This is a genomic window from Neptunomonas concharum, assembly GCF_008630635.1.
In the GTDB taxonomy this organism is placed as follows: Bacteria; Pseudomonadota; Gammaproteobacteria; order Pseudomonadales; family Balneatricaceae; genus Neptunomonas; species Neptunomonas concharum.
The window spans coordinates 2,075,159-2,131,507 of record NZ_CP043869.1 but is presented as its reverse complement, the minus strand read 5'-3'; the positions used below and the strand labels follow the sequence as shown (position 1 = coordinate 2,131,507).

At 45.8% G+C, this 56,349-nt stretch carries 55 protein-coding genes and 8 tRNA genes (2 of these 63 only partly in view); 44 read left to right on the top strand and 19 right to left on the bottom strand.

The genetic code is table 11. The features are described 5' to 3' along the window. Together F0U83_RS10000 and F0U83_RS09995 are read left to right on the top strand one after the other, a co-directional pair. Positions 1 to 1,843: the 3' portion of an acyltransferase family protein gene (locus F0U83_RS10000; RefSeq protein ID WP_138987669.1), read on the top strand. 41 nt of this gene lie to the left of the window's left edge; only the last 1,843 of its 1,884 coding nucleotides appear in the window; the start codon falls outside the window, past its left edge; its stop codon occupies positions 1,841 to 1,843. Between the two features lie 81 nt (positions 1,844 to 1,924). Beyond that, the gene (locus tag F0U83_RS09995; RefSeq protein ID WP_138987670.1) at positions 1,925 to 2,245 is read left to right on the top strand and encodes a hypothetical protein; all 321 of its coding nucleotides are present in this window, start codon (positions 1,925 to 1,927) and stop codon (positions 2,243 to 2,245) included. Positions 2,246 to 2,333: 88 nt separating this feature from the next. On the opposite strand, the gene htpX is transcribed toward F0U83_RS09995, so the two are convergent. Beyond that, positions 2,334 to 3,215 (bottom strand): protease HtpX, encoded by an 882-nt coding sequence (htpX, locus tag F0U83_RS09990; protein ID WP_138987671.1) that lies wholly within the window; start codon positions 3,213 to 3,215, stop codon positions 2,334 to 2,336. Positions 3,216 to 3,350: 135 nt separating this feature from the next. On the opposite strand from htpX, the gene F0U83_RS09985 reads away from it, so the two are divergent. Both F0U83_RS09985 and F0U83_RS09980 read left to right on the top strand, forming a co-directional pair. Further along, positions 3,351 to 4,256 (top strand): class I SAM-dependent methyltransferase, encoded by a 906-nt coding sequence (locus tag F0U83_RS09985; RefSeq protein ID WP_138987672.1) that lies wholly within the window; start codon positions 3,351 to 3,353, stop codon positions 4,254 to 4,256. Beyond that, complete coding sequence (locus tag F0U83_RS09980) at positions 4,249 to 4,743, top strand: 3'-5' exonuclease (RefSeq protein ID WP_246077751.1); 495 nt, start codon at positions 4,249 to 4,251, stop codon at positions 4,741 to 4,743. The genes F0U83_RS09985 and F0U83_RS09980 overlap by 8 nt, the downstream gene beginning before the upstream one ends. Positions 4,744 to 4,796: 53 nt before the next feature. Here F0U83_RS09980 and F0U83_RS09975 read toward each other — a convergent pair whose 3' ends face one another. The 3 genes from F0U83_RS09975 to F0U83_RS09965 all read right to left on the bottom strand — a co-directional run bounded on the left by F0U83_RS09975 (position 4,797) and on the right by F0U83_RS09965 (position 7,484). Next, a complete protein-coding gene (locus F0U83_RS09975) occupies positions 4,797 to 5,624 on the bottom strand; it encodes an HDOD domain-containing protein (RefSeq protein WP_138987673.1) in 828 nt (275 codons plus the stop codon). 118 nt (positions 5,625 to 5,742) lie between these two features. Further along, entirely contained in the window at positions 5,743 to 6,111 is a 369-nt protein-coding gene (locus tag F0U83_RS09970; protein ID WP_138987674.1) for a hypothetical protein, read from the bottom strand. 158 nt (positions 6,112 to 6,269) lie between these two features. Continuing rightward, the gene (locus tag F0U83_RS09965; RefSeq protein ID WP_150036808.1) at positions 6,270 to 7,484 is read right to left on the bottom strand and encodes a pyridoxal phosphate-dependent aminotransferase; all 1,215 of its coding nucleotides are present in this window, start codon (positions 7,482 to 7,484) and stop codon (positions 6,270 to 6,272) included. Between the two features lie 185 nt (positions 7,485 to 7,669). On the opposite strand from F0U83_RS09965, the gene F0U83_RS09960 reads away from it, so the two are divergent. Next, positions 7,670 to 8,335, top strand: a complete 666-nt coding sequence (locus tag F0U83_RS09960; protein WP_138987676.1) for a DNA-3-methyladenine glycosylase I — start codon at positions 7,670 to 7,672, stop codon at positions 8,333 to 8,335. A 3-nt stretch (positions 8,336 to 8,338) separates the two neighbouring features. Here F0U83_RS09960 and syd read toward each other — a convergent pair whose 3' ends face one another. Continuing rightward, positions 8,339 to 8,875, bottom strand: coding sequence for a SecY-interacting protein (gene syd / locus F0U83_RS09955; RefSeq protein ID WP_138987677.1), 537 nt, complete (start codon positions 8,873 to 8,875; stop codon positions 8,339 to 8,341). A gap of 206 nt (positions 8,876 to 9,081) precedes the next feature. On the opposite strand from syd, the gene F0U83_RS09950 reads away from it, so the two are divergent. The 8 genes from F0U83_RS09950 (at position 9,082) to F0U83_RS09915 (ending at position 10,053) form a co-directional block, all read left to right on the top strand. Then, positions 9,082 to 9,158, top strand: a tRNA-Asp gene (locus F0U83_RS09950). A gap of 128 nt (positions 9,159 to 9,286) precedes the next feature. Continuing rightward, a tRNA-Val gene (locus F0U83_RS09945) sits at positions 9,287 to 9,362 on the top strand. Positions 9,363 to 9,367: 5 nt separating this feature from the next. After that, positions 9,368 to 9,444, top strand: a tRNA-Asp gene (locus tag F0U83_RS09940). Positions 9,445 to 9,516: 72 nt separating this feature from the next. Next, positions 9,517 to 9,592, top strand: a tRNA-Val gene (locus tag F0U83_RS09935). 5 nt (positions 9,593 to 9,597) lie between these two features. After that, positions 9,598 to 9,674 (top strand) — tRNA-Asp (locus F0U83_RS09930). 72 nt (positions 9,675 to 9,746) lie between these two features. Continuing rightward, positions 9,747 to 9,822, top strand: a tRNA-Val gene (locus F0U83_RS09925). A gap of 5 nt (positions 9,823 to 9,827) precedes the next feature. Beyond that, positions 9,828 to 9,904, top strand: a tRNA-Asp gene (locus tag F0U83_RS09920). Positions 9,905 to 9,977: 73 nt separating this feature from the next. Next, positions 9,978 to 10,053: transfer RNA gene (locus F0U83_RS09915), tRNA-Val, on the top strand. Between the two features lie 64 nt (positions 10,054 to 10,117). Here F0U83_RS09915 and F0U83_RS09910 read toward each other — a convergent pair. Continuing rightward, entirely contained in the window at positions 10,118 to 11,590 is a 1,473-nt protein-coding gene (locus tag F0U83_RS09910) for a polysaccharide deacetylase family protein (protein ID WP_170221819.1), read from the bottom strand. Between the two features lie 283 nt (positions 11,591 to 11,873). Between F0U83_RS09910 and F0U83_RS09905 the strand changes: the two genes are divergently transcribed. From F0U83_RS09905 to F0U83_RS09855, 11 genes are all read left to right on the top strand, one after another. Beyond that, positions 11,874 to 12,785 (top strand): 1-aminocyclopropane-1-carboxylate deaminase/D-cysteine desulfhydrase, encoded by a 912-nt coding sequence (locus F0U83_RS09905; RefSeq protein WP_246077753.1) that lies wholly within the window; start codon positions 11,874 to 11,876, stop codon positions 12,783 to 12,785. Positions 12,786 to 12,861: 76 nt separating this feature from the next. Next, positions 12,862 to 13,743 (top strand): NAD(+) kinase, encoded by an 882-nt coding sequence (locus tag F0U83_RS09900; protein WP_138987680.1) that lies wholly within the window; start codon positions 12,862 to 12,864, stop codon positions 13,741 to 13,743. Next, a complete protein-coding gene (locus tag F0U83_RS09895; RefSeq protein ID WP_276469558.1) occupies positions 13,733 to 14,725 on the top strand; it encodes a metallophosphoesterase in 993 nt (330 codons plus the stop codon). Before F0U83_RS09900 ends, F0U83_RS09895 begins: the two co-directional genes overlap by 11 nt. Positions 14,726 to 14,744: 19 nt before the next feature. Then, on the top strand, positions 14,745 to 15,587 hold the full coding sequence (locus F0U83_RS09890; protein ID WP_138987681.1) for a rhomboid family intramembrane serine protease: 843 nt from the start codon (positions 14,745 to 14,747) through the stop codon (positions 15,585 to 15,587). 34 nt (positions 15,588 to 15,621) lie between these two features. Beyond that, positions 15,622 to 15,885, top strand: a complete 264-nt coding sequence (locus F0U83_RS09885; RefSeq protein ID WP_138987682.1) for a YeaC family protein — start codon at positions 15,622 to 15,624, stop codon at positions 15,883 to 15,885. A gap of 14 nt (positions 15,886 to 15,899) precedes the next feature. Continuing rightward, positions 15,900 to 16,730, top strand: a complete 831-nt coding sequence (locus F0U83_RS09880; RefSeq protein ID WP_138987683.1) for a DUF2797 domain-containing protein — start codon at positions 15,900 to 15,902, stop codon at positions 16,728 to 16,730. A gap of 14 nt (positions 16,731 to 16,744) precedes the next feature. Further along, entirely contained in the window at positions 16,745 to 19,375 is a 2,631-nt protein-coding gene (pepN, locus tag F0U83_RS09875; protein ID WP_138987684.1) for an aminopeptidase N, read from the top strand. Between the two features lie 76 nt (positions 19,376 to 19,451). Next, a complete protein-coding gene (locus F0U83_RS09870) occupies positions 19,452 to 19,838 on the top strand; it encodes a hypothetical protein (RefSeq protein WP_138987685.1) in 387 nt (128 codons plus the stop codon). Positions 19,839 to 19,846: 8 nt separating this feature from the next. Next, the gene (locus tag F0U83_RS09865; protein ID WP_246077755.1) at positions 19,847 to 20,665 is read left to right on the top strand and encodes an AlbA family DNA-binding domain-containing protein; all 819 of its coding nucleotides are present in this window, start codon (positions 19,847 to 19,849) and stop codon (positions 20,663 to 20,665) included. Further along, the gene (locus tag F0U83_RS09860; RefSeq protein WP_138987686.1) at positions 20,658 to 21,269 is read left to right on the top strand and encodes an HAD family hydrolase; all 612 of its coding nucleotides are present in this window, start codon (positions 20,658 to 20,660) and stop codon (positions 21,267 to 21,269) included. Before F0U83_RS09865 ends, F0U83_RS09860 begins: the two co-directional genes overlap by 8 nt. A gap of 178 nt (positions 21,270 to 21,447) precedes the next feature. Beyond that, on the top strand, positions 21,448 to 21,996 hold the full coding sequence (locus F0U83_RS09855; protein ID WP_138987687.1) for a hemerythrin domain-containing protein: 549 nt from the start codon (positions 21,448 to 21,450) through the stop codon (positions 21,994 to 21,996). Between the two features lie 2 nt (positions 21,997 to 21,998). Here the strand turns inward: F0U83_RS09855 and F0U83_RS09850 are convergent, their stop codons facing one another. The 3 genes from F0U83_RS09850 to F0U83_RS09840 all read right to left on the bottom strand — a co-directional run bounded on the left by F0U83_RS09850 (position 21,999) and on the right by F0U83_RS09840 (position 25,269). Continuing rightward, positions 21,999 to 23,135, bottom strand: coding sequence for a GGDEF domain-containing protein (locus F0U83_RS09850; RefSeq protein WP_138987688.1), 1,137 nt, complete (start codon positions 23,133 to 23,135; stop codon positions 21,999 to 22,001). 81 nt (positions 23,136 to 23,216) lie between these two features. Next, a complete protein-coding gene (locus tag F0U83_RS09845; protein WP_138987689.1) occupies positions 23,217 to 23,525 on the bottom strand; it encodes an MGMT family protein in 309 nt (102 codons plus the stop codon). 106 nt (positions 23,526 to 23,631) lie between these two features. Beyond that, positions 23,632 to 25,269: an electron transfer flavoprotein-ubiquinone oxidoreductase gene (locus tag F0U83_RS09840; protein ID WP_211343676.1), complete on the bottom strand. Its 1,638-nt coding sequence runs from the start codon at positions 25,267 to 25,269 to the stop codon at positions 23,632 to 23,634. Positions 25,270 to 25,525: 256 nt separating this feature from the next. Here F0U83_RS09840 and F0U83_RS09835 point away from each other — a divergent pair, with 256 nt between their 5' ends. After that, entirely contained in the window at positions 25,526 to 26,275 is a 750-nt protein-coding gene (locus tag F0U83_RS09835) for an electron transfer flavoprotein subunit beta/FixA family protein (protein ID WP_138987691.1), read from the top strand. After that, a complete protein-coding gene (locus F0U83_RS09830; RefSeq protein WP_138987692.1) occupies positions 26,275 to 27,204 on the top strand; it encodes an electron transfer flavoprotein subunit alpha/FixB family protein in 930 nt (309 codons plus the stop codon). The genes F0U83_RS09835 and F0U83_RS09830 overlap by 1 nt, the downstream gene beginning before the upstream one ends. Before the next feature lie 152 nt (positions 27,205 to 27,356). On the opposite strand, the gene F0U83_RS09825 is transcribed toward F0U83_RS09830, so the two are convergent. Next, positions 27,357 to 27,632 (bottom strand): hypothetical protein, encoded by a 276-nt coding sequence (locus F0U83_RS09825; RefSeq protein ID WP_138987693.1) that lies wholly within the window; start codon positions 27,630 to 27,632, stop codon positions 27,357 to 27,359. 217 nt (positions 27,633 to 27,849) lie between these two features. Here F0U83_RS09825 and F0U83_RS09820 point away from each other — a divergent pair, with 217 nt between their 5' ends. After that, a complete protein-coding gene (locus tag F0U83_RS09820) occupies positions 27,850 to 28,464 on the top strand; it encodes a flavin reductase family protein (RefSeq protein WP_138987694.1) in 615 nt (204 codons plus the stop codon). A gap of 141 nt (positions 28,465 to 28,605) precedes the next feature. Further along, complete coding sequence (locus F0U83_RS09815; protein ID WP_138987695.1) at positions 28,606 to 30,399, top strand: putative bifunctional diguanylate cyclase/phosphodiesterase; 1,794 nt, start codon at positions 28,606 to 28,608, stop codon at positions 30,397 to 30,399. Here F0U83_RS09815 and F0U83_RS09810 read toward each other — a convergent pair. Then, positions 30,396 to 31,526, bottom strand: a complete 1,131-nt coding sequence (locus F0U83_RS09810; RefSeq protein WP_138987696.1) for a GNAT family N-acetyltransferase — start codon at positions 31,524 to 31,526, stop codon at positions 30,396 to 30,398. The two genes, F0U83_RS09815 and F0U83_RS09810, sit on opposite strands and share 4 nt — an antisense overlap. 65 nt (positions 31,527 to 31,591) lie before the next feature. Between F0U83_RS09810 and F0U83_RS09805 the strand changes: the two genes are divergently transcribed. The 8 genes from F0U83_RS09805 to F0U83_RS09770 all read left to right on the top strand — a co-directional run bounded on the left by F0U83_RS09805 (position 31,592) and on the right by F0U83_RS09770 (position 40,419). Next, positions 31,592 to 32,035 carry an HIT family protein gene (locus tag F0U83_RS09805; protein ID WP_138987697.1) on the top strand — a complete coding sequence of 148 codons (444 nt, stop codon included), beginning with the start codon at positions 31,592 to 31,594 and terminating at the stop codon, positions 32,033 to 32,035. A gap of 126 nt (positions 32,036 to 32,161) precedes the next feature. After that, positions 32,162 to 33,925: an aspartate--tRNA ligase gene (aspS, locus tag F0U83_RS09800; RefSeq protein WP_138987698.1), complete on the top strand. Its 1,764-nt coding sequence runs from the start codon at positions 32,162 to 32,164 to the stop codon at positions 33,923 to 33,925. Between the two features lie 84 nt (positions 33,926 to 34,009). Beyond that, complete coding sequence (locus tag F0U83_RS09795) at positions 34,010 to 34,750, top strand: YebC/PmpR family DNA-binding transcriptional regulator (protein WP_138987699.1); 741 nt, start codon at positions 34,010 to 34,012, stop codon at positions 34,748 to 34,750. A 79-nt stretch (positions 34,751 to 34,829) separates the two neighbouring features. Continuing rightward, positions 34,830 to 35,345: a crossover junction endodeoxyribonuclease RuvC gene (gene ruvC, locus F0U83_RS09790; protein WP_138987700.1), complete on the top strand. Its 516-nt coding sequence runs from the start codon at positions 34,830 to 34,832 to the stop codon at positions 35,343 to 35,345. Positions 35,346 to 35,363: 18 nt separating this feature from the next. Further along, positions 35,364 to 36,023, top strand: coding sequence for a trimeric intracellular cation channel family protein (locus F0U83_RS09785; RefSeq protein ID WP_138987701.1), 660 nt, complete (start codon positions 35,364 to 35,366; stop codon positions 36,021 to 36,023). 167 nt (positions 36,024 to 36,190) lie between these two features. Further along, the gene (locus F0U83_RS09780) at positions 36,191 to 38,383 is read left to right on the top strand and encodes a TonB-dependent siderophore receptor (protein ID WP_138987702.1); all 2,193 of its coding nucleotides are present in this window, start codon (positions 36,191 to 36,193) and stop codon (positions 38,381 to 38,383) included. After that, positions 38,383 to 39,591: a PepSY-associated TM helix domain-containing protein gene (locus F0U83_RS09775; RefSeq protein ID WP_138987703.1), complete on the top strand. Its 1,209-nt coding sequence runs from the start codon at positions 38,383 to 38,385 to the stop codon at positions 39,589 to 39,591. Before F0U83_RS09780 ends, F0U83_RS09775 begins: the two co-directional genes overlap by 1 nt. 174 nt (positions 39,592 to 39,765) lie before the next feature. Then, positions 39,766 to 40,419, top strand: a complete 654-nt coding sequence (locus tag F0U83_RS09770; RefSeq protein ID WP_138987704.1) for a YceH family protein — start codon at positions 39,766 to 39,768, stop codon at positions 40,417 to 40,419. A 24-nt stretch (positions 40,420 to 40,443) separates the two neighbouring features. On the opposite strand, the gene F0U83_RS09765 is transcribed toward F0U83_RS09770, so the two are convergent. The 7 genes from F0U83_RS09765 to gloB form a co-directional block, all read right to left on the bottom strand. After that, positions 40,444 to 42,039, bottom strand: a complete 1,596-nt coding sequence (locus F0U83_RS09765) for an ABC transporter ATP-binding protein (RefSeq protein WP_138987705.1) — start codon at positions 42,037 to 42,039, stop codon at positions 40,444 to 40,446. Next, a complete protein-coding gene (locus F0U83_RS09760; RefSeq protein ID WP_138987706.1) occupies positions 42,036 to 43,067 on the bottom strand; it encodes an ABC transporter permease in 1,032 nt (343 codons plus the stop codon). Before F0U83_RS09760 ends, F0U83_RS09765 begins: the two co-directional genes overlap by 4 nt. Further along, positions 43,067 to 44,140, bottom strand: coding sequence for a microcin C ABC transporter permease YejB (locus tag F0U83_RS09755; protein ID WP_138987707.1), 1,074 nt, complete (start codon positions 44,138 to 44,140; stop codon positions 43,067 to 43,069). Before F0U83_RS09755 ends, F0U83_RS09760 begins: the two co-directional genes overlap by 1 nt. Next, the gene (locus F0U83_RS09750; protein WP_138987708.1) at positions 44,140 to 45,936 is read right to left on the bottom strand and encodes an extracellular solute-binding protein; all 1,797 of its coding nucleotides are present in this window, start codon (positions 45,934 to 45,936) and stop codon (positions 44,140 to 44,142) included. Before F0U83_RS09750 ends, F0U83_RS09755 begins: the two co-directional genes overlap by 1 nt. Before the next feature lie 82 nt (positions 45,937 to 46,018). Then, complete coding sequence (locus tag F0U83_RS09745) at positions 46,019 to 46,267, bottom strand: hypothetical protein (RefSeq protein WP_138987709.1); 249 nt, start codon at positions 46,265 to 46,267, stop codon at positions 46,019 to 46,021. 20 nt (positions 46,268 to 46,287) lie between these two features. Further along, positions 46,288 to 47,844 carry a lytic transglycosylase gene (locus F0U83_RS09740; RefSeq protein ID WP_138987710.1) on the bottom strand — a complete coding sequence of 519 codons (1,557 nt, stop codon included), beginning with the start codon at positions 47,842 to 47,844 and terminating at the stop codon, positions 46,288 to 46,290. A 72-nt stretch (positions 47,845 to 47,916) separates the two neighbouring features. Further along, entirely contained in the window at positions 47,917 to 48,690 is a 774-nt protein-coding gene (gloB, locus tag F0U83_RS09735) for a hydroxyacylglutathione hydrolase (protein WP_138987711.1), read from the bottom strand. Positions 48,691 to 48,788: 98 nt separating this feature from the next. Between gloB and F0U83_RS09730 the strand changes: the two genes are divergently transcribed. The 4 genes from F0U83_RS09730 to hisA all read left to right on the top strand — a co-directional run bounded on the left by F0U83_RS09730 (position 48,789) and on the right by hisA (position 51,553). Then, the gene (locus F0U83_RS09730; RefSeq protein WP_138987712.1) at positions 48,789 to 49,565 is read left to right on the top strand and encodes a class I SAM-dependent methyltransferase; all 777 of its coding nucleotides are present in this window, start codon (positions 48,789 to 48,791) and stop codon (positions 49,563 to 49,565) included. Continuing rightward, complete coding sequence (rnhA, locus tag F0U83_RS09725) at positions 49,552 to 49,989, top strand: ribonuclease HI (protein WP_246077758.1); 438 nt, start codon at positions 49,552 to 49,554, stop codon at positions 49,987 to 49,989. The genes F0U83_RS09730 and rnhA overlap by 14 nt, the downstream gene beginning before the upstream one ends. A 14-nt stretch (positions 49,990 to 50,003) precedes the next feature. Further along, positions 50,004 to 50,726 (top strand): DNA polymerase III subunit epsilon, encoded by a 723-nt coding sequence (gene dnaQ, locus F0U83_RS09720; RefSeq protein WP_138987714.1) that lies wholly within the window; start codon positions 50,004 to 50,006, stop codon positions 50,724 to 50,726. Between the two features lie 71 nt (positions 50,727 to 50,797). Continuing rightward, positions 50,798 to 51,553, top strand: coding sequence for a phosphoribosylformimino-5-aminoimidazole carboxamide ribotide isomerase (gene hisA, locus F0U83_RS09715; protein ID WP_138987715.1), 756 nt, complete (start codon positions 50,798 to 50,800; stop codon positions 51,551 to 51,553). A gap of 5 nt (positions 51,554 to 51,558) precedes the next feature. On the opposite strand, the gene F0U83_RS09710 is transcribed toward hisA, so the two are convergent. Next, on the bottom strand, positions 51,559 to 51,828 hold the full coding sequence (locus tag F0U83_RS09710) for a hypothetical protein (RefSeq protein WP_138987716.1): 270 nt from the start codon (positions 51,826 to 51,828) through the stop codon (positions 51,559 to 51,561). Between the two features lie 216 nt (positions 51,829 to 52,044). Between F0U83_RS09710 and leuC the strand changes: the two genes are divergently transcribed. The 4 genes from leuC to asd form a co-directional block, all read left to right on the top strand. Then, a complete protein-coding gene (leuC, locus tag F0U83_RS09705; protein WP_138987717.1) occupies positions 52,045 to 53,466 on the top strand; it encodes a 3-isopropylmalate dehydratase large subunit in 1,422 nt (473 codons plus the stop codon). Between the two features lie 14 nt (positions 53,467 to 53,480). After that, positions 53,481 to 54,128 carry a 3-isopropylmalate dehydratase small subunit gene (gene leuD, locus F0U83_RS09700; RefSeq protein WP_138987718.1) on the top strand — a complete coding sequence of 216 codons (648 nt, stop codon included), beginning with the start codon at positions 53,481 to 53,483 and terminating at the stop codon, positions 54,126 to 54,128. A 28-nt stretch (positions 54,129 to 54,156) separates the two neighbouring features. Next, positions 54,157 to 55,239, top strand: coding sequence for a 3-isopropylmalate dehydrogenase (leuB, locus tag F0U83_RS09695; RefSeq protein WP_138987719.1), 1,083 nt, complete (start codon positions 54,157 to 54,159; stop codon positions 55,237 to 55,239). A gap of 107 nt (positions 55,240 to 55,346) precedes the next feature. Continuing rightward, positions 55,347 to 56,349 carry the 5' portion of an aspartate-semialdehyde dehydrogenase gene (gene asd, locus F0U83_RS09690; RefSeq protein ID WP_138987720.1) on the top strand. 113 nt of this gene lie beyond the right edge of the window, so the window shows 1,003 of its 1,116 coding nt (coding positions 1-1,003); its start codon is at positions 55,347 to 55,349; the stop codon falls past the right edge of the window.

The window sequence follows — 56,349 nt, the reverse complement described above, 5'->3', positions numbered from 1 at the left end:
AAGGGCGGTTGCCGTATTGTCTGTCGTGATATTTCATGCGGGTTTTGATGTATTAGGTGGAGGGTATCTTGGCGTTGATGTATTTTTTGTCATTAGCGGTTATTTGATTACCAAGCTGATACGTTATGAGTATGTTAATAATGGATCATTCTCGTATTTAAATTTTTACCGCCGACGTGCCAAGCGCTTAATGCCAGCACTATTTTTTACTCTGATAGCGACATTTGTCGCTTGTTTCTATATTTTAGCACCCCGAGAATTTCAGAAGTTTAGCCAGTCTTTAATTTATTCAGTATTTTCCTTATCTAATATATTTTTCTGGGGAGAGTCTGGCTACTTCGATACAGATTCACAGTTTAAGCCGCTGCTGCATACTTGGTCATTAAGCGTAGAGGAGCAGTTCTATATTTTTTGGCCTTTTCTCTTAGTGTTTCTATTTAAGTATGCCAAAGATCGTCATGTTTTATATTATATAATAATGCTTACGGTGTTGTCGGCTGTTTCTTCTATCGCTATGCTGAAGATTGACAAAAGTGCGGCTTATTACTTAATGCCCTTTCGCGTTTTTGAGTTGATGATAGGGGGTGTTCTGGTTTGGTTGGAAAAGACTAATTATAGAAATGATAAGCTAAAGTCCATATGCTTTAGTCTCTCTATGATTGCTTTGCTGTCTTTATTTTTTATCTATGATAAAAATACTTCATTTCCGGGTATTAATGCATTTTTTGTGACAGTGTTAGTTGCCTTTATTGTTTTTAATAGTAATTCTCCCGCGGGACGGTTTGTTCTAACTTCCAAACTTATGGTTTATATTGGGCTCATATCGTATTCATTATATTTGGCCCATTGGCCGATTATGGCCTTATATAAATACTACGTAATGGAATCACTATCTGTATATGAAAGTGTTTTTCTGATCGCTTTATCAATAGCGATTGCAGTCTTTATGTATCATTTTATTGAGCGACCATTTAGATTTTCATACGGGCTCCCTTCGTTATTTAGTTGGAAAGGAGGTATTGTCTATGGCTTTTCTACTTGCTTATTGATACTTCCTGCTTTGCATGCAACAAAAAATGAAGGCTGGCTATGGCGTTTACCAAAAGAGTTAAGAAAAGCTGTTGCTGATGTTGAAAAAGATCGAAGTGAGTATTGGGACTTAATATCCGGAGAGGTTGGGATTTTTTCTCAGGGCAGCAATAAAATGTTTGTCGTCGGGAATAGTTTTGCTATCGATATTTTCTTTGCATTTAAAGGCATGGATAGTATTGACGTGAGATACAGCGGAACGACTTCGTCTGAATGCTATGCATTCCATTTGAAAATTTCACCGGATTCTAAAACCGATTGCGGTGAGAATTTTAATAAAATTCTATCGTTAACGAATGCTCAAGTAGCGGATTACATCGTCTTAAATGAAAGGTGGGTAATTAATATACCCCCAGCAGACTATATTACAGGGCTGGAGCGAGCTATCCAGCAGATTAGGGCGGTTAATAGCAACGCTAAGTTGATCATCGTAGGTCCAAGACAAACGTTTGACCAAAAATCTGCGTATCAGCTGGTGATTGAACATGGTCGCTTGGCTGGGGCTGCCGAGTATGCATCCAAGTATTACTACAAGCGCCAGGAGATGCTTCTGCTTAATCGGCAATTAAGAACCTATGCGGCAAGCATTGGCGCTACTTTTGTTGATCTTGATGAGATATTTTGTAAGCAGGATATCTGTGAAATCTTGACCCCAGAAGGGGAGATGATCTATTGGGACTTCGGGCACTGGACGATGGCAGGTGCTAAGAACCTTCAACGGGAAATAATTAAGAGATTTCATCAAAAATGGTAATTTCTTCTTTTATTGTCCTAAATTTAGGATAAAGTTAACAGTGAAGGTGAAACTATTAGATAATTCTTGGGGGTTGGTACTATGTCTTCTTCACTTATAAGAAAGGGCTTAGCTCTTTCAGCAGCATCAATATTCGCTGTATCACTTAGCTCGTCGGTGCTCGCCAAAACGCCTGATGCATCCACACCTTCTCAAGAAACAGTGTGTGATGTGCTGGATGGTAAGGCTTGGGGCTTATGTAACGCCTATTGCGAGGCTATCGATTGTGATGATCCCAACGTTCATGCTTCAAATCGAGCATGCGAGAGAATAGCTACAAACTTTGAACGTTTAACGGGCGGTGTATTCCAGCTACCAAATCCATTTGATCTGGAATCATGTAGCGTCTTGGTTCCACAGTAGAAACGAGTTTTAAGATTCACTGGCTAAGAAAATAACCCTAGATATCTCAGCAAGGCGCAGAGAGATATCTAGGGGCTAATGTGTAATCCTATCGACGGTTTTGCAATGCTGCAATTCGATCGTCTAGTGGTGGGTGGCTAGAGAACAGCTCCATCAAGCCTTGTTTCATATGACTGCTAATACCGAAGGCTGTCATTTGGCTAGGTAGTTGGTCTGGTATACCTGATTCCGCTTTCAGGCGCTGTAGTGCACCGATCATTCCCGCATTGCTCGCAAAGTCAGCGCCGGCTTCGTCAGCACGGTATTCACGACGACGGGAGAACCACGCAACAATCATGGAAGCAAAAATACCAAATACAATCTCCGCGACGAATGTAGCGATATAGAAACCGATACCAACACCGCCCTCGTTATCTTTGCGTAACAGCGAGTCTACAAAGTAGCCAACGATGCGTGCAAAGAACATAACGAAAGTATTGACGACCCCCTGAATAAGAGTCAGTGTCACCATATCGCCGTTGGCTACATGACCGATTTCGTGGGCCATCACTGCTCTAGCTTCTTCTGGGCGAAAACGTTGCAGAAGGCCTGTGCTGACCGCTACCAGCGCGTTATTTTTGTTCCAACCTGTCGCAAAGGCATTAGATTGCTGAGCATCAAAAATACCTACTTCAGGCATACCAATACCTGCTTTTTCAGCTAATTCTGCCACGGTATCCATCAACCACTTTTCTTCGGGAGTACTCGGTTGCATGATAATACGTGTACCGGTTGAGCGTTTAGCCATAAATTTGGACATAAATAGGGAAATAAATGAGCCTACAAAGCCAAATACAGCGCAGAAAATGAGTAAAGATGTCAGATTTAGCCCAGTGCCTGTGAGGTAATGCTCAACCCCTAATAAGCTCAAGGTGATACTGGCCACCGCTATAACGGCGATATTGGTCAGAAGAAAGAGAATAATTCGCATGGTTTAAACATTCCCAAAAATTAAGTTCTAGGTTAGATGAGGGCGCTACTGAAAAGTTTCAAGCAATAGCAGGATATTTTCTGGTTGATAGCAGCTTGTGTCACTATACTAATCATACGACATATCGGAGGCTAAGTGACTGAAATATATCGTTGGATAGAACAACAATTAGAGCTTGCATCAAATGAATGCCGCCGCCTTTTTCATGGGCGTGGCGGTTATTTCCCCGGATACGAATCTTTAGTGATTGACTGGTTTGCTCCAGTCGTTGTAATTCGCCTGTATGATGATGTTCCCCCTGAATTGATAGATTCCCTCGCTAGCTTTTTTCGAGCGCGCTCTGGTGTACAGGGTGTGGTGCTTCAGCAACGTGGCCGAGGGCGAGTTACCTCCCACGAGACGCTATTTGGTGAAATGCCGGAGCGCTTGGTTTGTAGCGAACTTGGCTTGCACTATGCCATTACGCCCGCTCAATTTAGAAATACTGGGTTGTTTTTGGATATGCGACATGGTCGCGAATGGGTCAAACAACAAGCCGCTGGTAGTAAAGTGCTCAATTTGTTTGCCTATACCTGCGGCTTTTCAGTGGCTGCCATGGCTGGTGGCGCTAGCTCGGTAGTCAATGTTGATATGAGTAAAAGAGCGCTGAGTATTGGCAGAGAGAACCACAAATTAAATGGTCATGATTTGTCCAAGGTGAGTTTTGTCGGCCATGATATGTTTAAATCCTGGGGGCGCATTCGTCGTTCTGGGCCGTTTGATTTAGTTGTTATTGATCCTCCAAGTTTCCAGCCTGGGAGTTTTGTTGCAGACAATGACTATCTAAAGGTATTGCGTCGATTACCTGAGCTAACATCTCCCGGAGCACGTGTGCTTGCCTGCCATAATGACCCAGCCCATGATGTTTCTTTTATTAGGAACTTGGTGGAAGAAGTTTGTTCAGAGTTTAAATGGAAAGCGTTACTCAACCCCCAATCAGATTTTCCTGATAGGCAGCCGGAAAGAGGCGTAAAAGCAATGGTGTTTGCGCGTAGTGACTAAGATAGATGCAATTTGTATTGATATTGAAGCCAGTGGTTTAGGCTCCCGTTCCTATCCTATTGAGATTGCATGGAAGTGCAGCGGTACCGGTAGGTCGGATGAATTCTTTATAAATCCAGACTCAGGGTATGAGTGGAACGACTGGGATGAGCAAGCCGCACAGATTCATAATATCTCCCCACAGTTGTTGAGAGAGCAGGGAATTTCTGTGCAGGAAGCCTGCGTTAGATTAAATACCGCGCTAGATGGCAGTACAGTGGTAAGTGATGCTTTGGAATTTGATTTTTTCTGGATGCAACGCTTGTTTGATGCGGCGATGTTGAAGCCTACTTTCTCAATGGCAGGTATCGATATGATATTGGAAGGCGAACAGATGATCATGTACCGTCTTGTGGCTAAGGCTCAGGTGAGAAGGCACAGGGCGATGTCGGATGTAGAGGACTTGCTTACTTGTTTGGCAGCCTGTGAGATAGATACAGACTCTTAAGGCGTGACTGTTGGCCATACAGATTCACGGCATGGCCAACAATGTTGAGAGCATTATTCAGCTAGACTCTCAAGTCCTGATTCAAGTGTTAGCGCTACTCCTAGCTCATTAATAACGTCAGGGGCAACGCCAGCTAAGAGGGCAACATCAACGGGGAAACTCTCCTTCACGCTTTCTTCGTCTCGTTTTTCCCTGACGGATGCGTTAACAAAGCAAGCCAAGTTTAATATGGCGCTAAGTGGCTGGGCATCCGTATGAGCCAAAGGCTTTTTATGTTGTTTGATCGACTCGCCAAGTTCGCTAGGAAAGTTCCACATATCTAGCAATGCTTTACCCGCATCTTGTGAGGTAAAGCCAAGTCGCTCCATTTCTGCTTCAGTGCGGCCGACGTTAGACTCTTCGATCAGTGTTTGGATGGCTTTTGCGCGATTGGGTTGGGCAAGGTGAAGCAGCAATCTCCCAATGTTATGTATTATTCCCGCAGTAAAGGCAATATCTGGGTCTACTTTATCGGTTTTCTCGGCAAACCAGCGGGCAAGCGTTGCAACTCTGAACGATTCCGACCAAAACTGTTTAATATCTAAGCCTTCCACCTCTTTAACAGAGCCTGCAAAACCTGAGGCGATAACCAGAGTTTTTAGGCGCTGCATCCCTAACATCACCGTTGCTTCATCAATAGATGAAACCTTTCGACTGAGGCCAAAATGGGCTGAATTGACCAAGCGTAATATCTTTAGGGATAGTGTTTGATCTTGGGAAACTTTTTTGGAAATATCGGAATAGTTTGCATTGGGGTTGTTTAGTGCGACAACCAGCTCTCTGACAACATCAGGAACGTTAGGTAGCTTGCTGGTTTGGCTAAGTAGATCTTGTATTTCCATATTTCACCTGCAATGGCAATAATTAACGTGTTTCTTAATTTAGCGTAGAGCAGGTTTTTAAATTAGCAATAAAAAAGGCCATAAAATGGCCTCTTTCACCGCGGGGAAGTTGTAAGGTTTACAGGTTGAGGACGTGCTCCTCGATTCTACCGCGTAACTCTTCGTATTGGCCTGCTTCTTCTGGAGTGAAGTACAGCTTGTAATAACTGCGCTCAACTAATCGACCTTTATTGCCTTTGATGTTCTCTTTAAGCATGGCATAGGCGTAAGCCATCTGTAAGTGAATCACGCGGGTGTGAGGCTGAATATCAAACTCATGTCCTTCAAGATCATAGCGAACCTTCTTCTCTTTAATCGTATAAAAAGAAACTTCAGCCACCTGCTCCAGATTAATCAGAAAGTTAGATGTAACCGGCACAAGGTGCTGCTTCTCCAGACCGTTGTGCTCCATATAGATACCGCAGTTTTTCTTAATCTTTATAAACATTGTTTTGTCCGATGAAGTTGGATTGCTAGAAAAAGAGTTTATGTCATTTAAAAGACATATTTATTACAAACAGTAGCGCTAACTTTGCTTATTTACAACGTTGGTATAACGGAATTGGGAAAAGATAGATAAGGCGGCAGGGAGCCGCCTTATAGTAGTTACTGCTGATAAGTGCGCAAGAACGTGGCAATACGTGAAATCGCATCTTCCAGCTCATCAATTCGAGGCAAGAACACAATTCTAAAATGTTGTGTATCGGGCATGTTGAAGCCACTACCTTGAACAATCAGCACTTTTTGTTGTTGTAGTAGATCCAGCGCCATTTTCTCATCGTTTTTGATGGGGTAGACAGTTGGATCTAACTTTGGAAATAGATACAAAGCACCTTTGGGCTTGACGCACGAAACGCCGGGTATCTCATTGAGCATCTTCCAAGCAAGGTTGCGCTGCTCATAAAGGCGTCCCTCAGGAATGATTAACTCATTGATGCTTTGGTAACCGCCCAAGGCTGTTTGAATAGCGTGCTGAGAGGGTACATTCGCACACAAGCGCATATTGCTGAGCATATCAAGGCCATCGATATAATCACGAGCGCGATGTTTTGGACCACTCACGACAACCCAGCCGGAGCGAAAGCCTGCTGCACGATAGGTTTTGGATAGGCCGTTAAATGTCAAGCAAAGGACATCATCCGCTAGAGAAGCCATCGAGGTATGTTCGGCTTCATCGTAGATGATTTTATCGTAGATCTCATCAGCAAACACAATAAGATTGTGCTCGCGTGCCAGATCCATAATCTGCTCCAGAACAGCTTTTGGATAGACAGCCCCTGTTGGGTTGTTAGGGTTAATTACCACAATACCGCGGGTGTGCTCCGTGATTTTGCTGCGCATATCCTCAATATCAGGCGCCCAGCCGGACGCTTCGTCACAGACATAATGAACCGGATTACCACCTGCCAAGCTGACTGCAGCCGTCCACAGAGGGTAATCCGGTGCAGGAATGAGCATCTCATCGGTGTCATTCAATAGACCCTGCATTGCCATTACGATAAGTTCAGATACACCATTACCAATATAAATATCTTCTACGGTAACGTTTGGGATATTCTTTTTTTGGCACTCCTGCATAATGGCTTTACAGGCGGCGAACAAGCCTTTGGAGTCGCAATAGCCCTGTGAGGCAGGCAGATTGCGAATCACGTCTTGAACGATCTCTTCTGGCGCCTCAAACCCCCAAGGGGCTGGGTTGCCGATATTGAGTTTGAGGATTCGGTTGCCTTCCTCCTCAAGACGCTTTGCTTCCTGGAGCACTGGCCCCCGGATGTCATAGCAGACGTTGATCAGCTTGTTCGATTTTCTGATAACTGGCATGTTAACAATCCCGTTGCCCGCAAGTATTCTTTGTCTTGTACTGGCGTGCGGTTTTAAATTAAAAAAGGCCGTTAATCATACGCCCTTTTTTTGTTGAAAAGAACTACCAATGCCGCGTAAAACGGGGTTTTGGGCGTGATTTTTAATCAAGTAAACGTACAGTCATTTCTTAGAAAGGAGCAGATATGAAAGATTTTGACTGGTTGTACAATCATGCCTTGGAGCACAAAGGTGAGACGCTGGAAAGTCTTTTGCCTGTTCCTTTGTCGAATGAGCTGTTAGCAAAGCGGCCTGATAGTGAAGCGCTATCCTTAATGAGTTTGCGGATCTTTAGGGCGGGGTTAAAGCATTCACTTGTGGATGCAAAGTGGCCAGCCTTCGAAAAGACTTTTTTCGGTTTCGCTCCTGAAAAGGTCGCTATGATGAGCGACGAGCAGTTAGAAAACTTGATGCAAAATGATCAAATTATCCGCCATTGGGGAAAAATCAAAGCTACAAGGCAGAATGCTTACATGGTGACAGAAATTGCTCAGCAGCATGGTGGGTTTACTCAGTGGATCGCACAGTGGCCAGAGGAGGAGATTACCAGCCTATGGACCCAGCTAAAAAAACAGGGAAGTCAACTAGGTGGAAATTCTGCCCCCTACTTTCTGAGAATGCTAGGGAAAGATACCTTTGTTTTAACCGATGATGTGGTAGCCGCCTTGAAAGCTCAAGGAGTCGTTGATAAAAAACCAACCAGCCAACGAGATTTAGCCGCAGTGCAAACTGCCTTTAACCAATGGCGCAGCGAATCAGGCCGGCCTATGTGCCAGATCAGTCGCTTGTTGGCGTATACCGTGGGTTGGTAGGTATTACTGGGGTGTGAGTCTAGCAAGGAAGCTACCTAAGCTACCGTCAACTTGTCGGACGGGTTTCTTTCCTGGGTACTCCAACCAAACTGTACCGTCGTCATTATTGATACTGAGAATACCATCGTCAGGCTCGGTACATGCGAAAAAGAAGGTGAGAGGGTGTTTCTGTTTATGCTTGGCTAATGCGTGACCGATCAAATTGGCACGCAGACGTTCCATATCTTCTTCGTTCCAAGCTTGGAGTAGAACCAGATCGCCTTCGTTAGAGCTAGCGCTTAGGGGGGCTGACCAGAAGCTGGTGTAATAACTAACAATATCCGGGTGGATGTCCGTTTCCAGTGCTTGTGACAACCGAGTGAACATGTCGGAAGAGGGTGTTTGCTCAACAGGTCGCCATGGGCAAAAATGGCCATCATCGGCGTCTTCTGCATAACATAGGGAAGGCCACTTTAGGTCGAAAGCAATGGTTGGTAGGTTCTGCTGGTACTTTTCAAACCAGCGCTCAATAAAAGCGGCGAGTGCGTCTTGGGTGTTCATGGGGTGCCTTGGATCTTTGCAAAAATAAATATGGGCTTTTTACTCTAGAGATTTTTTCGACCAGCGTATATGTGCAAACATGTACAAATTTTCACCAAAACGAAAAAAATAAAAAAAAACGCCGCAAACGTTTGACAACACAGGGAAACTCATTAAAATGCGCACCTCGTTCAGGGATGACTTCTAAGAAGCAAACCTAACGGTACGGAGTGGTAGTTCAGTTGGTTAGAATACCTGCCTGTCACGCAGGGGGTCGCGGGTTCGAGTCCCGTCCATTCCGCCACTAACATCTTGTAATGAAGCTGTATTCAGGATTCACAACACGAAGTTAGTAAGAGTAATCCTAAAAGATTACAACTGTAAGCTTGAAGTGCTAAGCGTTTTCAGTCAAAAATATAGCCACCGTACTATGGGCGTGTAGCTCAGTTGGGAGAGCGTCGCCCTTACAAGGCGAATGTCGGGAGTTCGAACCTCTCCACGCCCACCATATGCGGAGTGGTAGTTCAGTTGGTTAGAATACCTGCCTGTCACGCAGGGGGTCGCGGGTTCGAGTCCCGTCCATTCCGCCACTAACTTTCGGGTTAGTCACGGTTAACTTAAAGTGCTGAGTTGAACGTGTAAAAACATCAGCCAACGCATATGGGCGTGTAGCTCAGTTGGGAGAGCGTCGCCCTTACAAGGCGAATGTCGGGAGTTCGAACCTCTCCACGCCCACCATATGCGGAGTGGTAGTTCAGTTGGTTAGAATACCTGCCTGTCACGCAGGGGGTCGCGGGTTCGAGTCCCGTCCATTCCGCCACTAACTTTCGGGTTAGTCACGGTTAGCTTGAAGTGCTAAGTTAAACGTGTAAAAACATAAGCCAACGCATATGGGCGTGTAGCTCAGTTGGGAGAGCGTCGCCCTTACAAGGCGAATGTCGGGAGTTCGAACCTCTCCACGCCCACCATATGCGGAGTGGTAGTTCAGTTGGTTAGAATACCTGCCTGTCACGCAGGGGGTCGCGGGTTCGAGTCCCGTCCATTCCGCCACTAACTTTCGGGTTAGTCATGATTAGCTTAAAGTGCTAAGTTAAACGTGCAAAAACATCAGCCAATCCATTATGGGCGTGTAGCTCAGTTGGGAGAGCGTCGCCCTTACAAGGCGAATGTCGGGAGTTCGAACCTCTCCACGCCCACCATCCATTATCCTTGCTCGATTCTATCTGATTTTTTACCTCTATTGGCTTTCTATATCGTGGCTGCTTAAAAAGGCCCTACCTCAATAACCTTGTTTAACCAAGCTGTTTTTTCGGCTTCGCTCAGTGTCGCGTCTCTCCAGATTACCATGACATAGGGATCGGTAGTGCGCAGAAATCCCGCCCGTTTACACACCACTTCCGACTGAGGGTTTCCGACATGGCCCCAGATGGCGGTAAGCTCGTTGGGTAGTTTTTTGAAAGACGCTTGCAGGAGCAACTCAGCAATACCTCCTTGTTCTCTAATTGCTGAGCGAATGGGCTTGGTGAGGCGTCTGTATTGTCTATCATCTATAACCAGTCCTCCGCATAGTGCGCAGTTTTCCCACATCGTGTAGTGGACATAGCCAAGGGGAATCATTTGGCCATTGTCTGAGCGGGCAAAAGCTACAAAGTGTCGAGGGGTGGCGGGGAATGAGTCAGTAAAGAAGCGACGGCGAAACAGGTCTCCTACAAAAAACTCGGCATCATCGACTTCGGCTACGCTAAAACCCTGATGTATTACATGCTCTGCTTTATCGGCATAAGTGCTTTCTACTGGATATGTGTCCACAACAGGTTCCTCATTATGTTTATGGTTTGATGTGGGTGGTGTTTTGTCGATATGGTCGAGAAGCCTTTCCAGCTCATCTACACTTTTCCAGTGAAAACCGCATACATAGCGGGGAATATCCCAGATACAGGTGTTAAGGGTGACAGGTTCGCCTGCGGTACTAAAGGCTGCTTTAATACCTAGTCTTTTTCCATTCTTTGGGAAGTACTCATCACGTAGATAAGAGGGGGCATGTCCATAGGGGTATCCAAACAAAGGAAGACATTGGTTACGGGTGATATGGTTAATATACTCCTGAGCTGCTAGGATTTGTTCCTCTGCATCTTTATAGTTGTCAATATCGAAGAAAGATCCTTTTTTATTTTCTCTCTGTCTGACTTGGTCTACGCTTTCATGAAGATGGTCCCAGCTGTGATTAGCGATACCAATGATGCCCTCGTTTGCGCAAGTTAGCCACCAGTCATCCTGCCACTGTTCTGGATGGTCTTTAAGAGATCTTTGTAATTCGGCTCTGGCGCTAGGGGAGGCGATCACAAATGAAACGGCTCGCTCACCCTCCATTGCTAAGGGTAGCGATGTTTGGCTTTGTTTTAATAAGGTGTGGAAACTGGTAATGCTGCCTATGCCGTCAACATGATCATCGTTAAAATCGAAGCTTTTGCCGTCATCAAAGGTAATGCATACGACTTTTTTTCCTGATATTGCCGATGCTGGGGTTTCTCCTGACAATATCGAAACCAGTTGGCTAACGGGTAAAAGGCTGTAGCCTTTGCGACTCAATAGTTTTAAGTCGGCTTCAAGGGCTTTATGGTTGTCGGATAGATAGTCTTGCCCGATCGTCCAGCTGTGATAGCAAAGAATGGGTACTTGGAGGTGTTTCTTTGAAGTACCTAATAGGGCTTTTATTTTATTTATGAAATGCTTCATGCTTGGTCGTCCTTGTACGTAAACGGTTCTTGAGTATACGAAGCCGTTCATCCTTGGAAGTCTTGCGTTAAAGCATAACAGTTTTTAGATGATTTTTAGAGATGTGGCCTTGTTAAGGCTACATCTCCCAAGCATCGTCGTAGAGATCCGCATCTTCATCTGTTTCATCGACTTCTAATAAGAGTTCTTCAATATATTCTTCCATGTTCTATGCCTGTTAGCTGCTATAATTTGGCGCAAGACTCTACGCGATGAATATGTCAGTCATATGACGGAGCTTTGTTTGCAACCTTCCGATCTCTTTTCATATCAGCCCGAATTAATCATTCAGGCGCTGGCTCACCCTCTGTTTGATCAAAAAGGGTTATCAGTGACGGTGGTACGTACGGATTTGATCCATTCTGAAGTCAGCGGTAATAAATGGTATAAGCTGAAATATAACTTGTTGCAGGCAAAAACGAATAACCAGACTCGTCTTTTAAGTTTTGGTGGTGCTTACTCAAACCACATTCATGCGCTGGCGTGGGCGGCAGGGCAGTTGGGGTTGGTGTCGGTGGGTATTATTCGTGGCGAGCCGGTATCAAATCCTATGTTGGATGATGCCCAGCGTTGGGGGATGCAGCTGCATTTTGTTGATCGTGTGCAGTATCGGCAACGCTCTGATGCCGCTTGGCTGCAAAAGCTGATGGCTGAGCATGAGGTGGATGTCGTTATACCGGAAGGTGGTTCTAACTCGCTGGCGTTAAAAGGGGTGGGTGAGCTGATGAGGGGGATTTCGCAGCAGTTGCCGGGTTTGGATTATCTTCTGTGTGCGTGTGGCACGGGCGGTACATTAGCAGGTTTATTATCGAAGGCACCTAAGCGCGTCCAGTTAGAAGGGTATCCCGTATTAAAAGGGGGAGATTTTCTTTATCAGGAGATTGAGTCTTTATTAGCGGGTGCGAATAGATCGGTCGAGTGTCATTGGTCGCTGGATCTTGAGTCCCACTACGGTGGTTATGGCAAGGTAAAAGCAGACCATAAAATGATATGGCATCAATTAGAGGCTGATTTCGGGGTGCCACTTGATCCCATATATACCGCGAAGCTTTTTAGGCGCTTTATGGAGAAAGTGGCGCAGGGTGATTATCCCGAAGGCGCTAAGATTGTTTTACTGCATAGCGGAGGGCTGCAAGGTCGCCGTTCCATGTGCTAAGTGCTTGAAAAGTTTTTGCAATGCAGTAATTATGCAGGTTAAATCCTGACACTTTTTATAATCTAAGGGTAATTTCATGGATCATTTTCGCAATGTTGGGCTGATTGGTCGTTTAGGTAGTAAGTTGGTCATTGATACCCTCAAACACCTTATCCGTTTTTTGAACGAACGCGGGTTGAATACGATATTGGATGAGCGTGTTGCAGAGCTTATGCCGGGCCATGGCCAGCAGGTATGCAAACAGAAAATGATGGGTGAGATTTGTGATTTGGTGATAGTGGTCGGTGGTGATGGTAGTTTGCTGGGGGCTGCTCGCTCGCTGGCTCAGTGTCATGTCCCCGTGCTGGGTATTAACCGAGGAAACTTAGGCTTTCTGACGGATATTTCACCAAATGAAGTTGAGGAAAAAGTTACTGAGGTATTAGAGGGTAAATACACCGTCGAAAGCCGCTTTCTTCTGGATATGATGGTTAAACGTGCCGGTGAGCCTATTGGCGAAGGTGCTGCTTTAAATGATTGTGTGCTTCATCCAGGTAAAGCCACACGGATGATTCAGTTTGAGTTGTATATTGAAGGCCAGTTTGTCTATACCCAAAAATCGGATGGCCTGATTGTTTCGACACCGACCGGTTCTACCGCTTATGCTTTGTCCGGTGGCGGCCCTATTATGCACCCTAAGTTGGACGCATTGGTCTTGGTGCCTATGTTCCCCCATACGCTTTCGAGCCGTCCTATCGTGGTTGATGGTAATAGTGAGCTTAAGTTGGTCATTAGCGAAGAAAATGAAACCTACCCTACGGTCTCTTGTGATGGACAGATCAATATTAGTTTAGCGCCAGGGGATGTGATCACGATCCATAAAAAGCCCCACAAACTGAAATTGCTACACCCACTGGATTATGATTTCTATCGTACATGCCGTGAAAAGTTAGGCTGGGGTACAAAGCTTGGGAACTAGCACGATTGAGCAGCGCTATGAAGGCTACGACCTCATTGGGGATATTCATGGCTGTGGTTTGAGCCTGCGGATGTTACTTGTCCGTTTAGGCTACAGTAAGCGTAATGGTGTTTATTATCACCCACGCCGTCAGGCTATTTTTTTGGGTGACATTGTTGATCGCGGACCACATATTCGTGAGGCATTACACTTGGTGCGTGACATGGTAGAAGCCGGCCATGCCCAAATTGTGATGGGTAATCATGAGTATAATTTACTTTGCTACTGCACGCCGAACCGCAATCCAGATTTGCCTCATCCATTCTTGCGTGAACATACTCAGCGTCATCGGCGAATTCTGCAAGAGACTTTACAACAGCTGGACCCTTATCCTCAGGATAAGCAAGAGTTTCTTAGCTGGATTAAGGAGATGCCGCTATTCCTCGAAATGGATACCTTCCGGGTTGTTCATGCCTGTTGGCACGAAGCGCTGATAACAGAGTTTAAACAGCGGGAAGGTGGCAACCAAATTACGGATGACTTTTTGCATCGCTCAGCGGTCCCAGATACCTTCGAATGGGTGTTGATGGATAGATTGTTGCGCGGCACCCACTTGCGCTTGCCCAATAATGAAGTCATGGTCAGCCGAGATGGTTTTAAGCGGCGTTTTTTTCGAACAAAATTTTGGTCAGTGGATCCTAAGTACTATATCGATGTGGTTTTTCAACCCGACCCGCTCCCAGAGCATATAGCTAGGCTCCCGTTGACACCTCAGAACTACCAAGATTTGATTCATTATGATGAGCAGGAAAAGCCTCTTTTTATCGGTCACTATTGGTGTGAAGGGCAACCCGTACCGGTCGCTTCCAATGTCGCATGTCTGGATTACAGCGCCGTTAAATACGGGAAGTTAGTTGCTTATCGATATGACTTTGAAAAGCGCCTTCAGGCGAATAAGTTTGTATGGGTGGATGTAAAAGCGGAAGTGGTAAGTCCCAGATAATGAAAGGGTATCGCGACCTATGATAAAAGTGTTTGATGTGCCTTTGAGTATCGACTTAGGCGAGTTTGCTGAGTTTCTTTGGCGAAATGAAATTCCACATCGTATTGTTGAAGATGAGGAAAGGCAAACGCTGTGGGTGCCTCAGCATGTCAATGCAGATCGGGTGCGCTTCATTTTTGAACAATGGAAAAGCGGTGCCGACCTTCAACAGATCAGTGTTCGAAGACCGTTAAGACAGCGGATCAACCCGCTAAAGTTCCCGATGACCACAGGTATTTTGCTTGTTAGTATCGTTATCTCTGTAGCCATAGGTTTTGGCAGTCGTTATGAGTTAATGCACTGGCTAACCATTACAGACTTTCACTTTATTAATCAGCAATTGATCTATTCGCACCTGCTGGAGTCATTGCACTCTTTTGAAGTCTGGCGATTTATTTCACCGGTTTTTATGCACTTTAACCTTCCTCATATTTTGTTTAACGGATTATGGATCTGGGTTATTGGTCGTCGAATAGAGCAGTTGCAGGGAATAGGTATTTATCTACTCTTGTTTGCTTGGGCCGCAGTGTTGTCTAATGTGGCCCAGTTCTGGGTGTCAGGCCCCATGTTTGGAGGGTTATCCGGCGTTGTGTTTGCGATTCTTGCGTATACTTGGCTATGGGATAAGCAGGCACGCATCGCTTTTTTTGGGTTTCCCTCAGCCTTATTTGTCTTCATGGTGTTTTGGTTAGTGCTGGGATATACCGGGCTTTTAGAAGCGATAGGCTTTGGTGCCATTGCCAATACGGCGCACCTGGCAGGGCTGGTCGCGGGGCTATTGGCCGTCCCTTTGGTTAAAGTGATCTTTAGACGCCATATTTAGCATCTGTAATTATCTATTTTGAGGAAGAGAGCCAATGACGTATGACGAGCTGATCAACGCGATGACGCCTGAGATGCATACATCGCTAAAACGTGCGATAGAGTTAGGTAAGTGGCCCACCGGTCAGAAGCTGACAGATGAGCAGCGAGAGACCTGCATGCGTGCGGTCATTGCTTATGATGAGAAATACCTACCCGAAGAGCAACGTGTAGGATTTATAGATCGAACGAAAAAAGATGGAACGCAACATGGTTCAGATCCATTGCAACCAGATGTTCTTAAAATAATTAACCACTAAAATACGACGGTAGCATGCAAATATTAGGTGAGGGTGCGCTGAGTAAGATGCGTGCAGAGTTGGGTGAGGTTGTGCGTTATCAGTTATCCCTAGGGGATCAGCTGATCGAAATGAATGAGCTATTGGGTAAGCGTATTTCGCTCTCATACGCTGGAGCCATCAACTGTTTACATTGTGGTAGAAAAACGAAAAAGAGCTTTAGCCAAGGCTTTTGCTATCCCTGCTTTACGAAGTTGCCTCAATGCGATAGCTGTATTATGAGCCCGGAAAAGTGCCATTTTCATCAGGGCAGTTGTCGAGATTCAGCGTGGGGAGAACAGCATTGCTTTGTGCCGCATATTGTATATCTGTCCAATGCCTCAGGCCTTAAGGTTGGTATTACTCGAGGAACGCAAGTTCCGACTCGCTGGATTGATCAAGGCGCGATACAAGCGATCCCCGCCTTTCGCGTGAGTGCTCGCATTTTGTCGGGTTTGGTAGAACGAATCTATGGTGAGTACATCTCTGACCGGACTAACTGGCGAGCTATGTTGAAAGGCGCTGTTGAGCCGTTAGAGATGATCAAATTACGTGAAGAGATGTATCTGCGCTGCCAAGAAGAGATAACCCAATTACAAAATAGCCATGGATTACAGTCGATTCAGCCAATTTTAGAAGGAGAAGTGGTTGAAATTGCTTACCCTGTGTTGCAGTATCCTACTAAAGTTGTAACTCATAATCTGGATAAAAAACCAGACGTTGATGGCGTTTTATTGGGTATCAAAGGACAGTATCTTATGCTGGATACTGGGGTGATTAACCTAAGAAAATACACGTCTTATAAGATTACATTGAGTTCGGAATAGAGGTTAGACCCTACATGCCACAGCAGCCGCAAGTGATTTACCTTAAAGACTATCAGGTTCCTGAGTTTTTAATCGAAAAAACCGATTTACGTTTTGAACTGCAAGCCGACGCGACACTCGTTAAAGCGCGTTTACAGATTAGACGCAACCCCCAAAGCCTCTCTAAGAATAGCGCGCTGGTGCTGCAAGGGGATAAGGATCTGGTTCTGTGTCGAGTAGCGGTTAATGATCAGGTACTTGCTGAACAAGACTATCGTCGTTCCGAAGAAAGCTTATCAATTAACGATGTGCCTGATGTTTTTGTATTAGAAACGGTCACAGAAATTTATCCGGACCAGAATACAGCACTTGAGGGGTTATATCGCTCTGATGGTATGTACTGTACTCAGTGCGAGGCTGAAGGATTTCGACGTATCACCTTTTATTTGGATCGCCCCGATGTGATGTCGGTATTTACCACGACAATAGAAGCCGATAAAGCCGCGTATCCTGTTTTGCTCTCCAACGGTAATCCGGTAGCGAGTGGCGATGCTGATGGTGATCGGCACTGGGTAACTTGGGAAGACCCTTTCCCCAAGCCTGCTTATCTATTTGCTTTGGTGGCAGGGGATCTGGCATTTATCGAAGACCGTTATGTTACGGGTAGTGGTCGTGAAGTCACCTTGCAAATCTTTGCTGCAGAAAAAGACTTAGACAAGCTTGATTATGCGATGATTTCCCTGAAAAAGTCGATGCGTTGGGATGAAGAGGTTTATGGGCGGGAATACGATCTCGATATCTATATGATTGTCGCTGTAGACTTTTTTAACATGGGGGCCATGGAGAATAAGGGCTTAAATATTTTTAACACCTCCTGTGTTTTAGCACACCCTGAAACGACGACTGATGCTGGTTTCCAGCGAGTAGAAGGCGTCGTTGCCCATGAGTATTTTCATAACTGGTCGGGCAATCGCGTGACCTGTCGGGATTGGTTTCAGTTAAGCCTTAAAGAGGGCTTTACGGTGTTTCGTGACGCTGAGTTTTCAGCGGATATGAACTCTCGAACTGTCAAGCGCGTTGAAGATGTATCACTCCTGCGTACTGCGCAGTTTGCAGAAGATGCCGGCCCAATGGCTCACCCGATTCGGCCTGCGTCTTTTATCGAAATTTCCAACTTTTACACAATGACCATCTATGAGAAGGGCGCTGAGGTGGTTCGTATGATCCATACGCTGTTGGGCGCTGAAAACTTCCGTAAAGGTAGTGATCTCTATTTTGAGCGTCATGACGGCCAAGCGGTAACCACTGATGACTTTGTGCAGGCGATGGAAGATGCGTCTGGGATTGATCTTAGCCAGTTTCGCCTTTGGTACTCCCAAGCGGGCACACCGGTGATCGACGTATCGGATGAGTATGACGCGTCTCAGCAAATCTATACCTTGATCCTCAAGCAACGTTGTCCAGCGACTCCTGGGCAGAGTGAAAAAGCACCGTTCCATATCCCCGTGAGTGTAGGCTTACTGGGAAAAAGTGGGCAGGATATGATGCTGTCTAATGGCGAAACTACCCAAGTGCTTGAGCTAAAAGAGGCTGAGCAACGTTTCTCCTTTACAGAGATCGAAGAAAAGCCCATTCCTTCATTACTGAGAAGCTTCTCAGCACCCGTAAAACTCCATTACGGCTATCAGCGAGATGATCTGGTTTTCTTGATGAGCCATGATTCAGATGGCTTTAATCGTTGGGAGGCGGCACAAAAGCTGGGTGTTGATATCCTTCAAGAATTAATTGGCGAGTATCAGGCCGGTAATGAACTGGTGTTAGATAATCGACTGACGGCAGCTTATCGCGCGGTACTCACTGATCTATCTTTAGATCAGGCAATGGTTTCCAAAGTGCTCACATTACCGACAGAAGCCTATTTGAGTGAGCTATCGGATATTATAGATGTCGATGCTATTCATGCTGTACGTGAATTCGTGATTAAAACATTAGCAGAAGCGTTGTCGTCTGAGTTAATTGCTGTTTATGACCGCTGTAATGTATCTGAAAAGTATGCTCCGGATGCTACAAGCATTGCTCGGCGAGCATTAAAGAATCTCGCTCTCAGCTACCTGATGAAAACCGGTAAACCAGAGCAGTTGGAGCGTGCACTGACGCAGTTTCAGGACGCTGATAACATGACAGATAGCATGGCAGCGTTGGCATTAGTTGTGCACTCGCCCTACGCAAAAGCAGCCGAAGTAATCTTAGAGCAGTTCTATCTTCGCTGGAAAAATGAGCCTCTGGTTGTGAACCAATGGTTATCGGTGCAAGCGTCTAACCCGAGTAAAGGGGCACTAAATACCGTAAAACAGCTGATGCAGCACGAGTCATTTAATATGCGTAACCCAAATAAGGTGCGTAGCTTGATTTCTGGATTTAGCAGTTTAAATCCCGTTAACTTCCATGCAATGGATGGCAGCGGGTATCGTTTCCTGGCTGATCAGATTATTGAGCTCAATAATCTCAACCCTCAAATAGCCTCCCGCTTAGTTACGCCATTGACTCGATGGAAACGCTACCCTGCTGATCGCCAGGGGATGATGAGGGAAGAGCTGCAGCGGATTATGGATTCTGGCGAGTTGTCGCGTGATGTTTTTGAAGTTGTTAGCAAAAGTTTGGCGTGATAGAACTAATAGCTAATCTACGGTTCTGATAGAACTGGGTTTAATGTATTTTTATATTGTTGATAAAGGTGTACTGATGGATCGCAAGTTACTTTCTGAAGATAAATTTAACTTACAGCAGAATTTTCGTCGTTATTTAAAGTATCAGGATCAGTATGATCTTGCGAATGAGGTTGCTAAGTCTGCTCGTGCTAGCCGTGTGTGGATTGTAGCGGTCATCGCACTGTTATTTGCTCTGGCTTCTGACTTTTTTCTAGGCGCGGCTGCTGCATTATTCGGACTCTATTTCTACCGTATCATGATGGCTTCAATGCAGGTCGGCAATGCAGAAGAGGGGCGCGAAGATACCGAGCGTTGGTTTGCAAGCAAAGGGTTGAAGTTTGAAGGGCGCGTTTTGTATTTCAGTGACGACCAAATGCTGCAAGACCCAGTTGATCCTTTCAATGATGATCTTTATAAATAACTGATTGGATGCCTATTAAGCGAGAGTATCAGCGTCTGACACAACGGACCCGTCAGATGCTGTCTGCTGCCGAAACGGCTAATGTGGATTTCAAGCGTGAGGCCAGTGGCGTCAAAAGCAGTGATCTAGTGGCACTTGCCAATGCGCCTTTTGGAGGCACGCTGCTTATTGGTGTTGATGAGTTCACTACCGAAGACGGCGTGCAAAGAGGTAAAATCGTTGGCTGTGAAGTTGATGATAATGCACGCCTAATGATTATAAATAAGGCAACTGACTGCTATCCCAATGTGGAGATTCAGATCTACATTGAAAACTTACGCCTTAAGCCGGTGATGAGAATCGAGGTTCCTAGTGGCAATCTAAAGCCTTATTGCTCTCCTCGTGGTGAGTACTCCATTAGAACAGAAGGGCGGAATAGGGCGCTCTACCCTGAGGAGTTACTTTTGGTGTTTATGGATCGGGAGGGGGAGAAGTTTCTTTCGCGGTTTCGAACGGCTGTTTCTCAACTAGAAAGCCAAGTTGGTGGTATCAACTTATCGTTAAGCCGTGATATGAGCGCGGTTGCTGAGCATATTCATGATCTGGATGATCAGCTTCAAAGAACGCTGGGGCGATTAGGTAGCCTAACCGATAGTACCAAAAAGCGTTCTCGTAACTTGTTGCAAACTCTAAAAGATAGCCAAGAGAGTTTAGAAAAACTTGAACGGCATCTGCTTGAAACCTCCTATATTGAAACTCAGCAACGAGCGCTGCAGCGCCTTGAAGAAAAAATGGATCGTTTAAGTGAGTCTTTAACTCAAGATAAAAAGAGCCATATAGATGGCTAAGGCCCTCAACGAGTTCCGCCACTGGGTGTTTGATCTAGATGGTACGTTAACTCAGCCGGTACATGATTTTGAGCATATTCGGAATGAGTTAGGGATCCCGCAAAGTGAGGATATTCTAGCCCACCTGAATGCTTTACCGGAGGCGCTTCGTCTAGAAAAATCTGAACGCTTAGACCAGCTAGAGCACTTTTATGCTTTACAGGCTAAACCTGCCGACGGGATATACGGGTTACTCGATTATCTGGCATCCCAGGCGTGCACTTTGGGTATTCTAACGCGTAATACTCGTGAATTTGCATTGCTTTCTTTAGATGCGCTTGGCGTCTCCCAGTACTTCTGCGAAGCTGAGGTCATTGGCCGTGACGAGGCCACTCCTAAGCCAGACCCTCAGGGCATCCAGCATTTGGCTAAAAAATGGAAAGTACCGCCTGCATCGTTATTGATGATCGGAGATTATCGGTATGATTTATTGGCAGGACGTGCCGCTCATTGTACAACTGTTCATGTTTATCAATCAGATGAGCACCATTGGCCGGAGCTGACCGATCATCGCTTCTCTTCATTGAAACACCTGCACAATACACTTTTGGAAACTGTTATATAAGTTTTTTGTCAAACAGATGTAGATACCGAAAATGTTAACTTTCATTGGTTGTTCTTGAGCACAGTTTGGAAAACTAGACTTAAGGTGTAGTTGTCAGCTTGCGCTTTCTTGATCCTCATCAAGACCTATAACGGACCTTCGTTATAGGGTAAAGAACCAGTAAACGGGAGGAGTCAATATGACAGTGGTATCCGAGTTGCATCAAGATCATGTGAACCTCAGTAAGCTATTAGAAATCCTTGAGAAGAAAGTTGAAAAGCTAAAGCATGATGGAGAGCCCAATTTTAGTTTGATGGCTGATGTTATTGGTTACATTGCCAATTATGCAGAGCATCACCACCACCCTAGAGAAGATAAGATGTATGCTTTTTTCAAAGGGAGGGATGCGGAGCTGGATAAAGTAATGGCTGACTGTGAAGTTGCCCATCAAGAGCTTAAAGGGATCGGTGGTGATTTATTAGAGGTTATTGACGGGATTCTCCATGACGCTGTGCTTCCGATGGATGAGTTTATTGCTCGTTTAGAGAGCTTCGTGTTTAATGAAAAAGCGCATTTAGACTTTGAAGAGGGGCATATTTTCCCTAAGCTGATTGCAGTCGCTAGCGATAAGGATTGGGCAGAGCTTGCTATCTCTCTCCCTGCTGAGGCCGATCCTTTATTCGGTGAGAAGCAGGCTGAGGAGTACAAAGAGTTATATAAAGCGCTTATGCAAGATATGAACGCATAACGTTATGCACTATGCAAAGGGGAGTTGTCTGCAGCCTGTTTGGGAAAGGGCTTGAATCTGATGCAGTTTCTCCCCTCATGCTTAGCTTGATATAAGGCCTCATCAGATATTCTAACAAGGTGCTCGGACGCTTCTTTTAGATCGGGCGGGTTTGGGTGTTGTTCTGGGTAAAAAGTCGAAAAGCCTATAGAAGTAGAGATCCTGAAGGGGACCCCCTCTAAGCTTCGAAATATTTCCGATGCAACCTGTTTACGTAAGTTTTCGGCGACCTGCTGTGCCTGAGTTTCTGCACATCCCGGCAGTAAAATAGCAAATTCCTCGCCGCCGTATCTAGCAATCAAGTCGGTTTTTCTAAGTATCCTTTTCAGCAGTAGGCCGATAGTTTTTAAGACCCGGTCACCAGTTTGGTGTCCATGGGTATCGTTAATGGCTTTAAAGTAATCTAAATCAATAAACAAACAGCTGAGGGGAGCATTGTTGCGGTTTGCTCTGTTCACCTCTTTAAGAATATCTTGATCAAAAGCCCTTCGGTTGTGAACATTGGTCAGCATATCAAAGGTGCTTAGGCGCTGTAGGTTCTCTTGGTTGATACAGTTCTCGATACACACTGCTATAACCGAGGCAAGATGCTCTAAATAATCATATTGATAGTCTACTGTGTAGCGATGGATATCCTGAGCACCTAGATGCAAGCTGCCAATAAGACACTCCTGCCGAACTAAGGGTAAAAGCGCTGCACTTAAAATGTAAGGGTTGTTTGGGAAGAGCTCTTTTCTATCATCTGAGCTTATTTCACCAGCTAATAGTTTTTTGGCAGGGTAGAGCTGTTTCAGGAAACGCTGGTTAGGCTCTAGCTGAATTTGGCTGCTATGGTGCGGAAGAAAGTTTTCTAAGAGCTCACGGGTGATGTGTTCAGGGTCAAAGAGTACAAGGCGAACATCAGACAGTTTAAATGTTGTCTTGAAATCGTTTAATAATAGATCCAAGAGCTCAGCAAGACGATTACACGCCAGAAGACGTAGCTCTACATCAAAAAAGCGTTTCAGCGTTGCCTCATTATGCTCAATTTTTTTCGCAGTTAGCCTGAGGGTACGCTTTAGCTCTGTATTTTCGGTTTCTAGCGTGCGCCGTCTATCCATACTGCTCATATCGAGAGGCTATCGATTTGTGTTTACCAAAAACTAACAATAGAACTAAAGAGGCCTTTGTGCAAAGCCTCATTAAAGCTCCCAACCAAATAATGTTAATGAAATTTTACCCTGCTTAATCAAGATCCCCTCTGATGTTAGCCTGAGGGCCTGCTCTTTAAACTTTTCACTTGCTATGGGGAAAGATATTTGCCCTTTTGCGTTGATAACTCGATGCCAAGGGATGCGAGTATCACTAGGGAGGATAGCCAATGCTCGGCCCACGGCTCTGGCACTATTAGGGAAGCCAGCCAATCTTGCGATTTGCCCATAGGTTGCGACTTTGCCAACAGGGATATGGCCTACGGCAGTCCAGATAGCGATGTTATAATCTGGTTGCATTGCTTGGATCCAAAAAGCTGGAGTTGAGCTAATGGGATAGCATCATAGCAGAAAGTATCCCATAAAAATAAACCCAGCATGGCTGGGTTTATATAAAGGATGTGTGTTACATATTCGGGTAGTTAGGCCCGCCGCCGCCTTCTGGAGTAATCCAGATGATATTCTGAGACGGATCTTTAATATCACAGGTTTTACAATGGACGCAGTTCTGCGAGTTGATCTGGAACTTCGCCTCTCCCGCTTCAGTTTCCACAATCTCATAAACGCCTGCAGGGCAGTAGCGTTGCGCCGGTTCTGCGTACAGTGGCAGGTTTTTACCCAACGGAATACTGCTGTCTTTTAGCGTTAAGTGGCACGGTTGGTCTTCTTCATGGTTGGTGTTGGAGAGGAACACCGAGCTGAGCTTATCAAAACTTAAGACACCGTCCGGTTTCGGGTAGGTGATCTCGCTGAACTCGCTAGCGGGGCGCATCTGTGCATAATCTTCATGATTATCACGTAGCGTGATTGGCAGCTTGCCACCAAAGAGGTTCTGATCGATAAAGTTGAACGCGCCACCTAAATACGGGCCAAACTTGTGCATCGCCGGGCCAAAGTTACGGGAGCGATACAACTCTTCATATAACCAAGAGTCTTTAAACGCGCTATCAAAGCTATCAAGTTTTTTACCGCCGGTGCAGCCGCCTTTGATCGCTTCAAACACCGATTCAGCCGCAATCATGCCGGACTTCATCGCGGTATGGGTGCCTTTGATTTTAGCGAAGTTCAACGTGCCCGCATTACAACCGATCAAAAGACCGCCCGGGAAGGTCATTTCAGGCAGTGCATTAAAGCCACCTTTAGCGATAGCACGCGCACCATAAGAGACACGCTTACCGCCTGCTAAGTATTGTTTGAGCACCGGGTGATGCTTCATCCGCTGGAATTCATCAAACGGACTGACGTAAGGGTTGGCGTAGTTCAGATCGACAATCAGACCCACCACCACTTGATTGTTCTCTGCATGGTAAAGGAAGAAGCCACCGCTGGTGCCACCTTCCAGTGGCCAACCCGACCCATGTACCACTAAGCCCTCTTCGTGTTTCGCTGGATCGATATCCCACAGCTCTTTAATACCGATACCGTAGTGCTGAGCATCGGCGTTTTTATCCAGCTGGAACGTCTGATACAGCTGTTTGCCCAAATGGCCGCGGCAACCTTCCGCAAACAAGGTGTATTTGGCATGCAGCTCCATACCCGGCATATAGCTGTCTTTCTCGGAGCCATCTTCAGCGACACCCATATCACCGGTAGCGATACCTTTGACGCTGCCATCCTCATTGAGAAGAATTTCCGCAGCGGTAAAGCCTGGAAAGATCTCGACACCGAGCTGCTCCGCCTGCTCTCCTAGCCAACGGGTTAAGTTACCGAGGCTGACAATATAGTTACCATGGTTGTGCATGGTTTTTGGGATCAGCGCGCTCGGTAGTTTGGTGGCTTTTTCATTATCTTTGAGCAGATACAGCTCATCACGAGTGACGGGCGTGTTGAGAGGGGCGCCAAGCTCTTTCCAGTTGGGGAAGAGTTCATCCAATGCACGGGATTCAACCACCGCACCCGAAAGGATATGGGCACCTACTTCAGAACCCTTTTCAACCACACATACGGTCAGTTCTTGTTCTTGCTCGTTTGCCATCTGCATCAAGCGACAGGCAGCGGATAATCCGGCTGGGCCTGCGCCTACGACGACAACATCAAATTCCATCGATTCGCGTTCCAAGGTTAATCTCCCCTAGGTTCTGTGTATCCGGCTTGATGTAGTTGGCCGGTATTGTTATAGATAAGCTTATTATAAGTAAAAACCCGTATCTACTTAAACAGGTTTTTAGTAAATTTATACTTTTGGTTGAGTAGAAAATCTTGATTAATGAACGCGGATCAGTAATATTAGGGTAATTACTTATTTCTTGGCGAATTGATGCCAGAGATTGTCTCAAGTCGAATAAAAAAAGGTAGACGCAATGAAAGTTCTAGTAACTGTCAAACGCGTAATCGACTACAACGTAAAAGTACGTGTGAAGTCCGATAACAGCGATGTTGATCTGAATAACGTTAAGATGGCGATGAACCCTTTCTGTGAAATCGCAGTTGAAGAAGCGGTGCGCCTTAAGGAAGCAGGCGTTGCAACGGAAGTTGTCGCTGTATCTCTAGGTTCTAAAGCGTGTCAGGAACAGCTAAGAACGGCTTTAGCACTCGGTGCTGATCGAGCAATTCATGTTGAGTCTGATGAGGTGCTTGAATCACTGACAGTTGCTAAGTTGCTCAAGAAAGTTATCGATGACGAACAGCCAAGTCTAGTTATCATGGGTAAACAGTCTATTGATACTGATAACAATCAAACTGGACAGATGCTGGCTGCACTGACAGGGTTCGGGCAAGGCACGTTCGCTTCGGAAGTGAAAGTAGAAGGCGAGTCAGCTCAAGTTACCCGTGAAGTTGACGGTGGCTTGCAGACAGTTGCTTTGAAATTACCTGCGATCGTAACAACAGATTTACGTTTGAATGAGCCTCGTTACGCTTCATTGCCTAATATCATGAAAGCTAAGAAAAAGCCTTTAGATGTTAAAACACCTGCGGATTTAGGTGTTGAAATTAAAGCGCATACGCAACTGGTTAAAGTTGCTCCGCCTGCTGAGCGTCAAGCGGGTATTAAAGTGGCTTCTGTTGAAGAGCTGGTCGAAAAACTGAAAAACGAAGCGAAGGTGATCTAATGGCTATTCTCGTTATTGCAGAACATGACAACAGCACATTGAAAAGCGCCACACTAAATACCGTGGCTGCAGCTTCGCAGATGGGCGGTGATGTTCATATTTTGGTTGCCGGTGCTGGTTGTCAGTCCGTTGCTGATGAGGCGGCAAAAGTATCGGGTGTTGCTCAAGTCTTACTAGCAGATAATGCAGCTTATGAGCACCAATTAGCAGAAAATATCTCTTTGCTTGTATCTGAAATGGGTAAAGATTATAGCCATATTGTGGCACCAGCGACGACGTCTGGTAAAAACTTTATGCCACGTGTTGCTGCTTTATTGGATGTTGGGCAAATTTCTGAAATTGTTCGCGTAGAAAATGCAGATACATTTGACCGTCCAATCTATGCAGGTAATGCGATTGCTACAGTTAAGTCATTAGACGCTATTAAGGTGATCACTGTTCGTACTACAGGTTTTGACGCGGTTGCTTCTGAAGGTGGCGCGGCTGCTATTCAGACAGTAGGTACGGCTCATGATGCGGGTACTTCTCAGTTCGTTAAAGAAGAGATGGCGGTTTCTGATCGCCCTGAGTTGACTTCTGCACGTGTCGTTATCTCTGGTGGCCGTGGTATGGGTAACGGTGAAAACTTTGCACTAATAGAGAAGGTCGCCGATAAATTAGGTGCTGCTGTAGGTGCTTCTCGTGCCGCTGTTGATGCAGGCTTTGTACCTAACGATATGCAGGTTGGACAAACGGGTAAAATCGTCGCGCCAGACTTGTACATTGCAGTCGGTATCTCTGGAGCTATCCAGCACTTAGCGGGTATGAAAGATTCAAAAGTTATCGTTGCTATTAACAAGGACGAAGAAGCTCCCATTTTCCAAGTAGCAGATTACGGTCTTGTTGCTGATTTATTTGAAGCTGTACCTCAGTTAGAGCAGGCGCTCTAACATCCCCTAGTTGATGCATGGCATTGCCTTTGGCGAGCGGTTTGCTTGCCGCTTTCTTGCTTGTGGCCCGGTTTTCCGGGCTTTTTTTATTGCCCTGAGTGGCCTCATATTCAGAAGCCACTCAAGTGCTAAAAATACTACACTAACGAAAATCAGGCAGCGCTTACCGTTGTATTCTCTGGGTGTGTGGCGATAAAGTGTTCTAGCACTTTCTGTAAAACCTTAGCGTGCTCGGTGTTTCCGCTTCGTTTAGCATGTGCAATATCGTCAAGTATTATTTTCTTAATACGCTGCTCTCCATTATGGCAGCACAAGTACTGACCCACTGCCAGAGCAATCATCGGATCCACATGCTCATGCTCAGCGATAGCAGAAACTTCGTCTTGAGTTAAATCGCACATTGCTAAGCACTCTTCGTAGGTTAACATGATTCAATTCTCCATTATTGAAAAGTTGTTGGAGGCCTCGTATGTTCAGTATAGGGCAGTAAAACGATGAGTTTCTACGGTGTTAAATGGAGCATTTCTCATCATGAATAGGAAGCTTATGCTTCCCAATTCATGATGCATGTGCATAAATATCGATCATCTTTTTTGGTAACTCTTTGTTAATTATTTGTTAAATTCGTTGTTGCAGGAGCTAACTTTGATCATTAATTTGTCTGCTTTAAGTAAAGATTCGGTTTACCATACTTTGACTCAGGTCATTGTTCCTCGACCCGTTGCTTGGGTCTTATCTGAGCACGCCAATGGTAAGTTTAACTTGGCGCCTTTTTCCTATTTCTCAGCTGTTTGTAGTGATCCGCCTATCGTTATGATTTCAGTCGGTAAAAAACCGGATGGTAGCGAAAAAGATACGTATAAAAATATCGTAGAAAGAGAGCATTTTGTGATTCATATCGCTGGGGCGGATATGGCGAGTGCTGTGACCCAAAGTTCAATGGTGTTACCAGAGGGTGAGTCGGAGCTTGAGGCCTGTCATTTAACCACTGAAAACGTTGAAGGTTTTAATTTACCGCGTGTTGTTGGTGCTCCTATTGCGATGTCATGCCGCTTATATCAGCATTCAGAAATTGGTAACAGTGGCCAGAAAATGGTGCTGGGTGAAATTGAGAAAATTTGGATCGATGAGGATGTCCTATCCTATGATGAGAAAGGGCGTATGAAGGTGTTACCTGCTCGCCTTAACCCTTTAGGGAGGTTAGGGGGAATTGAGTATGGTGTTTTAGGTGATATTCTGCGTATTCCTCGGCCAAGTTAATTGGTTTCCCGCATAAGTGACCTATACTTACTTAATAGCGTATTTATATTCGGTTAAGTATTTGTTCGGCTTATGATATTTATTATGGGCCTAGGGATGATCATTCAGGATGAAGTCGTTTGATTAAGGTAAGTGTACATAATGCCAACTGCGGAAATTGAGTCTATCGAATCGGAAGAGCGGCGTATCGAAGAGTCGATGCTTGAAGAGGGGTTGTTGAATGCCAATATCCTTATGGTTGACGATGATCCCGTTTTAGTAAAAATTATTGGTGCACAGTTAAGAGCAATAGGTCACCGAAACTTTAATAGTGTCAGTGACCCTTATGTCGCTTACGAGTACATTGTGCGTAATCCGCCAGATCTGATTTTGCTAGATTTGGTTATGCCAGGCCTGAATGGGTTTGATATTTTAAAGCTGATTAGAGAAAACAGCGCGATTCAACATCTTCCAGTCGTGATGTTGACATCCTCTACTGACGCTGAAACCAAGCTGGAAGCTTTGGGCAAAGGCGTTACCGATTTCTTACCTAAACCAATTGATAGCAGCGAACTGATCTTGCGTATTCGTAATCTGCTAACGGTAAAAGCTTATCAAGATCGCTTGGCGTATTATGACCCGTTGACAGGATTACCTAACCGGTTGCTCTATATGGACCGCTTAGACTGGGCAATGAAAAATGCTAAACGTAACCGAACCCAGATTGCCGTGTTAGATATTGGGGTCGATCACTTTCGCAAGATTAATGAGTCTTTAGGGCCAGGTGCCGGTGATAAGCTGTTGAAGGCTTTGGCGCAGCGTTTGCTCGACTGTGTGCGTCAAACCGATGTTGTCTCCCATGTGGGAGGAGAGGAGTTGTGGCGAAGTATCTCTCGCTTAGGGGGGGATGAGTTCTCGATTCTGCTGACCTCTTTGGCAACGGCGGATAACGCGGGTTATGTGGCCTTACGTATATTGCAAGCGATGGAACAACCGTTTTGGGTTAATGATCAGGAATTATTTATTTCGGTCAGCATTGGCATTGCGATTTACCCTGTTGATGGAGAAAGCCCGGATGTGATTTTGCAGCATGCCTCCTCAGCGACGGATCAAGTTAAGAAGTTAGGGCGGGCAAATTATCAGTTTTTCTCCGAGTCGTTGCATAAAGACTCTCGTCGACAACTGAGTTTGGAGATGGATCTGCATAAGGCATTGGAGCGAAATGAACTGGTGCTGCACTTTCAGCCGCAAATAGATCAAACAAGAAATCGTGTAGTAGGAGCTGAGGCATTAATCAGGTGGCAGCATCCTGTGCTTGGCACACTCGCTCCTGATAAATTTATCCCCTTAGCTGAAAAAATGGGGCTAATTCTCCCTATTGGTGATTGGGTTTTAAAAGAGGTATGTCGAGTAGCCGCTTTGTGCCAATCGCTTGCTCTGACGGAAATAGAGTTTTCTATCAACATATCGGCTCACCAGTTTTTACTGGACTCGTTGGCTGAGAATATCCATCAGTATTTGGAGGAACATGCTCTACCATCTGCTCTGCTTACTGTAGAGCTAACTGAAAGTGTACTGGTTAAAGATGTTGAGACGACAGCTGCAATCCTTACTCAGCTTAGGGATGTGGGAGTTAAAGTGTCGATCGATGACTTTGGTACAGGCTACTCCTCGTTGAGTTACTTACAGCAATTCCCTGTGGATGAGTTGAAAGTTGATCGCTCTTTTCTAACAGGGCTATCTCAATATAAGAATGCTGAGGCGATTGTTTCGTCGATTATTCGCCTTGCAAAAGATTTAGGTCTGAAAATTGTGGCTGAGGGGGTAGAAACGGAGCAGCAGTTATCGTTTCTTCGAGCGAAAGAGTGTTCTATTATCCAAGGCTATTATTATGCTAAGCCTCTTGAGGCAGAGGCATTAATTGCATTTATCAAAACGTTTAACCGAGTGCTTTAATTTTTAAAGGGAAGCCATTCGGTTAACGAGTCGATTTGAGAGGCTATAGCATCGCGCTCTTCTGTTGCAAACTGTTGTATAGCCTTTTCAAACCCTTCATGCTGGATAAAATGAGAAGAGAACGTTCTGATAGGCTCAAAGCCTCGTTGGATCTTATGCTCTCCTTGTGCTCCTGGATCAAAATGGCTGAGACCATGCTTTATGCAATACTCAATGCCAGTGTAGTAGCACGTTTCAAAATGTAGGCAGTCATAGGCGCCTAGTGCTCCCCAATACCTGCCGTACAAGGATGTATGATCTTTAAAGCACAGAGCCGCAGCAACGGCTCGGTCTGCTTGATAAGCGGTAAATAGTACGATTTTCTCCGGCATAGTCTTAAAAATACGTTGAAAAAAGTCGATATTTAAATAGCCTTGGCGGCCACGCTGTAGGTGCGTTGTCTGATAGCATTGATAGAAATGCTCTATGAGCGTTTGATCTACTTCTGCACCCTCATGTACTTGTATCCTAATGTCTTGCTCTGCTACTTTTTTACGCTCTTTTCGAATTGCCTTACGCTTGCGAGATGTAAACTTATCAAGGAAGGTTTCGAAACCATCGTAACCTTGGTTAAACCAATGATATTGGCACCCATGCCGGGTGATCATACCTTGAGTTTCTAATTGGTTGGCAGAAGCTTCTGGAATGAACAGCCCGTGCCAAGATGACCATTCATATGTATGACATAGTTCTTTGATCGCCTGAGACAACAGAGGTAGAAATGTAGCATCTGGAAGCTGAGTTCCATATTTAGGCCCACTAACTGGAGAGAAGGGCGAGGCCGTTAAAAGCTTCGGGTAGTATTGTACCCCGTGGCGATGATATGCATCCGCCCAAGCCCAATCGAAGACATACTCGCCGTAGGAGTGATGTTTAATATAGAGAGGTACTAGCGCAATACACTCTTCCTCTTTGAGCATCGTTAGATGCAGTGGTTGCCAGCCGCTGTTAGAGGAGGTGGCCCCGCTTTTTTCAAGTGCATCAAAAAACTCGTAGGAGGTAAACGGGAAATCCGAATTGAAGAGTGCATCCCAGCGCTCTTTTCCAATCTGCTCAACAGAATCACATAGGTCAAATTGGTAAGTCATGTCTTATACTGTACTCAGGATCTGGGTTACCACCCTTGAGCCCACTGATAATGAGGAGATCAAAAATGGACGAATTAGAGTTGGAGTTTGAGCTAGATGCCCGTTTAGCCAATGACTGCATTGTACTGGGTGACTTTCCTTTGAGTCGACTATTGCTGATGAATGATTCGCAATACCCTTGGTTCATTTTAGTACCCCGTCGCGCAGGATCTACAGAAATTTACCATCTATCTGAAGCTGATCGAACGCAATTGATGGCAGAGTCTGCAGACCTTGCAGAAACCATTGCAGATAGCTTTCGTGCCAAAAAAATGAATATCGCTAATCTGGGTAATATCGTTCCTCAATTGCATATTCATCATATAGCTCGTACAGAAAATGATCCGGCTTGGCCAGGCCCTGTATGGGACAAATTGCCCGCTGTTCCCTATACGCCTGAGCGCATCGAAGAGATCAGGCTAAAAATCAATAGCATGTTGAACGGCGAGTTAAAATTGCTCAGTAGGTAAAAATGGCGAAGTTAGCCGCTGTATCGGATGACGAAATCGGGTATAATCCGCCGCTTTATTCAGCCTGATTTTTGGGGCGGCTCTCTAGTTGGTGTCGTGCCCGGTAACAGATAGGAACAAAGAACTATGCGCAGCCATTATTGCGGCGATCTGAGAAAAGAGCATATCGGTGAAGAAATTACGTTGACGGGGTGGGTGCATCGCCGTCGTGACCATGGTGGCGTGATCTTTTTGGATGTCCGCGACCGTCAGGGCATTGCTCAGGTCGTCTTTGATCCAGATCGTGAAGAAAGCTTTAAATTGGCTGATAGTGTTCGTAATGAATATGTTATTGAGCTGAAAGGTTTGGTGCGTGATCGTCCTGAGGGCACGACTAATACAGAGATGCCTACAGGTGAAATTGAAGTTTTGGGTAAAGAACTCATTATCCTGAACAAAGCAGAAACGCCGCCGTTCCAGCTGGACGATCATCAGCAGGTAGGTGAAGACGTTCGCCTTCGCAGTCGCTTTATCGATTTGCGTCGACCAGAAATGCAGCAGAAACTTCGCTTTCGCTCTAAAGTAACCTCTGAAATCCGTCGCTTCTTGGATGATAACGGTTTCTTAGATATCGAAACCCCGATCTTGACCCGTGCAACGCCAGAAGGTGCGCGTGACTACCTTGTGCCTAGCCGTGTGCATGAAGGCCATTTTTATGCCTTGCCACAATCTCCGCAGTTGTTTAAACAACTCTTGATGGTGTCTGGGTTCGATCGTTATTATCAGGTAGCTAAGTGCTTCCGTGATGAAGATTTGCGTGCAGATCGTCAGCCAGAATTCACCCAGATAGATATTGAAACATCTTTCATGAACGAAGATGAAATCATGGGTATGGCGGAAGAGATGATCCGTAAGTTGTTCTTGGAGTTGAAAGGTGTCGATCTGGGTGACTTCCCACGTATGCCATACTCTGAAGCAATGCAGCGTTATGGTTCTGATAAGCCTGACCTGCGTATCCCGCTTGAATTGGTCGATGTAGCTGACTTGCTGGCGAATATTGAATTCAAGGTGTTTGCTGGCCCAGCGAAAGACCCTAAAGGTCGTGTTGCGGCATTGAAAGTACCAGGCGGTGCTGCGCTTACGCGTAAACAGATCGATGACTACACCAAATATGTTGGAATCTACGGCGCGAAAGGCTTGGCATACATCAAAGTCAATGAAGTTGCCAAAGGCGTTGAAGGTTTACAGTCGCCAATCGTTAAGTTCTTGGGCGATGAAGTGGCTATGCAAATCGTTGATCGCTTGGATGCAAAAGATGGCGATTTGATTTTCTTTGGGGCTGACTCCTATAAAATCGTGACTGAAGCTTTGGGCGCTTTGCGTATCAAAGTCGGTATCGATATGGATATGCTTGAGCGCGAGTGGGCTCCGCTTTGGGTCGTTGACTTCCCGATGTTTGAAGAGACTGACAACGGTGGTTTGACGGCGCTTCATCACCCATTTACAGCACCTAGTTGCTCACCGCAAGAGCTGAAGTCTAACCCACTTGAAGCGTTATCTCGGGCGTATGATATGGTGTTGAATGGTTGCGAGCTTGGTGGCGGTTCGGTGCGTATTCATGACCAGCAGATGCAATCTACTGTGCTGGAAATTCTAGGCATTACAGATGAAGAAGCGGATGACAAATTCGGCTTCCTATTGAACGCGCTTAAGTATGGTGCACCTCCACACGGCGGTTTAGCATTTGGTTTGGATCGTCTGATCATGCTGATGACGGGCACGGACTCCATTCGTGAAGTTATTGCCTTCCCGAAAACCCAGAGTGCATCATGTCCGTTGACTGACGCTCCTGGCGAAGTGAGTGCGGCTCAGCTGCGCGAACTCAATATCAAACTACGCAAAACCCCTTAAAGGGTGATAGCCAGCCTGAGTTAAATCAGGTTGGCTATGCTTCTCGAAATATTCTGTTAGCCAGACTTTAATTGAGGTTTCCCTATGGCAGGTCATTCCAAATGGGCCAATATTAAACACCGCAAAGCAGCGCAGGATGCGAAACGCGGCAAAATCTTTACTAAACTGATACGCGAGCTGGTTGTTGCCGCTAAAGAGGGCGGGCCTTCGCCAGAAGATAATCCTCGCTTACGTGCAGCAGTAGATAAAGCTCTTGGCGCAAACATGAAGAAGGATACCGTCGAGAAAGCGATCCAGAGAGGTGCTGGTGGCGGTGAAGGCGATAACTATGATGAGCTGACCTATGAAGGTTACGGCGCGGGTGGTATCGCTATCCTTGTTGAGACGATGACAGATAATGTGAATCGTACGGTGGCGCAAGTTCGGGCGGCTTTTACCAAGCATGGCGGTAATTTAGGTACCAGTGGTTCTGTTGCTTATCTATTTGAAAAGAAAGGCCAAATCACCTTTGATGAAAGTGTGGATGAAGACACCATTATGGAAGCGGCACTTGAAGCCGGTGCAGATGATGTTGTGACTAATGATGATGGCTCCATTGATGTTTACACTATCGCTACTGACTTTATGGATGTGAAAGATGGTTTAGTCAGTGCAGGGTTTGAGCCTGTCCATGCCGAGGTGACTATGATCCCTTCTACTTCTGTTGATCTGGATGAAGAAGGTGGTCGTAAATTCCTTAAATTGTTAGATGTGTTAGAAGACCTTGATGATGTGCAAAATGTTTACCACAATGCCATTATCCCTGAAGAGTCGATGCAAGATTAAAACACCTCTTGTAGCGGTCGGTAAGCCGGGGTCTTAAAAGTCTCCGGCTTTTTTATTGAATCTACTATTGGGCAGACTAATGCTGATATTGGGCATAGATCCGGGCTCTCGGGTAACCGGTTATGGTGTTATCAACGCTGTAGGCTCCCGAAATGAGTATGTTGCCAGCGGGTGTATTCGAATCAAAGGTGATGAGCTGCCTGATCGTCTCAATCAAGTCTTTGATGGGGTAACTGAAGTGATCCGCCAATTTTCCCCCCAAGAGATGGCTATTGAGCAGGTTTTTATGGCGCGTAATGCCGATTCGGCATTAAAGCTTGGGCAGGCGAGGGGAGTCGCTATTGTTGCGAGTACTCAGCAATCGCTGCCTGTGTTTGAGTATGCGGCAAGGGCTGTTAAGCAAGCGGTCGTTGGAAAAGGTTCTGCTGATAAAGCGCAAGTCCAGCATATGGTTGCACAGATTTTAAAGCTACCCGGCTTACCTCAGGCTGATGCGGCAGATGCCTTGGCAATTGCACTGTGTCATGCCCACACTCGAATCGGTATGGTCAAGATGGCTGGAGCTACGGGGCGTCGACAAGGGCGCTGGCGTTAATTCCCTTACGGAGTTTCTATGGATTATTCAACATTGATCTACTGGGCTGAGCTGGTTGGTGTCGCGGTTTTTGCGATCACTGGTGCGTTAGCGGCTCAAGGTAAACGGATGGATATCTTAGGGGTGGTAGTATTGGCTATTGTGACCGCCTTAGGTGGGGGGACGATTCGTGATATCACCTTAAACGCACATCCTGTTGGCTGGGTGGTTAATAATACTTATCTTTGGACCGCTATTATCTCAGCGGTTGTGGCATTTCTAACCTGTCGCTATTTTCTCTACCCTCGCCGGACAATGTTAGTACTTGATGCTGCAGGCTTAGCCTTGTTTGCCATCTTAGGCGCTGAAAAGGCGATGGGGTTAGGCGTTGCACCCGTTATTATTGTGATGATGGCCTGTATTACGGGCTGTGCTGGAGGCATGATTCGTGACATTTTAACGCGAGAAATTCCACTGATCTTGCACAGAGATGGCGAGTTGTATGCAACATGCGCGATTTTAGGCGCAATTTTTTATGTTGTGTTTCATGGTGTTATTGATGAACGCTTGCTTGCTATCAGTGCAATGCTGATCATCTTCTTTTCTCGTTTAGCGGCAGTGTTTGGAAACCTTTGCCTTCCCGAGTTTATTGTTACAGGGCATAAACTCGAATCCCCTGAAGAGGCCAGAGATCGTTAGATCTTTGGCTTTCTGATGCGCTTACTCTGTTATTAGTTAGGTTATCAAGATGGTATCTGAGTAATTAGCAGAGTATAAAGTTATTGAAATTACAAATGATAATGATTAGCATTAACTATCTGAAGCTAAAAGCTTCTCTCGCTAATTAATATGATTTGGAGTGAATAATGTCGTCTTCCCGATGTGCTGTAGGGGCAACTTTTCCTAGCTCGTATACATTGCTTGCGGCTGTAATAAAGCATGGTGCTGTAATACTTTCGTGTCTTGCGTTGTCACAAAATACCTTAGCGCAGGATGTGCAACAGACCAGCTTGAAAGGATCAGTAGAGGCATTAGCATTACCTAGCTTGGAAGTGACTGGTAGATCGATTCCAGGTCAGATAAGTTCGCCTTCAGAGAACTCTGGAAGTTACAAAATTAAACGCTCTTCCACAGCAACAGGTTTATCTATCGATGTGAAAGATACTCCCCAAGTTGTTTCAACCGTTACGCATGAAGTTCTGCAAGATTTCACAGCAACATCTATCAATGATGCCCTGCAATTAGCCCCCGGTGTTAATGTTGAAAAGCTAGAAACCGATCGCACCGCATATACTGCTCGTGGCTTTGATATTATCAATGTTCAGGTGGATGGCGTGGGTGTTCCTGATGCCTACAGCTTGATCACCGGGGATGTAGATACAGCGATCTATGATCGTATTGAAATACTTAAAGGTGCCAATGGGTTAACTTCAGGTACTGGTAATCCATCAGCGACTATCAATCTGGTTCGAAAACGACCTACCTATGACACACAAACAGCTTTTGGAGTAACAGCTGGATCTTGGGGCAAAGGGCGGCTAGATCTGGATGTTTCCGGCTCATTAAATGAGGAGCAGACTATCCGAGGGCGTTTCGTTGCAGCTAAAGAGCGTGCCGAATCCTACTTAGATCGCTACGCAAAAGATCGCTTGGTTGGTTATGGCGTACTGGAAGCTGATGTGACGGAGCAAGATACAGTGACGCTGGGATTCAGTCAGGAACGAAGTAATGCCGATAGCCCTATGTGGGGAGCGTTACCGCTATCTTTTACCGATGGTTCAAGTACGCACTATGATGTATCTACCTCAACGGCATCGGACTGGTCCTATTGGAATACGCGAAAAAATACGGCATTTGTGGAGTGGCAGCACAATTTTGAAAACGACTGGCGTTTGCTAGCGACGGCAGAGCATACGAAAACCGTTGAAAGCTCAAATCTATTCTATGTTTATGGAACACCAGATAAAGCAACGGGAGAAGGACTTTTTGCCTATCCCTCTGCTTATGGTAGTGAGAACAAAAAATCTCAGTTTGCACTGCGTTTAAGCGGTCCGTATTCGATGGCGGGAAGAGAGCATGAGCTGATTATTGGCGCTGGCTATACGTCAGGGAAGCTCGATGAGTTTTCAGGTTATGCCGCAGAGCTAGGGATGGCGGTACCTGATCTATCTATCTGGGATGGACGATTCGATGTTCAGGACTTCTATTCAAGTACCGATGGTGGCGCCGTTAAAGAGAATCAAACCAGTGTGTACGGCGCTACAAGGATCAATTTATCTGATGACCTCAATATCATCGCAGGCGTTAATCATACAGCAGTTCGCACGAACGGTATGAGCTACGGCGCATCAAAAGAACGTGATGACTCTGACCTAAGTCCCTATCTAGGTGCCATTTATTCACTCAATGATGAGTGGAATACTTACGCAAGCTATACCGCTATTTTTAATCCTCAAAATAGATTAGATGAGAACAAGAAGCGTCTAGATCCGATTGCAGGTAAAGCCTATGAAGTCGGCGTTAAAGGAAGTTTGTTTGATGATCAACTTTTAGCGACGGCAGCTGTTTTTTATGCTGAGCAAGCGAACGTTGCCGAAAGGGCAGGCACTATTGATGGCCAGGCGGTTTATGCAGGTGTTGATACTATCTCAAAAGGCGTTGAGTTTGAGTTATCAGGTAAGCCTACCCAGCGTATTAACTTGTCGGCAGGGCTTACACTCCTAGAGATTGAAGATGAAGCAGGAAAGGCAGCCAGAACCTTTGTGCCAAAGAGAACCCTACGTCTTTCTGGTGTATATCAAATCCCTGGAATGGAAAGCTTAAAAGTTGGAGGTAGCGTGCGTTGGCAAAGTGACACTGAAAACGCTCGCGGCACATACAAACAGGATGCGTATACGCTGTTAGATCTGATGGCGAGCTATGAATTTAATGAAGAAATACGCTTAATCGCTAAAGTTAATAATATCACCAATCAGCGCTATGTTAGCTCACTTCACTCCAGCCAAGGTTTCTATGGTGCGCCTCGTAACGGGACACTGACATTGAGTTGGAACTTCTGATGAGAAAGGTTGGCGTTTATCTACACCGTTGGTTTGGCCTTTTTACGGCGGTATTTCTGTTTATATCAGGATTAACCGGAGCGATTATTTCTTGGGATCATGAGCTGGATGAATGGCTAAATCCTCAGATGTATATACTCCAAGAGGGCGGGGACAAGCGCCAGTCTTACCCCTCTCTTGAGCTAGCAAATCGCTATGAGGCGAGTAATCCGTACCTTCAGATTAGCTATATGATGCTAAACCAAGAGGATGGACATACTTTTAATGCTTTTGTGGTGCCACGACCTGATCCTGTCTCAGGAAAAGCCAATGAAATAGCCTTCAATCAAGTGGCGCTTAACCCTTACACTGCTGAGCCTCAGGCTCAGCGAATGTGGGGGGAGATCTCTCTAAGCAAAGAAAACCTGTTGCCGTTTTTATATAAATTGCACTACAGCATGCATATCCCTGATGGGTTCGGAATTCGATTAGGTTATTTGATAATGGGGATAGTGGCGATTGTGTGGACGCTTGATTGCCTTATTTCGCTTTGGATTAGCTTTCCACGTTTATCATCATGGCGTAAGTCATTCCGCTTTCGTCTTCATGAAGGTCGCTATAAATTGAACTTTGATTTACATCGCTCTGGCGCTGTGTGGGTATGGGGGTTGCTGTTGATTTTAGCGGTCACCTCAATCTCCATGAATCTTGAAACTCAAGTGATGCGACCTCTTGTAGCCAAGTTTTCTGAATTAAGCCCCAACGAGTTTGATAATCGAGACCCTCGGCCATTGGATGAACCCGCTGAACCTGTGTTCTCTCGAGAAATGATTGTAGAAAAAGCGATAGCCGATGCGAATGCGCGAGGCTGGGAGGTTCCCGCAGGCGGTATTTTCTACTCGAGTAGTTATGATCTTTACGGTGTCGGATTTTTTGAGGGAACTAATGACCATGGTGATGGCGGGTTGGGTAATCCTTGGCTGTATTACGATGCGAAAACAGGATTGCCGGCAGGGGGCGTGATACCCGGAGAGGGGAGTTGGGGTGATATTTTCCTGCAAGCTCAATTCCCACTGCATTCAGGACGAATACTGGGGTTGGGTGGGCGCATCTTAATCTCTTTTATGGGGTTAGTCGTCGCTATGCTGAGCGTCACCGGTCTTATTATATGGGCGCGTAAGCGAAAAGCTCGTATCAATAAGCAGGCGCGAAGCGCTTCTTATAATTAACACGCTATCCCTTTTCTTGGCGTTATTTATGGAGAGGGCTTGCTAGTCTAGAGTACTAAAACAGTTGCAGGTAAGTATAAAGTAGCGAATAAGTATCTCAGATAGGTGTATGATTTTCTGGCAATAGGCTAACCTTATGAAAGTAATCACTGTTTTGTAAAAAAGAGATACAACATGGATATGGATCTGAGCGCTTTGCAAACGCGGGTAATTGGTTGTCTGATCGAAAAAGAAGTCACGACCCCGGACCAATACCCGCTCACCTTGAATTCATTGACGACAGCCTGTAATCAGAAAAGTAATCGTGATCCTGTTTTGGCGTTATCGGATACGCAGGTTCACGACGTGTTAGATGAGCTAAAAAAGAAACACCTGATTCGTGAAGAAGAAGGCTTTGGCAGTCGAGTGCCTAAATATAAACATCGATTTTGTAACACGGAGTTTTCCGAATTACAGCTGAGTGAGCAAGAGCTAGGGATTCTGTGCACGCTGTTTTTGCGTGGTCCTCAAACGCCTGGAGAGTTACGTAGCCGTACAAACCGCTTGTGTCACTTTACGGATGTGCACGAAACAGAAACTGTTCTACAGCGCTTAAGTGAGCGTAGTACGCCGCTTGTGATGCGTTTGCCTCGGGAACCGGGAAAACGTGAGAGCCGCTATGCTCACCTGTTCAGTGGTGAAGTGGATGTTTCCCTTGATGTGACATCCCTCGAAGCGGGGGAACACAATCCTGTTAAAAGTGATTATGTCGATGCGCTAGAGCAACGTGTTTCTGAGTTAGAGCGTATAGTCAGTGATTTACAGGCCCGCTTGACCTCGCTGGAATAAGACGGGTACTTTCAAAACCACTGATTAATGTGCCAGTGCGGCATCGAGCAGAGCCTGGGTGTAGGAATGTTTGGGGGCATTGAAGAGTTCCGTTGCGGCGCCTTGCTCAACGACATCACCCTGTTTCATCACTAAAACATGATGGCTGAGAGCCTTAACGACCGCTAGATCGTGGCTAATAAAAATGTAGCTGAGCTTGTGTTTGTCCTGCAATTGTTTAAGTAGCTCTACAATTTGTACTTGTACGGTTCGATCAAGTGCGGAAGTGGGTTCATCCAGAATGATGATTTCAGGTTTGAGGATGAGCGCCCTAGCAATAGCGATGCGCTGCCGTTGTCCTCCGGAAAATTCATGGGGGTAGCGGTGGCGTACGTCTGGATCAAGTCCGACCTCGGTTAATGAATCAATAATCCGCTCTTCCTGATCTGCTTTATTACCAATACCATGTACGTTTAGGCCTTCGGCAATACATTCTCCCACGGTCATTCGAGGGCTGAGACTGCCGTAGGGGTCTTGGAAAACTACTTGGAGCTGGCGACGAAGAGGTTTGATCGACTTTTGGTTTAAATCATCAATTCGCTGTTGCTTAAACGTGATAGCCCCTTCGCTTTTTATTAGTCGAAGTATAGCCAAACCCAGTGTAGTTTTACCTGAACCGGATTCGCCAACAATGCCGATGGTCTCGCCCTGTTTTAGGGTGAGATCAATATTGTTAACCGCTTTGACATAATCAACGGTTCTGCCGAATAAGCCACGCTTTATGGGGAACCAGACTTTTAGACTATGGGTTGTCAGCAAAGTTTGGGCATCTGTTTCAATAGGAGCTGGCTGTCCTGTGGGTTCAGCACTGAGCAAAGATCGCGTGTACTCTTGTTGAGGGTTGCCGAATAACGCATTCGTTGTTGCCGACTCAACAACTTTACCCTGATACATGACACAGACGCGGTGTGCATAATGTCTCACGATATTTAGATCATGAGTGATCAATAGTATTGCCATACCCAACTGTTGTTGGATCGACTGTAGTAGTTCTAAAATTTGCTTTTGAATTGTAACGTCGAGTGCGGTTGTAGGCTCATCGGCGATCAATAATTTAGGTTCATTAGCTAAGGCCATTGCGATCATAACTCGCTGCCTCTGCCCACCAGAAAGCTGGTGAGGATAGCTATCGAGTCGACTTTCGGCGTCACGAATTCCAACGAGGTTTAAGAGTTCGATAATACGCGTTTTTGCGGCATCGCCTTTCAGTTGTTTATGCAACCACAGGCTTTCGCCGATCTGCTTCTCAATGGTATGTAATGGATTAAGCGAGGTCATCGGTTCTTGGAAGATCATGCTAATCTGATCACCCCTGAGGTTCTGTAATTGCAACTCATCCATACTTAAAATATTGGCGCCCTTATAAAAGATTTCCCCAGTTGGGTGGGAAGCCTTTGGGTAGGGCAATAGTTTCATTAACGAGAGTGCTGTGACGGATTTACCAGAGCCTGATTCACCTACCAATGCTAATGTCTCGCCCTGTTTTATCGTAAAGCTGACATTTTTGACGGCATCGACCGCTTTACTTTTTTCGCCAAATCGAACGCTTAAATTATCAACTTGGATGAGTATGTCGTTCATAATTGCGTCTTCCTAGGGTCAAAGGCATCGCGTACCGCCTCCCCGATAAAAATCAGCAGAGTCAGCATGATAGAGAGTGCAAAAAAGGCAGTCATACCTAACCAAGGGGCGTGAAGGTTGTCTTTGCCTTGGGCAATCAGTTCGCCTAATGAAGCAGATCCTGGTGGTAAGCCAAAGCCAAGGAAATCTAGTGCTGTTAGCGTAACGATACCGCTATTAAAAATAAACGGCATGAACGTCAGTGTAGCGACCATCGCATTGGGCAAAATATGGCGAAACATGATTTGCCAGTTTGGCACCCCTAAAGCGCGAGCGGCTCGTACGTACTCCAGATTACGACCGCGCAAAAACTCGGCTCGAACTACATCAACTAAATTCATCCAGGAAAAGAGCAGCATGATGCCCAGTAGCCACCAAAAGTTAGGTTCGACCAGACTTGCCAGGATGATGAGTAGGAAAAGTACCGGTAAACCAGACCAGATCTCTATAAAGCGCTGGAACAGTAAGTCGACATAGCCTCCGTAGTAGCCTTGGATAGCGCCTGCGATAACGCCAATAATTGAGCTAAACAGTGTTAGTACGAGTGCAAAGAGAATGGATATACGAAAGCCATAAATCACCCGAGCAAGTACATCTCTTCCTTGGTCATCTGTGCCGAGAAGGTTATCGGCCGATGGAGGCGAGGGGGCAGGAACGGGCAAATCGTAATTGATCGTTTGGTGGTCATAGCGAATGAGGGGCCAGAGTATCCAACCTTGTCCATCCTCCTCTATTAACTCCTGTAGGTAAGGGTCTTTAAAGTCGGCAGGTGATTCAAACTCCCCACCAAAGTCTGTTTCCAGATAGGTCTTCAGTGCAGGGGAGTAGAGCTCGTCTTTGTATTCGATCAAGAGAGGTTGATCATTGGCGATCAATTCCGCACCTAGGCTTACAATAAATAGAGCAAGAAATATCCAAAGTGACCAAAAGCCGCGCTTGTTCGCTTTGAAGTTAGCTAATCGACGCTGGTTAACCGGTGACATCTTCATTAATGCTCCCGGCTTTCGAAGTCGATACGTGGGTCGACTAAAACATAGGTGATATCGCTAACCAGCTTCATCAGTAAGCCGATCAGTGTAAAGATATACAGCGTACCAAAGATTACAGGGTAGTCGCGATTGATAACGGATTCATAACCGAGCAATCCCAGCCCATCAAGGGAGAAGATCACTTCAATTAACATAGAGCCGGTAAAAAAGATGCCAATCAGTGCAGCAGGCATTCCCGCAATGATGATTAACATGGCATTACGGAATATATGACCGTGGAGTACACCGGATTCGGATAACCCTTTAGCGCGGGCTGTTAAAACGTATTGTTTGTTAATCTCGTCTAAAAATGAGTTTTTAGTGAGCATCGTTAAGGTGGCAAAACTGCTAATGACTGAGGCGACTACGGGCAAGGTAATATGCCAGAAGTAGTCTATGATTTTTCCATACCAACTCAGCTGATCAAAGTCTGAAGAAGTGAGCCCACGAAGAGGAAACCAATCAAAATAGCTACCACCAGCAAATAAAACGATGAGCATGATGGCAAAGAGAAAGTTGGGTATTGCGTAGCCAATAATGATGGCAGTGCTGCTCCATACATCAAAAGGCGTGCCGTCTCTTACGGCTTTTCTGATGCCTAATGGAATAGAGATGAGATAAGTTAATAGTGTTGTCCATAAACCCAACGAGATAGAGACGGGGAGTTTTTCCACGATCAATTCGATTACCGTCTTATCGCTGTAAAAGCTTTTACCGAAATCAAAGGTCAGGTAGTTACCCAGCATTTGTAAATAACGCTCCCACGCAGGCTTATCAAAGCCGTAGAGGGCTTCAATTTCGGCAATAAGCTTGGGATCTAAACCACGTCCACCGCGATAACCTGACTCACCATTGCTGGTTATCTCTCCACCTGAACCACTAGGAATAGCGCTGTTGCTCATGCCTTCAAGGTGCGCCAGTGTCTGCTCAACTGGTCCTCCTGGAGCGGCTTGGATAATCAGAAAGTTAATAGTCAAGATACCAATCAGTGTAGGAATGATCAGTAAAAGTCTACGAAAAATGTAGGCTGCCATCAGTGAGCAGACTCCTTCACCCACCAGGTATCAAAACCAAGATCGTAGTCGGGTCTGATTTTAGGAAAATCAAACTTATTTTTATAAGCGATCCGGTCACTACGGCTGTGGAAATGGGGGATAACATAGTGATTCCACTGGAGTACACGATCTAAGGCGCGGGTTCTTAGCACCAGTTGCTCACGGTTTGGTGCTTTGATTATTAGTTCAATCAAGGTGTCAATGGCGGGGCTTTGAATGCCAATAATGTTCCTGCTACCAGGTTTGTCCGCATTGTATGATCCCCAAAACTCTCGCTGCTCATTACCTGGTGAGGAGGATTGTCCAAAGGAGCCGACTACCATATCAAAATCAAACGCCCGTAACCGGTTAATATATTGTGAAACATCGACGACACGAATACTGACTTCTACCCCTAGGCGACTGAGGTTTTTGCTCATGGGGGCGATGATGCGCTCCATCTCTTTTTGAGCAATCAATATTTCAAATGTTAAAGGTTGCCCACTTGATTTCTGTATTAGTTTGCCATTTTTGAGTTCCCATCCGGCGGATTTCAGTAGGCGCAGCGCATCACGCAGTTCTCTACGAATATTTCCAGAGCCATCATAGGTGGGTGCTCGATAGACAGTTGTAAATACTTCGGAGGGGATTTGGTCTTTTAACGGGGTGAGTATTTCCAGCTCCTCTGCCGTCGGCAATTCTGTTGCGGCCATCTCTGAGTTTGAAAAGAAGCTGTGGGTTCGAGCATAGGCATTATAGAAAAGATTCTTGTTGGTCCACTCAAAATCAAAAGCATAACCGAGCGCTTGGCGAACTTTTGGGTCATTAAAAATGTCTCGTCGGGTATTAAAAATAAAAGCCTGCATCCCAGTCGGTCGATGATGGGGGATTTCTGTTTTAACTAATTCGCCTGAATCAAATTGAGGGCCGGTATAGCTGGTTGCCCACTGCTTAGAGGACGTTTCTTGACGAAAATCGTACTCGCCTGCTTTGAAGGCCTCTAAAGACACGGTGGTGTCGCGGTAATAGTCGTAACGCAATGTGTCAAAGTTGAAGCGGCCTTTATTAACAGGGAGGTCTCGTCCCCAATAGTCTGGGTTTCTTTTATAAGTGACTGACCGTCCCGACTCAAAACTATCGAGCGTATAGGGCCCGGACCCTATAGGTGGTGTTTGTAAAGTTGCACTAAAGTCGCGCTCTTTCCAAAAATGTTCAGGGAGAATGGGTATCTCTCCAATAATCAGTGGTAATTCACGGTTTTCGCCAGTCTTGAATTTAAATTTAACCGTCAGTTCGTCCAAGGCCTCAATGCTCTCAATATCACCTAAATAGGCTTTATAAAACGGGCTGCCTTTCTCGATCAGTGTATTGTAGGTGAAGAGGATATCGTTCGCTCTCACGGGAGTGTTATCAGAGAACTTGGCTTCAGGACGAAGGTAGTAGGTAATGCTCTCCCTTGATTCAGGCATATCGACGTTAGCTGCTAAAAGGCCATACTGTGAAAAGGGCTCATCTAGTGCTTTTTCCATTAAACTGTCGTAAATCAAGCCGAGTCCATCAGCGGGGGTGCCTTTAATAATAAAGCTATTAAAGCTATCAAACGTTCCCATGGACCAGCGTTTTACATCCCCGCCTTTGGGGGCGTCTGGATTGGTATAGTCAAAGTGGGTAAAGTTGGTTGGGTACTTTAAGTCTCCATGCATTGCTAAACCGTGTTGGGGTTCTGCAAAGGCAAGATGACTTAGGCTAAATGCAAGTAAAAGGGGTAATGTTTTTTTTAGTGAAAACAATGGCATATATGGCAATCCCGAACTCTTAACAGCGTCATTATTCTTTTTATAACAGTGACATCTTGTGAATACCACTGTTTCGGTTGGATTATTGTTCTGCTGAATAGTTCTGAGCGGCTAGGGTCAGCCTGTCGTGTAACTCTTTTCGAGGTGTTTTGTTGTCGAGCAAGCGTTGGTGCTCTTTTAATAGAAACTGGTGCTTTGTCGAATCATTGTTTGCTAAACCTTTGATTAAGTCCTGATCCATCCAGTGTCTTATGCGTTTGAACAGAATCACTTTAAACAGTACGGCTGCCGCCGTTGCGATAATAATGATGCCAATATCTAAAGCGTCCATAGATTTTGCCTCTGGAAGGCTTAGCCTTCGTCGATAAAGAGTGTCAGTTGTTGTCCCGCTTTAATCATGTTGTTACCCGAAAGATTATTCCACTCGCGAATATCTGCAACCCGAATGTTGTAGCGATCTGCAATAACCGACAAAGAGTCACCACTTTGTACGCGATAGCCAATTCGGCGCAGTGCATCAGCTTCGTCACGGGCTAAGCTGGGCAGTTCACCTATTCTTAACTGTTCTCCTATTTTAATAGGGTCTGCTGGTTGCATATTATTCCATCTGGCCAGTGTTGCTACAGCAATGCCATACTGGTTGGCGATCCGCCATAAGGTATCACCTTGTTTAACGCGGTATTGAGAGATCTCTGTTGTGGAGGCTGCTAGATTGGATGGAGCGGCTAAGTCTGTTTTGGCAAGGGAAGTTGTTTCTGGTATGAGCAACGACTTACCAACACGTAAATGGCTGGATGTCATTTCGTTGGCTTCTTGAATATCCTTTACCTTGGTTCCAAAGCGTGCCGCTAATGCGCTTAATGAGTCCCCAGTCCGCACTTTATAACGTACCCACTGAGTTGGGGAGTGAACGGGCTTTTCTAGTAAAGCCAGTTTAAAGGTTTCGGATTTTTTGGCAGGAATCAGTAAACGATGGGGCCCTGTTGGGTCAGTCATCAGCTCTAATAAGCCGGGATTAAGCAGTTCAAGTTCCGCTCTTCGCGTTTTCGCAAGTTTGGCTGCTTCAGGAATGCTGAGCTGCTGGCTGGTGGTGACTACTTTAAAATATGGCTCATTAGGAATGGCTGGCAGGTGCATGTCAAAGGCTTCGGGCGTGCGTACAAAGGAGGCCAGCGCTAATATACGAGGGACATAGAGTCGTGTTTCTTTAGGTAGTGATAAAGACCAGTAATCCGTTGGTAAGCCTGCCTCACGATTTTTCCGCATCGCTTTTGAAATCGTCCCGCCCCCAGCATTATAGGCCGCAAATGTTAGCAGCCAGTCACCGTCAAATCGTTGATTTAACTTCTCTAGGTAGTCGAGTGCGGTTTTTGTTGAGTCAATGATGTCTTTTCGACCGTCATACCATTGGCTGCGTTTGATACCTAAATATTTTGCGGTACTGGGAATAAATTGCCATATACCAACGGCATGTCCTGATGAGTAGGCATCGGGATCATACATGCTCTCCACTGCAGGCAATAGGGCAATTTCAGCAGGTAAGTCCCTTTTGAGTACTTCATTTAATACATAGTGATAATATCGGCTCGCATTTTCGGTAACTCGACGCATATGCCGCGGGTATTTTTTATACCAGTTGATCTGAATAGTGACCGCATCGTGCTGCGCTTCGTCATTCAGTGTGAAATGATCTCTCGTAATATCCCAAAGATTATTGCTGGCGGGCTGTTTAACTTTGCTAGAGGAATTTGGTGCTTGCTTGGATTCAGCTGTGGTGGCCTGAGTTTTAGGCTTTGGGACAGGGTGCGTAGTGTCAATAGTGGCAGTGTTTTCCTTTGTAGTTACTGTCTGACAGCCGGTTAATAAGGCCGAGACGAGCAAAGGTGTGAGGAGTAAACGACTGCGCATACTGTAAAGTCCTGCATCTTAAAAAGCAGGGATTTTACCAGCCCTGCTCTCCCGGTCAAATATTAGCGTTAATCAGAACTGATTCTTCCATTCTCGAATGATCGTAAAAGTATCGATTTCGTTCTCAATAGAGCGTTTTGCATGCTGTTCTGCAGCCGAAATTACATCGCTGAATTCGGTCCTCATAAAGGGATTGATGGTGCACTCTTGTCCTATAGAGGTAGGGAGGGTTGGCTGATTGTTGTCTCGCAGTTGTTGGCAGTTTAGCGTTACTTTTTGTATTTCAGTGTTATGTGGCTCTACTGCTAGTGCAAAGGCTAAATTCGCCATTGAGTACTCGTGGGTGCAATAGACCTCTGTCGATGCAGGCAGTGTTTTAAACAGCTGCATCGCGGCTAACATCTGTTTGGGTGATCCTTCAAACAGCCTGCCACAGCCTGCTAGAAAGAGCGTGTCACCACAAAAAAGCTGGTGGGTCTGAAGTTGAGATAAATAGCAGATATGGTCTAGCGTGTGTCCTGGAATCTCACGAACCAACAGATTATGCCCTAGTACCGAAATGTTATCTCCGTCGCTCAAAGGGTGAGTAATTCCATTGAAGGGGGAGTTTTTTGGTCCATATACAGGGATGTTGAAGTGCGATAACAGCTCGGCAACGCCGCCGGTGTGATCGTTATGATGATGTGTAATCAGGATCGCTTGCAGTCTACGCTTATCTCTTTCTAATACTTCAAGAACTTTTGATGCGTCGCCAGGGTCGACAACAACAACTTGCTCTTGATCTGGCGTACTGAGCATCCAGATGTAATTGTCATTGAATGCAGGTATCGGGGTGACAGTAAACATAGCAAGGCCTCATCTTTTTTGTTCAGGGGAGATTACCCTAAAGGCCTGTGACTGTTAACATGTGCCTTTGTTATTGTGTGTCTTGAAACAGGTTTTGCATGGATTTTCGTAATCAGCAATCGATCGAGTCTCTTTCGGATGAGCTACGTGCTTGGTTTTCTGAAGGTTTAGGCAGTGAGCTGCTAGAGGCTGAGCAACGCATGATTGATCGATTGCTGCCAGGTCTATATGGCTGTCATTTACTTCAGGTGGGTATTGATCCATTGCTGGATCTCACCTCGCAGAGTGATGTACCGCATAAAGTCATTCTATATCATTCGTTAATGCTGGGTATGCCTCAAAGCAGCATCGTGGCACTTAGCTCTGAGCTACCTGTAGAAACCAATAGTGTTGATGTCGTACTGCTGCACCATGCGCTAGACTACACGTCGAGCCCCCATCAAGTTTTGAGGGAGGCAGCACGGGTTTTACGCCCTGGTGGCCATCTCCTGATTATCAATTTTAATCCAGCATCACTATGGGGCGTATCCCGATTAATGACGCGTGAGCGCTTTCGGTCCATCTGGCAAAAGGCACACTTTATTAGTCATCATCGCCTGCAAGATTGGATTCATCTGTTGGAGCTGACTGAATTAAGATCAATGAGTGATTATTTTCTTCCCCCGTATGAGTCAACCAGCTGGAGAAAGCGCTTCTCTATCTTGCAGCCTTTTGGTCGAAAGTCTCTTCCGGGAGCAGGTGCCTTTAATGCGATCTTAGTGCGTAAAGAGGTGGGCGGCATGACCCGTATTCAAGAGAAGCGAAGGTCAAGACAGTTTATTCGTTTACCGGTAGCAGAACCGGCTGCCCGAGGACATGCCCGTGAAACCCGTTGAAATCTTTACAGATGGTGCCTGCAAAGGTAACCCAGGCCCAGGTGGGTGGGGAGCATTGATGCGCTATGGTGATACACAAAAGGAATTATGGGGTGGTGAGGCGGAAACAACGAATAATCGTATGGAGCTGATGGCAGCGATCAAAGGGTTGGAAGCGCTCAAACGCTCCTGTGATGTTGTGTTAACGACCGATTCCCAATATGTAAGAAAAGGTATTACCGAGTGGATTCATGGGTGGCGTAAAAACGGCTGGAAAACGGCTGCTAAACAGCCAGTGAAGAATGCAGATTTGTGGCAGCAGCTCGACCATTTAACGGCCCAGCATAATGTTGAGTGGCGTTGGGTAAAAGGTCATAGTGGACATGCGGAAAACGAGCTGGCCGATGCGCTCGCAAACCGTGGTGTTGAAGACGTATTGAAGTAAAACTGAGAAAAGCAATGAGACAGATAATCCTAGATACTGAAACCACAGGTCTGGAATGGAAAGATGGTCATAACATTATTGAGATTGGTTGTGTGGAGATGGAGCGTCGTCGGCTCACCGGACAAACCTATCATCAATATATAAAGCCCGATCGTTTGATTGATGAAGAGGCGATCTCTGTCCATGGGATTACCAATGAAGCACTGGAGAATGAGCCGAAATTTAAAGAGGTGGCGGACGCGTTTCTTGATTTTGTCCGCGGCGCCGAGCTGATTATTCATAATGCCGCGTTTGATATAGGGTTCTTGGATGCGGAATTGAGTCGCAATGGCTATGACGTGCGCATGCGTGACATATGCACAGTGACCGACTCGCTGTTGTTAGCTCGAAGAAAACACCCAGGCCAAAAAAACAATCTAGATGCGCTCTGTAAGCGCTATGGCATCGATAACTCCCACCGAGAACTACACGGCGCTTTGCTTGACTCCGAGATTCTGGCGGATGTTTATCTGGCTTTAACGGGTGGTCAAACCACTTTGATGCTGGGTGAGCATGATGAGGCAGAACAAAATGGAGAGGCAACCTTTAAGCGTGTTGGGGAAGAGGCGCTCGCTTTGAAAGTGCTAAGCGCAACACCAGAAGAAATATCTAGCCATGAGCAATTTCTGGACCTCTTGGATAAGAAATCTGGCGGCAGTTGCTTATGGAGATCGCAAGAGATGAGTGAAGCAGACTAGCGCTGTATTGATCAGGTTACAGAGCAGCCGATGTTCACTGGAAAGCCGTTTTTTAGTTTTAGGATAGTAATGTGACTAAGTTTCGACCTTGTATAGATTTGCACCAAGGGCAGGTAAAACAAATTGTGGGCGGTAGCCTGAATGAACAAGGTGCAACGACTAACTTCGTTAGTGCCCATGACGCGGCTTATTACGCAAATATTTATCGAGAACAGGGGTTAACAGGAGGGCACGTAATAGCGCTTGGCCCTGGGAATCAAGAACAAGCACTTTTGGCGCTAAAAACGTGGCCGGGTGGTTTGCAGTTTGGTGGTGGCGTCAACCATGAAAATGCATCGGCCTTTTTGGAGGCGGGTGCTTCTCATGTCATTGTTACGTCTTATTTGTTTGATGGTGGGCGCTTTTCCTTTGAAAAATTAGAGTCGATTAAAAAGGAAACGAGTGCTGAACGATTAGTACTGGATTTGAGCTGTCGCCGAACAGATAAAGGCTGGCAAATAGCCACGGATCGCTGGCAAACGATTACTGATACGGTGATTAACCAAGCGACGTTAAATGAGTTGGAACATCACTGTGCGGAGTTTTTAATTCATGCAGCCGATGTTGAAGGGCTGCAGGCAGGGATCGATCAAGAGCTGGTGGCGTTGCTGGGTGAGATCTGTACGATACCTGTCACGTATGCGGGCGGTGCTCGATGTCTTGATGATTTGAAGCTGGTTAATCAGTTATCTGCGGGCAAAGTCGATTTAACTATCGGTAGTGCACTGGATATTTTTGGTGGCGAGGGGGTGACCCTCAAAGAGTGCATCCACTGGAATCAGCGTTAAGTAGCCTATTCAGGTATCAATTGATTCTTCTGTAATACTCGATAGATTTTCCAGCTGGTTTTTGCCAGCCGGTTAATATCGCCCAGTTTAGGGAGCTCGCCTGCGTCAAGGCGTTGCTCCCAGTCCACAAGTTCCATATCAAGGTAGTCTATCAGCTTTTTTGAGCAGCCATTGCAGATTCCAGAGCAGAGATCGCTAACGGGCATACTAAAAGGAATGCTGTCTCTAACTTGCTCAATCAACTGATGCATAGCGGTGGAAGTATCTGGCTTCATAAGCGATTTGTATCCCGAACAATCAGTGCTTGCCGACATTTTAGTGGTTGGTTCTGTAATCTCCTTGATATAAAGCAGTTTTTCTATCTATTCCTTATGGGAATTAAAACTATAAAAATTATGAATTTGTATAATTTAATTTGGCTTATTACTATAGCGCTATAACAAAGTGACGTAGTTAGCGTCATGTCGATAGATAAGACAGGAGCAGGCACGATGGCTGGTAAAACTTTATACGACAAATTGTGGGATCAGCACTTGGTTCGCCAGAATGAAGATGGTAGTGCATTAATTTATATCGACCGTCAGATTCTTCACGAAGTAACTTCACCGCAGGCTTTTGAAGGGCTCCGTTTGACCGGCCGTAAGCCGTGGCGTATCGATGCGAATCTGGCGACGCCAGATCATAACGTACCGACGACAGAGCGTTCTGGTGGTGTTGATCAGATTGTTGATCCGGTTTCGCGTATTCAGGTTAAAACCCTTGACGAAAACTGTGATGATTTTGGCATCGTTGAATTTAAAATGAATGATACTCGTCAAGGTATCGTTCATGTGGTTGGCCCAGAACAAGGTATGACCCTACCTGGTTCTACGGTGGTTTGTGGGGATTCCCATACCTCTACGCACGGTGCTTTTGGTGCATTAGCTCATGGTATCGGCACGTCAGAAGTTGAGCATGTTTTAGCTACGCAGTGTTTGATCGCTAAAAAAATGAAAAACATGTTGGTCCGGGTTGATGGTGAGCTGGGCGAGGGTGTCACCGCTAAAGATGTGGTGCTGCATATAATCGGCGTAATTGGTACAGCGGGTGGCACAGGCTATGCCATTGAGTTTGGCGGTACGGCAATGTCGAGTATCTCCATGGAAGGCCGTATGACCATCTGTAACATGGCGATTGAAGCAGGTGCGCGTGTGGGTTTAGTAGCGGTTGATCAGGCAACCATTGACTACTTTAAAGGACGTCCTTTCTCGCCAACAGATGATCAATGGGAAGCGGCTGTTGCTAATTGGAAAACGCTGGTTTCTGATGCGGATGCGCAGTTCGATAAAGTAGTTGAAATAAAAGCGGAAGATATTATTCCGCAGGTTACTTGGGGAACCTCGCCAGAGATGGTTGTCGATGTCTTGGCGACTGTACCTAACCCAGAGAAAGAGTCGGACCCTGTTAAAGCAGACGGTATTCGTCGTGCCTTGCAATATATGGGGTTGAAGGCTGATCAAAAAATCACAGATATCCAGTTAGATCGTGTATTTATTGGGTCTTGCACCAACTCTCGAATAGAAGATATGCGAGCTGCCGCGGCGGTTGTTAAGGGGCGTAAAGTAGCGTCGACTATAAAACAGGCGTTGGTTGTTCCAGGTTCTGGTTTGGTAAAAGCTCAGGCCGAAGCTGAAGGATTGGACAAAATCTTTATCGAAGCGGGCCTTGAGTGGCGAGAGCCAGGTTGCTCGATGTGCTTGGCGATGAATCCAGATAAATTGGGGAATGGCGAACATTGCGCATCGACCAGTAATCGCAACTTTGAAGGCCGTCAGGGGTTCGGAGGGCGTACACATTTAGTGAGCCCTGCTATGGCCGCAGCTGCTGCGGTGACAGGCCACTTCGTTGATGTACGTGAATTAATGGCTAACTAAAGGGTGTAGCAAAGATGAAAAAGTTTACACAGTTAACCGGTATCGCTGCGCCGTTAGATCGTGCCAATGTTGATACGGATATGATTATTCCTAAACAGTTTTTGAAGTCTATCAAACGTTCGGGATTTGGTCCTAACTTGTTTGATGAGCTGCGGTATTTAGATGAAGGGCAGCCGGATCAGGATTGTACGGGTCGTCCTTTAAATGAGTCCTTCGTGCTTAATCAGTCTCGCTATAAAGGCACAAAAATTTTGCTTGCCCGTGAGAATTTTGGCTGTGGCTCCAGTCGTGAACATGCACCATGGGCGTTGGATGATTTTGGTATTCGTTGTGTTATAGCGCCGAGCTTTGCAGATATCTTCTACAATAACTGCTTTAAAAATGGTTTGCTTCCGATTGTGTTGACGGAGCCCCAAGTGGATCAGTTGTTTAACGAAGTAGAGTCTGAGGAAGGCTACCTGCTGACCGTTGACCTAGAGCGCCAAGTGGTCATCACTCCAAAAGGTAATGAGATGACTTTTGAAGTGGATAATTTTCGCAGGCATTGCTTGCTAAATGGTTTGGATGATATTGGATTAACGCTGCAGCAGGCTGATGAGATTAAGGCTTACGAGGCACGCCGTCGCCAGGAAACTCCATGGTTGTTCGACGCTATTAAATAACGGCAGTTTTGAATTAAGGTGATAGAAAATGAGTAAAAATGTTCTGATTCTGCCGGGTGACGGCATCGGTCCTGAAATCGTAACCCAAGCACGTCGCGTGCTGGAGTTGGTGAATGAGCAGGATAGTTTAGGTCTTGAGTTCTCTGAGGCTCTGGTGGGTGGTGCAGCGATAGACGCTGAGGGCGTCCCTTTGCCAGAAACAACACTTGAAGCGGCAAAAGCGGCGGATGCTATTCTGCTTGGCGCGGTAGGCGGTCCTAAATGGGATACAAATCCTGATTTTCAGATCCGTCCTGAGAAAGGTTTATTGGGTATTCGCTCTAATCTTGGGTTGTTTGGTAACTTACGCCCTGCCATTTTGTACCCGCAGCTGGCACATGCATCAACGCTAAAACCTGAGGTTGTTTCGGGGTTGGATATCCTTATCGTGCGTGAATTGACGGGTGGTATCTACTTCGGCCAGCCTCGTGGAGTACGTGTAAAAGAGGGTGGTATTCGTGAAGGTTATAACACCTATGTTTACGATGAAAACGAGATTCGCCGTATTGGCCGTGTCGCTTTTGAAGCTGCTAGAGCACGTAATAAAAAGTTGTGCTCTGTCGATAAGGCCAATGTGCTAGAAGTAACCGTGTTGTGGCGGGAGGTCATGGAGGAGGTTGCTAAAGATTACCCTGATGTTGAGCTGAGCCATATGTATGTAGATAACGCAGCGATGCAGTTAGTGCGTGCACCTAAGCAGTTTGACGTTATGGTAACAGGTAACATGTTTGGTGATATCTTATCTGATGCGGCGGCTATGCTGACAGGTTCTATCGGTATGCTGCCTTCGGCATCGCTGGACGTTAACGGTAAAGGCATGTATGAGCCTTGCCATGGCTCAGCACCGGATATTGCTGGTCAGGGTAAGGCGAATCCACTGGCGACAATTCTCTCGGCAGCGATGATGCTACGTTATTCGCTCGATTCTGGTGCCACGGCAGATCGTATCGAGGCGGCGGTAAGTCAGGTCTTGGATCAGAACTTGCGTACCGCTGATATTATGTCCGAAGGGATGGCGCAGGTTAGTACATCAGAGATGGGCGATGCCGTTGTGGCTGCGCTGAAAGGCTGATTTAAGTCTGTTTAAAAAGCGTGCATAATGGTAACTGGGTCGGCCTTTATTAAGGTCGGCTTTTCTGTATATGACACACTAAGTTATTTTTTATATTGGGGATACCAATGAAACGTGTAGGTTTTGTCGGTTGGCGCGGAATGGTTGGTTCTGTGCTGATGCAACGCATGATGGAAGAGCGGGATTTTGATCACATCGAAGAGCCTGTCTTCTTTACCACTTCTCAGGTTGGCGAAGCGGGTCCAAATATTGGTAAGGACATTCCTCCATTGAAAGATGCTCTGAATATTGATGAGCTGAAGACGATGGACGCTATTATTTCCTGTCAAGGTGGTGACTACACGAAAGAGGTATTCTCGAAGCTCCGCGAATCCGGCTGGAACGGTTATTGGATTGATGCAGCCTCTTCTTTGCGAATGGCTGACGATAGCATCATTATTCTTGATCCTGTTAACCGCCATGTTATCGATAAAGGATTGGCATCCGGTGTTAAAAACTTTATCGGTGGCAACTGCACAGTATCGTTAATGTTGATGGGACTAGGGGGGCTGTTTAAGGCGGGCCATATCGAATGGTTGACCTCTATGACTTATCAGGCGGCTTCTGGTGGCGGTGCTCGCCATATGCGTGAATTGATCAGCCAAATGGGCATCATTCATAATTCGGTGTCTGATCAACTAGATGTCAATGGTGCTATCTTAGATATCGACAAGCAGGTCGCTGCTACGATTCGCAGTAGCGATATGCCAGTGGATAACTTTGGTGTGCCTTTGGCGGGTAGTTTGATTCCTTGGATCGATGTTGCGCTGGATAACGGCCAAAGTAAAGAAGAGTGGAAGGGTTTTGTTGAAACCAACAAAATACTAGGACGCTCAGATAGCCCTGTACCTATCGATGGTACCTGTGTGCGTATTGGTGCGATGCGCTGCCATAGTCAGGCATTCACTATCAAGCTGAAGCAGAATATTCCAATGGATGAAATTGAATCCATGATCGCAGAAGCGAATGATTGGGTTAAGGTCATTCCAAATCAGCGTGACATAACCGCCGCTGAATTAACGCCTGCGAAAGTGACAGGCACGTTGAGTGTACCTGTTGGGCGTCTACGTA

Bases quoted from the DNA above. Each gene is read 5' to 3' on its own strand.
- F0U83_RS09970 (WP_138987674.1), bottom strand. From the start codon at position 6,111: ATGTTTATAAAGATTAAGAAAAACTGCGGTATCTATATGGAGCACAAC.
- F0U83_RS09740 (WP_138987710.1), bottom strand. From the start codon at position 47,844: ATGCGCAGTCGTTTACTCCTCACACCTTTGCTCGTCTCGGCCTTATTA.
- leuD (WP_138987718.1), top strand. From the start codon at position 53,481: ATGAAAAAGTTTACACAGTTAACCGGTATCGCTGCGCCGTTAGATCGT.
- F0U83_RS09730 (WP_138987712.1), top strand. From the start codon at position 48,789: ATGGATTTTCGTAATCAGCAATCGATCGAGTCTCTTTCGGATGAGCTA.
- pepN (WP_138987684.1), top strand. From the start codon at position 16,745: ATGCCACAGCAGCCGCAAGTGATTTACCTTAAAGACTATCAGGTTCCT.
- F0U83_RS09755 (WP_138987707.1), bottom strand. From the start codon at position 44,140: ATGGCAGCCTACATTTTTCGTAGACTTTTACTGATCATTCCTACACTG.
- F0U83_RS09880 (WP_138987683.1), top strand. From the start codon at position 15,900: ATGCAAATATTAGGTGAGGGTGCGCTGAGTAAGATGCGTGCAGAGTTG.
- F0U83_RS09975 (WP_138987673.1), bottom strand. From the start codon at position 5,624: ATGGAAATACAAGATCTACTTAGCCAAACCAGCAAGCTACCTAACGTT.
- F0U83_RS09855 (WP_138987687.1), top strand. From the start codon at position 21,448: ATGACAGTGGTATCCGAGTTGCATCAAGATCATGTGAACCTCAGTAAG.
- gloB (WP_138987711.1), bottom strand. From the start codon at position 48,690: ATGTTTACTGTCACCCCGATACCTGCATTCAATGACAATTACATCTGG.
- F0U83_RS09885 (WP_138987682.1), top strand. From the start codon at position 15,622: ATGACGTATGACGAGCTGATCAACGCGATGACGCCTGAGATGCATACA.
- aspS (WP_138987698.1), top strand. From the start codon at position 32,162: ATGCGCAGCCATTATTGCGGCGATCTGAGAAAAGAGCATATCGGTGAA.
- dnaQ (WP_138987714.1), top strand. From the start codon at position 50,004: ATGAGACAGATAATCCTAGATACTGAAACCACAGGTCTGGAATGGAAA.
- htpX (WP_138987671.1), bottom strand. From the start codon at position 3,215: ATGCGAATTATTCTCTTTCTTCTGACCAATATCGCCGTTATAGCGGTG.
- F0U83_RS09815 (WP_138987695.1), top strand. From the start codon at position 28,606: ATGCCAACTGCGGAAATTGAGTCTATCGAATCGGAAGAGCGGCGTATC.
- F0U83_RS09825 (WP_138987693.1), bottom strand. From the start codon at position 27,632: ATGTTAACCTACGAAGAGTGCTTAGCAATGTGCGATTTAACTCAAGAC.
- F0U83_RS09835 (WP_138987691.1), top strand. From the start codon at position 25,526: ATGAAAGTTCTAGTAACTGTCAAACGCGTAATCGACTACAACGTAAAA.
- F0U83_RS09900 (WP_138987680.1), top strand. From the start codon at position 12,862: ATGGATCATTTTCGCAATGTTGGGCTGATTGGTCGTTTAGGTAGTAAG.
- F0U83_RS09750 (WP_138987708.1), bottom strand. From the start codon at position 45,936: ATGCCATTGTTTTCACTAAAAAAAACATTACCCCTTTTACTTGCATTT.
- F0U83_RS09865 (WP_246077755.1), top strand. From the start codon at position 19,847: ATGCCTATTAAGCGAGAGTATCAGCGTCTGACACAACGGACCCGTCAG.
- F0U83_RS09850 (WP_138987688.1), bottom strand. From the start codon at position 23,135: ATGGATAGACGGCGCACGCTAGAAACCGAAAATACAGAGCTAAAGCGT.
- F0U83_RS09780 (WP_138987702.1), top strand. From the start codon at position 36,191: ATGTCGTCTTCCCGATGTGCTGTAGGGGCAACTTTTCCTAGCTCGTAT.
- F0U83_RS09775 (WP_138987703.1), top strand. From the start codon at position 38,383: ATGAGAAAGGTTGGCGTTTATCTACACCGTTGGTTTGGCCTTTTTACG.
- F0U83_RS09910 (WP_170221819.1), bottom strand. From the start codon at position 11,590: ATGAAGCATTTCATAAATAAAATAAAAGCCCTATTAGGTACTTCAAAG.
- F0U83_RS09795 (WP_138987699.1), top strand. From the start codon at position 34,010: ATGGCAGGTCATTCCAAATGGGCCAATATTAAACACCGCAAAGCAGCG.
- leuC (WP_138987717.1), top strand. From the start codon at position 52,045: ATGGCTGGTAAAACTTTATACGACAAATTGTGGGATCAGCACTTGGTT.
- F0U83_RS09745 (WP_138987709.1), bottom strand. From the start codon at position 46,267: ATGGACGCTTTAGATATTGGCATCATTATTATCGCAACGGCGGCAGCC.
- syd (WP_138987677.1), bottom strand. From the start codon at position 8,875: ATGAACACCCAAGACGCACTCGCCGCTTTTATTGAGCGCTGGTTTGAA.
- F0U83_RS09830 (WP_138987692.1), top strand. From the start codon at position 26,275: ATGGCTATTCTCGTTATTGCAGAACATGACAACAGCACATTGAAAAGC.
- F0U83_RS09765 (WP_138987705.1), bottom strand. From the start codon at position 42,039: ATGAACGACATACTCATCCAAGTTGATAATTTAAGCGTTCGATTTGGC.
- F0U83_RS09840 (WP_211343676.1), bottom strand. From the start codon at position 25,269: ATGGAATTTGATGTTGTCGTCGTAGGCGCAGGCCCAGCCGGATTATCC.
- F0U83_RS09760 (WP_138987706.1), bottom strand. From the start codon at position 43,067: ATGAAGATGTCACCGGTTAACCAGCGTCGATTAGCTAACTTCAAAGCG.
- F0U83_RS09995 (WP_138987670.1), top strand. From the start codon at position 1,925: ATGTCTTCTTCACTTATAAGAAAGGGCTTAGCTCTTTCAGCAGCATCA.
- F0U83_RS09810 (WP_138987696.1), bottom strand. From the start codon at position 31,526: ATGACTTACCAATTTGACCTATGTGATTCTGTTGAGCAGATTGGAAAA.
- F0U83_RS09845 (WP_138987689.1), bottom strand. From the start codon at position 23,525: ATGCAACCAGATTATAACATCGCTATCTGGACTGCCGTAGGCCATATC.
- F0U83_RS09805 (WP_138987697.1), top strand. From the start codon at position 31,592: ATGGACGAATTAGAGTTGGAGTTTGAGCTAGATGCCCGTTTAGCCAAT.
- F0U83_RS09860 (WP_138987686.1), top strand. From the start codon at position 20,658: ATGGCTAAGGCCCTCAACGAGTTCCGCCACTGGGTGTTTGATCTAGAT.
- F0U83_RS09785 (WP_138987701.1), top strand. From the start codon at position 35,364: ATGGATTATTCAACATTGATCTACTGGGCTGAGCTGGTTGGTGTCGCG.
- F0U83_RS09965 (WP_150036808.1), bottom strand. From the start codon at position 7,484: ATGCCAGTTATCAGAAAATCGAACAAGCTGATCAACGTCTGCTATGAC.
- F0U83_RS09710 (WP_138987716.1), bottom strand. From the start codon at position 51,828: ATGAAGCCAGATACTTCCACCGCTATGCATCAGTTGATTGAGCAAGTT.
- F0U83_RS09770 (WP_138987704.1), top strand. From the start codon at position 39,766: ATGGATATGGATCTGAGCGCTTTGCAAACGCGGGTAATTGGTTGTCTG.
- leuB (WP_138987719.1), top strand. From the start codon at position 54,157: ATGAGTAAAAATGTTCTGATTCTGCCGGGTGACGGCATCGGTCCTGAA.
- F0U83_RS09870 (WP_138987685.1), top strand. From the start codon at position 19,452: ATGGATCGCAAGTTACTTTCTGAAGATAAATTTAACTTACAGCAGAAT.
- F0U83_RS09890 (WP_138987681.1), top strand. From the start codon at position 14,745: ATGATAAAAGTGTTTGATGTGCCTTTGAGTATCGACTTAGGCGAGTTT.
- ruvC (WP_138987700.1), top strand. From the start codon at position 34,830: ATGCTGATATTGGGCATAGATCCGGGCTCTCGGGTAACCGGTTATGGT.
- F0U83_RS09960 (WP_138987676.1), top strand. From the start codon at position 7,670: ATGAAAGATTTTGACTGGTTGTACAATCATGCCTTGGAGCACAAAGGT.